The sequence below is a fragment of the Streptomyces sp. NPDC047515 genome (assembly GCF_040643055.1).
Taxonomy (GTDB): domain Bacteria; phylum Actinomycetota; class Actinomycetes; order Streptomycetales; family Streptomycetaceae; genus Streptomyces.
Window position 1 is genome coordinate 1 of record NZ_JBEYTM010000020.1, and the last position, 56,446, is coordinate 56,446.

Annotated in this window: 50 protein-coding genes and 1 tRNA gene (1 of these 51 cut by a window edge); 30 read left to right on the forward strand and 21 right to left on the reverse strand. The window is 70.6% G+C overall.

Annotated features, from left to right (window positions below; genetic code table 11):
* Positions 1-200 precede the first annotated feature (200 nt).
* Positions 201-1,670, reverse strand: coding sequence for a S28 family serine protease (locus tag ABZ826_RS18345; RefSeq protein WP_361448745.1), 1,470 nt, complete (start codon positions 1,668-1,670; stop codon positions 201-203).
* Between the two features lie 279 nt (positions 1,671-1,949).
* Entirely contained in the window at positions 1,950-2,318 is a 369-nt protein-coding gene (locus tag ABZ826_RS18350) for a hypothetical protein (protein ID WP_361449067.1), read from the reverse strand.
* A 310-nt stretch (positions 2,319-2,628) separates the two neighbouring features.
* Here ABZ826_RS18350 and ABZ826_RS18355 point away from each other — a divergent pair, with 310 nt between their 5' ends.
* Positions 2,629-3,126 carry a hypothetical protein gene (locus tag ABZ826_RS18355; protein WP_361448748.1) on the forward strand — a complete coding sequence of 166 codons (498 nt, stop codon included), beginning with the start codon at positions 2,629-2,631 and terminating at the stop codon, positions 3,124-3,126.
* 21 nt (positions 3,127-3,147) lie between these two features.
* On the opposite strand, the gene ABZ826_RS18360 is transcribed toward ABZ826_RS18355, so the two are convergent.
* A complete protein-coding gene (locus ABZ826_RS18360; RefSeq protein WP_361448751.1) occupies positions 3,148-6,942 on the reverse strand; it encodes an ABC transporter ATP-binding protein in 3,795 nt (1,264 codons plus the stop codon).
* 206 nt (positions 6,943-7,148) lie between these two features.
* The gene (locus ABZ826_RS18365; protein WP_361448754.1) at positions 7,149-8,111 is read right to left on the reverse strand and encodes a serine hydrolase; all 963 of its coding nucleotides are present in this window, start codon (positions 8,109-8,111) and stop codon (positions 7,149-7,151) included.
* A 153-nt stretch (positions 8,112-8,264) separates the two neighbouring features.
* On the opposite strand from ABZ826_RS18365, the gene ABZ826_RS18370 reads away from it, so the two are divergent.
* Positions 8,265-8,456, forward strand: coding sequence for a hypothetical protein (locus ABZ826_RS18370; protein ID WP_361448757.1), 192 nt, complete (start codon positions 8,265-8,267; stop codon positions 8,454-8,456).
* A 19-nt stretch (positions 8,457-8,475) separates the two neighbouring features.
* Here the strand turns inward: ABZ826_RS18370 and ABZ826_RS18375 are convergent, their stop codons facing one another.
* From ABZ826_RS18375 to ABZ826_RS18385, 3 genes are all read right to left on the reverse strand, one after another.
* Positions 8,476-10,161: a thiamine pyrophosphate-binding protein gene (locus tag ABZ826_RS18375; protein ID WP_361448760.1), complete on the reverse strand. Its 1,686-nt coding sequence runs from the start codon at positions 10,159-10,161 to the stop codon at positions 8,476-8,478.
* Positions 10,158-11,126, reverse strand: a complete 969-nt coding sequence (gene speB / locus ABZ826_RS18380) for an agmatinase (protein WP_361448763.1) — start codon at positions 11,124-11,126, stop codon at positions 10,158-10,160. Before speB ends, ABZ826_RS18375 begins: the two co-directional genes overlap by 4 nt.
* A gap of 69 nt (positions 11,127-11,195) precedes the next feature.
* Complete coding sequence (locus ABZ826_RS18385) at positions 11,196-12,695, reverse strand: sodium:solute symporter (protein WP_361448766.1); 1,500 nt, start codon at positions 12,693-12,695, stop codon at positions 11,196-11,198.
* Between the two features lie 121 nt (positions 12,696-12,816).
* Between ABZ826_RS18385 and ABZ826_RS18390 the strand changes: the two genes are divergently transcribed.
* Positions 12,817-14,301, forward strand: a complete 1,485-nt coding sequence (locus tag ABZ826_RS18390; RefSeq protein WP_361448769.1) for a PucR family transcriptional regulator — start codon at positions 12,817-12,819, stop codon at positions 14,299-14,301.
* A gap of 97 nt (positions 14,302-14,398) precedes the next feature.
* Positions 14,399-14,680 (forward strand): sulfurtransferase TusA family protein, encoded by a 282-nt coding sequence (locus ABZ826_RS18395; RefSeq protein WP_361448772.1) that lies wholly within the window; start codon positions 14,399-14,401, stop codon positions 14,678-14,680.
* A gap of 60 nt (positions 14,681-14,740) precedes the next feature.
* On the opposite strand, the gene ABZ826_RS18400 is transcribed toward ABZ826_RS18395, so the two are convergent.
* From ABZ826_RS18400 to ABZ826_RS18410, 3 genes are all read right to left on the reverse strand, one after another.
* Positions 14,741-15,997, reverse strand: a complete 1,257-nt coding sequence (locus tag ABZ826_RS18400; protein ID WP_361448774.1) for a lanthionine synthetase LanC family protein — start codon at positions 15,995-15,997, stop codon at positions 14,741-14,743.
* 236 nt (positions 15,998-16,233) lie between these two features.
* A complete protein-coding gene (locus ABZ826_RS18405) occupies positions 16,234-17,067 on the reverse strand; it encodes a thiopeptide-type bacteriocin biosynthesis protein (RefSeq protein WP_361448777.1) in 834 nt (277 codons plus the stop codon).
* A gap of 510 nt (positions 17,068-17,577) precedes the next feature.
* Positions 17,578-17,925: a hypothetical protein gene (locus ABZ826_RS18410; RefSeq protein WP_361448780.1), complete on the reverse strand. Its 348-nt coding sequence runs from the start codon at positions 17,923-17,925 to the stop codon at positions 17,578-17,580.
* 341 nt (positions 17,926-18,266) lie between these two features.
* On the opposite strand from ABZ826_RS18410, the gene ABZ826_RS18415 reads away from it, so the two are divergent.
* Positions 18,267-19,064 (forward strand): helix-turn-helix transcriptional regulator, encoded by a 798-nt coding sequence (locus ABZ826_RS18415; RefSeq protein WP_361448783.1) that lies wholly within the window; start codon positions 18,267-18,269, stop codon positions 19,062-19,064.
* On the forward strand, positions 19,057-19,278 hold the full coding sequence (locus tag ABZ826_RS18420) for a DUF397 domain-containing protein (protein WP_361448786.1): 222 nt from the start codon (positions 19,057-19,059) through the stop codon (positions 19,276-19,278). Before ABZ826_RS18415 ends, ABZ826_RS18420 begins: the two co-directional genes overlap by 8 nt.
* A gap of 80 nt (positions 19,279-19,358) precedes the next feature.
* Here ABZ826_RS18420 and ABZ826_RS18425 read toward each other — a convergent pair whose 3' ends face one another.
* A complete protein-coding gene (locus ABZ826_RS18425) occupies positions 19,359-20,453 on the reverse strand; it encodes a CU044_5270 family protein (protein WP_361448789.1) in 1,095 nt (364 codons plus the stop codon).
* On the reverse strand, positions 20,450-21,133 hold the full coding sequence (locus ABZ826_RS18430; protein WP_361448792.1) for a sigma-70 family RNA polymerase sigma factor: 684 nt from the start codon (positions 21,131-21,133) through the stop codon (positions 20,450-20,452). The genes ABZ826_RS18425 and ABZ826_RS18430 overlap by 4 nt, the downstream gene beginning before the upstream one ends.
* 143 nt (positions 21,134-21,276) lie before the next feature.
* Here ABZ826_RS18430 and ABZ826_RS18435 point away from each other — a divergent pair, with 143 nt between their 5' ends.
* The 4 genes from ABZ826_RS18435 (at position 21,277) to tesB (ending at position 25,658) form a co-directional block, all read left to right on the forward strand.
* Entirely contained in the window at positions 21,277-22,842 is a 1,566-nt protein-coding gene (locus ABZ826_RS18435) for a serine protease (protein ID WP_361448795.1), read from the forward strand.
* A 205-nt stretch (positions 22,843-23,047) separates the two neighbouring features.
* On the forward strand, positions 23,048-23,437 hold the full coding sequence (locus tag ABZ826_RS18440) for a peptidase inhibitor family I36 protein (RefSeq protein ID WP_361448798.1): 390 nt from the start codon (positions 23,048-23,050) through the stop codon (positions 23,435-23,437).
* 169 nt (positions 23,438-23,606) lie between these two features.
* Positions 23,607-24,764, forward strand: coding sequence for an acyl-CoA dehydrogenase family protein (locus tag ABZ826_RS18445; RefSeq protein ID WP_361448801.1), 1,158 nt, complete (start codon positions 23,607-23,609; stop codon positions 24,762-24,764).
* An 18-nt stretch (positions 24,765-24,782) separates the two neighbouring features.
* Complete coding sequence (gene tesB, locus ABZ826_RS18450; protein ID WP_361448804.1) at positions 24,783-25,658, forward strand: acyl-CoA thioesterase II; 876 nt, start codon at positions 24,783-24,785, stop codon at positions 25,656-25,658.
* Between the two features lie 85 nt (positions 25,659-25,743).
* On the opposite strand, the gene ABZ826_RS18455 is transcribed toward tesB, so the two are convergent.
* The 4 genes from ABZ826_RS18455 to ABZ826_RS18470 form a co-directional block, all read right to left on the reverse strand.
* Positions 25,744-26,523 carry a phosphatase gene (locus ABZ826_RS18455; RefSeq protein ID WP_361448807.1) on the reverse strand — a complete coding sequence of 260 codons (780 nt, stop codon included), beginning with the start codon at positions 26,521-26,523 and terminating at the stop codon, positions 25,744-25,746.
* 66 nt (positions 26,524-26,589) lie between these two features.
* Positions 26,590-28,101 (reverse strand): DUF6056 family protein, encoded by a 1,512-nt coding sequence (locus ABZ826_RS18460; RefSeq protein ID WP_361448810.1) that lies wholly within the window; start codon positions 28,099-28,101, stop codon positions 26,590-26,592.
* A 94-nt stretch (positions 28,102-28,195) separates the two neighbouring features.
* Positions 28,196-29,665 (reverse strand): glycosyltransferase, encoded by a 1,470-nt coding sequence (locus ABZ826_RS18465; RefSeq protein ID WP_361448813.1) that lies wholly within the window; start codon positions 29,663-29,665, stop codon positions 28,196-28,198.
* A gap of 224 nt (positions 29,666-29,889) precedes the next feature.
* Positions 29,890-30,495, reverse strand: a complete 606-nt coding sequence (locus ABZ826_RS18470) for a TetR/AcrR family transcriptional regulator (protein WP_361448816.1) — start codon at positions 30,493-30,495, stop codon at positions 29,890-29,892.
* A gap of 97 nt (positions 30,496-30,592) precedes the next feature.
* Here ABZ826_RS18470 and ABZ826_RS18475 point away from each other — a divergent pair, with 97 nt between their 5' ends.
* Genes ABZ826_RS18475 through ABZ826_RS18490 form a run of 4 tightly spaced genes read left to right on the forward strand, consistent with a single transcriptional unit; the run spans position 30,593 to position 36,438 of the window.
* A complete protein-coding gene (locus tag ABZ826_RS18475) occupies positions 30,593-32,215 on the forward strand; it encodes a carboxyl transferase domain-containing protein (protein ID WP_361448819.1) in 1,623 nt (540 codons plus the stop codon).
* A 13-nt stretch (positions 32,216-32,228) separates the two neighbouring features.
* A complete protein-coding gene (locus tag ABZ826_RS18480; protein WP_361449070.1) occupies positions 32,229-34,307 on the forward strand; it encodes an acetyl-CoA carboxylase biotin carboxylase subunit in 2,079 nt (692 codons plus the stop codon).
* Entirely contained in the window at positions 34,304-35,263 is a 960-nt protein-coding gene (locus ABZ826_RS18485) for a hydroxymethylglutaryl-CoA lyase (protein ID WP_361448822.1), read from the forward strand. Before ABZ826_RS18480 ends, ABZ826_RS18485 begins: the two co-directional genes overlap by 4 nt.
* Before the next feature lie 8 nt (positions 35,264-35,271).
* Positions 35,272-36,438 (forward strand): acyl-CoA dehydrogenase family protein, encoded by a 1,167-nt coding sequence (locus ABZ826_RS18490; protein ID WP_361448825.1) that lies wholly within the window; start codon positions 35,272-35,274, stop codon positions 36,436-36,438.
* A 77-nt stretch (positions 36,439-36,515) separates the two neighbouring features.
* On the opposite strand, the gene ABZ826_RS18495 is transcribed toward ABZ826_RS18490, so the two are convergent.
* Positions 36,516-36,755 carry a hypothetical protein gene (locus ABZ826_RS18495; protein WP_361448828.1) on the reverse strand — a complete coding sequence of 80 codons (240 nt, stop codon included), beginning with the start codon at positions 36,753-36,755 and terminating at the stop codon, positions 36,516-36,518.
* Positions 36,756-37,079: 324 nt separating this feature from the next.
* Between ABZ826_RS18495 and ABZ826_RS18500 the strand changes: the two genes are divergently transcribed.
* Positions 37,080-37,874, forward strand: a complete 795-nt coding sequence (locus ABZ826_RS18500; RefSeq protein ID WP_361448831.1) for a GntR family transcriptional regulator — start codon at positions 37,080-37,082, stop codon at positions 37,872-37,874.
* Positions 37,871-38,539 (forward strand): YdcF family protein, encoded by a 669-nt coding sequence (locus tag ABZ826_RS18505; RefSeq protein ID WP_361448834.1) that lies wholly within the window; start codon positions 37,871-37,873, stop codon positions 38,537-38,539. The genes ABZ826_RS18500 and ABZ826_RS18505 overlap by 4 nt, the downstream gene beginning before the upstream one ends.
* Positions 38,540-38,549: 10 nt before the next feature.
* Here ABZ826_RS18505 and ABZ826_RS18510 read toward each other — a convergent pair whose 3' ends face one another.
* Complete coding sequence (locus ABZ826_RS18510) at positions 38,550-39,317, reverse strand: hypothetical protein (RefSeq protein WP_361448837.1); 768 nt, start codon at positions 39,315-39,317, stop codon at positions 38,550-38,552.
* A gap of 126 nt (positions 39,318-39,443) precedes the next feature.
* On the opposite strand from ABZ826_RS18510, the gene ABZ826_RS18515 reads away from it, so the two are divergent.
* The 7 genes from ABZ826_RS18515 (at position 39,444) to ABZ826_RS18545 (ending at position 46,744) form a co-directional block, all read left to right on the forward strand.
* Complete coding sequence (locus ABZ826_RS18515) at positions 39,444-40,085, forward strand: GNAT family protein (RefSeq protein WP_361448840.1); 642 nt, start codon at positions 39,444-39,446, stop codon at positions 40,083-40,085.
* Positions 40,082-40,441 (forward strand): hypothetical protein, encoded by a 360-nt coding sequence (locus ABZ826_RS18520; RefSeq protein WP_361448843.1) that lies wholly within the window; start codon positions 40,082-40,084, stop codon positions 40,439-40,441. Before ABZ826_RS18515 ends, ABZ826_RS18520 begins: the two co-directional genes overlap by 4 nt.
* Before the next feature lie 108 nt (positions 40,442-40,549).
* The gene (locus ABZ826_RS18525) at positions 40,550-41,401 is read left to right on the forward strand and encodes a siderophore-interacting protein (protein WP_361448846.1); all 852 of its coding nucleotides are present in this window, start codon (positions 40,550-40,552) and stop codon (positions 41,399-41,401) included.
* A gap of 268 nt (positions 41,402-41,669) precedes the next feature.
* Positions 41,670-43,118, forward strand: coding sequence for an aspartate aminotransferase family protein (locus ABZ826_RS18530; RefSeq protein ID WP_361448849.1), 1,449 nt, complete (start codon positions 41,670-41,672; stop codon positions 43,116-43,118).
* Positions 43,102-44,397, forward strand: coding sequence for a SidA/IucD/PvdA family monooxygenase (locus tag ABZ826_RS18535; RefSeq protein WP_361448852.1), 1,296 nt, complete (start codon positions 43,102-43,104; stop codon positions 44,395-44,397). The genes ABZ826_RS18530 and ABZ826_RS18535 overlap by 17 nt, the downstream gene beginning before the upstream one ends.
* Positions 44,394-44,966, forward strand: a complete 573-nt coding sequence (locus tag ABZ826_RS18540; RefSeq protein WP_361448855.1) for a GNAT family N-acetyltransferase — start codon at positions 44,394-44,396, stop codon at positions 44,964-44,966. The genes ABZ826_RS18535 and ABZ826_RS18540 overlap by 4 nt, the downstream gene beginning before the upstream one ends.
* Positions 44,963-46,744, forward strand: coding sequence for an IucA/IucC family siderophore biosynthesis protein (locus ABZ826_RS18545; protein ID WP_361449073.1), 1,782 nt, complete (start codon positions 44,963-44,965; stop codon positions 46,742-46,744). Before ABZ826_RS18540 ends, ABZ826_RS18545 begins: the two co-directional genes overlap by 4 nt.
* 76 nt (positions 46,745-46,820) lie before the next feature.
* Here the strand turns inward: ABZ826_RS18545 and ABZ826_RS18550 are convergent, their stop codons facing one another.
* Positions 46,821-48,455 carry a beta-N-acetylhexosaminidase gene (locus ABZ826_RS18550; RefSeq protein ID WP_361448858.1) on the reverse strand — a complete coding sequence of 545 codons (1,635 nt, stop codon included), beginning with the start codon at positions 48,453-48,455 and terminating at the stop codon, positions 46,821-46,823.
* Positions 48,456-48,586: 131 nt separating this feature from the next.
* On the opposite strand from ABZ826_RS18550, the gene ABZ826_RS18555 reads away from it, so the two are divergent.
* The 3 genes from ABZ826_RS18555 to glmS all read left to right on the forward strand — a co-directional run bounded on the left by ABZ826_RS18555 (position 48,587) and on the right by glmS (position 51,770).
* Positions 48,587-49,495 carry a DUF4429 domain-containing protein gene (locus tag ABZ826_RS18555; protein ID WP_361448861.1) on the forward strand — a complete coding sequence of 303 codons (909 nt, stop codon included), beginning with the start codon at positions 48,587-48,589 and terminating at the stop codon, positions 49,493-49,495.
* A 126-nt stretch (positions 49,496-49,621) separates the two neighbouring features.
* The gene (locus ABZ826_RS18560; RefSeq protein WP_093900391.1) at positions 49,622-49,897 is read left to right on the forward strand and encodes a hypothetical protein; all 276 of its coding nucleotides are present in this window, start codon (positions 49,622-49,624) and stop codon (positions 49,895-49,897) included.
* A 43-nt stretch (positions 49,898-49,940) separates the two neighbouring features.
* On the forward strand, positions 49,941-51,770 hold the full coding sequence (gene glmS / locus ABZ826_RS18565) for a glutamine--fructose-6-phosphate transaminase (isomerizing) (RefSeq protein ID WP_361448865.1): 1,830 nt from the start codon (positions 49,941-49,943) through the stop codon (positions 51,768-51,770).
* 298 nt (positions 51,771-52,068) lie between these two features.
* Here the strand turns inward: glmS and ABZ826_RS18570 are convergent, their stop codons facing one another.
* On the reverse strand, positions 52,069-52,314 hold the full coding sequence (locus ABZ826_RS18570) for a hypothetical protein (protein WP_361448868.1): 246 nt from the start codon (positions 52,312-52,314) through the stop codon (positions 52,069-52,071).
* Between the two features lie 185 nt (positions 52,315-52,499).
* Positions 52,500-53,021 (reverse strand): universal stress protein, encoded by a 522-nt coding sequence (locus ABZ826_RS18575; protein ID WP_329838334.1) that lies wholly within the window; start codon positions 53,019-53,021, stop codon positions 52,500-52,502.
* A 938-nt stretch (positions 53,022-53,959) separates the two neighbouring features.
* Between ABZ826_RS18575 and ABZ826_RS18580 the strand changes: the two genes are divergently transcribed.
* The 4 genes from ABZ826_RS18580 to ABZ826_RS18595 form a co-directional block, all read left to right on the forward strand.
* The gene (locus ABZ826_RS18580) at positions 53,960-55,195 is read left to right on the forward strand and encodes a helix-turn-helix domain-containing protein (RefSeq protein ID WP_361448872.1); all 1,236 of its coding nucleotides are present in this window, start codon (positions 53,960-53,962) and stop codon (positions 55,193-55,195) included.
* Positions 55,196-55,204: 9 nt separating this feature from the next.
* Positions 55,205-55,807, forward strand: a complete 603-nt coding sequence (gene orn / locus ABZ826_RS18585) for an oligoribonuclease (protein ID WP_351073247.1) — start codon at positions 55,205-55,207, stop codon at positions 55,805-55,807.
* Between the two features lie 126 nt (positions 55,808-55,933).
* A tRNA-His gene (locus ABZ826_RS18590) sits at positions 55,934-56,006 on the forward strand.
* 109 nt (positions 56,007-56,115) lie between these two features.
* Positions 56,116-56,446: the start of a site-specific integrase gene (locus ABZ826_RS18595; protein WP_361448875.1), read on the forward strand. 1,172 nt of this gene lie beyond the right edge of the window; only the first 331 of its 1,503 coding nucleotides appear in the window; its start codon is at positions 56,116-56,118; its stop codon lies off the right edge, out of view.

The window sequence follows — 56,446 nt, forward strand, 5'->3', positions numbered from 1 at the left end:
CCTCCTCAGACAACACCAGCTCGGCCATCGGCCGCCCCATCTTCGCCATGGAAGCAGTCTACTTATTCAACGAATTCTCGGCGCAGGACACTAGGCCCTGGCAACCGGGAAGGGGCTGTGCTCCATGCACAGCCCCTTCCCTCCCTGCGCGGACTGCCTCATGAAGACCGCGTTCGGGCGGACGGCCTCACGAGGACCGCTTACGGACGCAGCCTGCGCTCGCTCGTCACATCCCGCTTGTCGAGCCGCGCGTCGAACTTCGCGAGCGGCTTCGCCTTCGCCGGGTCCTCCCGCACGGCGGCCGGTGCGACGCCCGCCCAGCGCAGAATGGCGGCGGTGGCCGTCGCCTTGTCGTCCGCGTCGAGCCCTGCCACGTTGGAGCCGTGGTTGCCGCCCGCCACGGTCATGACATAGCTGTCACGGGCGCCCGCTCCGAGCCGGAAGCGCTCCGCGCCCCACGGGTCGTTCTGCCCGTACACGTACAGCATGTGGTCGGCGTGGTGCTTCACCCAGTTGTCGACGTCACGCATCACCGACGGCTGGAACTTCATCGGGATGGAGCGCGGCACGTAGTTGCGCGGCGGCTGGTACCCGTACCGGCTCAGCTTGCCGAGCCACGGCTGCTTGATGTCCGGCGAACCGAGCTGGGTGCCCGCCTGGTAGTAGTACGGGGTGTACTTCTCCAGGCCCTGGTCGGCGTAGGCGGAGAATCCGGAGATCGAGTCGATCGAGTCCCAGATCGCCTGGTCGGAAGCGTTCTTGGCGTCGGCGGGGATGGTGTCGCAGTCGGACAGCAGGCTGTACTGCCAGTACGCCCAGACGTAGTCCATGACGACGGCCTCGTAGGCCCGGTCGAGCGAGCCGACGGTGTCGAAGGTGTAGCTGTTCGCGGCGGCGTACTCCTGGTACTTCTTCTCCAGCGGCCCGCGGCGGACCAGCGCCTCGCGCTGCACCCCGTTCAGCTTGTCGCGGCACTCCTTGGTGCCGACGTTCTCGAAGAACCGGTCGTATGCCGAATCCTCCTTGTCGACCACGTCGTTGGGCGCGACGTACGCGACGACGCCGTCCATGTCCTCGGGGTAGAAGCGCTCGAAGTACGTGGCGGTCATGCCGCCCTTGGAGCCGCCGGTGGTCAGCCAGTTCTTGGTGTAGATCTGCTTCAGCGCGGTGAAGACGCGGTGCTGGTCGCTGGCGGCCTGCCAGATGTCGAGCTTGGACCAGTCGGCGGGCGCCGGGCGGGACGGGGTGAAGAACCGATACTCCAGGGAGACCTGGTTGCCGTCGACGATCCGGGTCGGCTCGGAGCGGCTGGGGTTGGTGGAGACGTTGTAGCCACTGGTGTAGAAGACCGTCGGGCGGGACGTGTCCTTGTGCAGCAGGGTGATGCGCTGCTGGAAGGTGCCCTTGGACGGGTGCCGGTGGTCGATCGGCTGGGTGTAGTTGAGGACGAAGTAGCGGTAACCCGCGTACGGCTTCTCCTCGATGAGACTCATTCCCGGGATGGCCAGGATGCGGTCCTTGATGTCCGTGCTCGTGCCGTTGTCGCCGACGGCCGTGCTCCGGAACGCGGTCGGTTCCGCGGCGGTGGCCGCCCCGGCCGAGGCACCCGTCGCACTCACCGTGCCGATGAGCACCGCGAGCGACAGGAACCCTCTGAGCGCCTTGCGCATGCACCCTCCCCATGATTCACAACATTCGTCGTGAACCTAGCGGGGCAACACCGTCGCCGCCAGACCCTGTTGTCATGGGAAAAATGCCAGAGGGAAGATGCCGGGGAAAGCCACGGCCGCCTGCGCCGTCGCGATCGCCGCCGGGCCGTCGGTCCTCGTCGGCCGCTCCGTCCGCCGCCGGACGGGCCGACGGAGGGCGGGCCGCCACGGGACGGGCCGACGGAGGGGGCCGTCGGTCCTCGGCGACCGCTCCGGCCGCCGCCGTCGGCCCGACCTCCGTCAGCAGAGAATCCAGCCCGTGGAACCGGACTTCCCCGAGATCGTGGCCGAGGCCCGGACGCACCGGTTCAGCGCGTGGACCGTCACCGGGCCGGCCTGCCTGGTGTACGTGCCGCTGTCGACGACGGGGCTGCCGCCGCGCGGCTGGATCGTCACGGACATCTTGCGGCGCGGGCCCGGCTTCTTGGCGACCGCGACGGCGCAGGCGTAGGAGCGGCTCTTGTAGACGCGCAGCTCGCCGGTCTTGAACGGGACCGCCTTCGCGAGGCGCCCGGCGCAGGCCGTCGCGGCCTGGGCGCTGCTCGTCGCGGTGCCGGTGAGCAGCAGACCGGCGGTCACCAGCGGCAGGACGAACAAGTACACGAGCATCCGGCGCCCGATGCCGCGTCCGCGTCTGCCGACCGCTCCGACCGCGACGCCGGTATCGACCACATCAGCCGCACCGGTCGCATCGAGCGCTCCGGCCCCCGCGACCTTTCCGGCCCCTCCGGTCCTTCTGATCACCAGCAGCCCCATCAGCTAATCGAACATTTGCACCCTTGCTCGGTACATACACACACATGCGTACGACGCAGGAGGCCATCCGAAGGTTGCATCCGGCGTGCTCCGCCTCCCGGGCAACCGAATCGCCACAGCATGGCTCCAACCAGGCAGAGCCATACGAAAGGCAGGAACTGCCATGCTCCAACTCCCCCGCACACAAGGCCCCCGCGGCCGGCGCGTCGTCGGAAGGACGTTGCTCGCCACCGCACTCCTCTCCGTCGTCGCCGTGGTCCCGGCCGCCGCGTCGGCCCCGCAGGCACCGGTGGCCTCGGCGCCGGTGCGCAGCGACGCCGGAACCCCGGCCTACCAGCAGGTGGCCCACTTCTACGGTGCCTACGTCGATGCCGTCACGGCGGAGGGCGGCGGCAGACTCGCCACCGCCCTGAGGTCGTTCTACCTGACGCCCCACCTGCGCACCCAGCTGAACACCTGGGAGAAGCGCAACCACGCGGACGGTGTGCTCCGCGCCCAGAACACCCCGCTCGCCCTCCGGGTCACCCCGGGCGACAGCGGGGCGGGCCACACGTGGTCGAAGGTGCGGCTCACCTGGAGCAAGGGCAGGCACCCCAGGTACACGTATCTGACCGTGCGGTCGGACCTGCGGACCGGCAAGATCTCCGGTATCGGCAAGTGACACCGGGGGCGGGCCCGGCGCTCACACCCCGGCGGGCTCGTCCTCCCCGATGAACGTGCGCCACAGCACGGCGTAGTGCCCTTCCCTGGCGAGGAGTTCGTCGTGCGTGCCGTCCTCGACGACCCGGCCGTGGTCCATCACCACGACCCGGTCGGCGCGGGCGGCCGTGGTCAGGCGGTGGGCGACGATGAGGGTGGTGGGGCGGCCGGAAATGGGGCCTCCCCTGCTCGAACGGAGTTGAGAGCTTGGGGAACGGTGGGTCGCCTGGTTGACCAGGGCCTCGCTGGCCAGGTCGAGGGAGGCGGTCGCCTCGTCGAGCAGCAGGACGTCCGGGTCGACGAGTTCGGCGCGGGCGAGGGCGATCAGCTGACGCTGACCGGCCGAGAGGTTGCGGCCCCGCTCGGCGACCTCGTGCAGATACCCGCCGTCCAGGGTGGCGATCATGTCGTGGGCGCCCACCCCCCGCGCCGCCGCCTCCACCTGCGCGTCGGTGGCCTCGGGCCGCCCGTACGCGATGGCGTCGCGGACCGTACCGGCGAAGAGGTACGCCTCCTGCGGCACGACTCCGAGCCGGTGCCGGTACGCGGTGAGGTCGAGCCGGCGCAGATCGGTGCCGTCCGCCGTGACCCGGCCGCCCGTCGGGTCGTAGAACCGGGCGACGAGCTTGACGAGGGTGGACTTCCCGGCGCCCGTCTCGCCGACGAACGCGACCGTCTGGCCGGCCGGTATCCGCAGGTCGACCCCGATCAGGGCCTCTTCGGCGTCGTCACCCGAGCCGTAGGCGAAGGTCACGTCCTCGAAGGCGATCTCGCCGCGCAGCGACAGCACGTCCAGCGGTTCGTCCGCCTCGTCGGTGGAGGTCGGCTCGCGCAGCAGTTCCTGGATGCGGCCGAGGGAGACGGTGGCCTGCTGGTAGCCGTCGAAGACCTGGGAGAGCTGCTGCACCGGGGCGAAGAACAGGTCGATGTAGAGGAGGTACGCCACCAGCGCACCGGTGGTGAGCGTGCCGTGGTCGACCCGGCCCGCGCCGACGATCAGGACGGCGGCCGCGGCCACCGACGACAGCAGCTGCACGAACGGGAAGTAGACCGATATCAGCCACTGGCCGCGGACCCTGGCCCGGCGGTAGTGGTCGCTGCGCTCCGCGAACCGGTCCGCGCCGTCGCGCTCGCGGCGGAACGCCTGCACGATCCGCAGTCCGGAGACGGACTCCTGGAGGTCGGCGTTGACGACACTGATGCGTTCGCGGGCCAGCTCGTACGCCTTGACGCTCTTGCGGCGGAAGAAGAAGGTGCCGACGATCAGCGCCGGCAGCGTGGCGAAGACGACGAGGGCCAGCGACACGTCGAGGACCAGCAGAGCGACCATGATGCCGAAGAAGGTGACGACGGAGACGAAGGCGGTGACCAGACCGGTCTGCAGGAACGTCGACAGCGCGTCCACGTCCGTCGTCATCCGGGTCATGATGCGTCCGGTCAGCTCGCGCTCGTAGTAGTCCAGGCCGAGCCGCTGGAGCTGAGCGAAGATCTTCAGCCGCAGTGAGTACAGCACCCGCTCGCCGGTGCGGCCCGCCATCCGGGTCTCGCCGATCTGGGCCGCCCACTGCACGAGCACGACCACCAGGGCCAGCGCGGAGGCCGCCCAGACGGCACCGAGGGCCAGCTGGGAGACACCCTGGTCGATGCCGTGCCGGATCAGTACGGGCAGCAGGAGTCCGCCGCCCGCGTCCACCGCCACCAGGGCCAGGCTCGCCAGGAGCGGCAGCCCGAAGCCGCGCAGCAGCCTGCGCAGTCCGTACGACTCCTCGGCGCGGACGGCCCTCGCCTCGTCGATGTCGGGTGTGTCGGTGGCCGGTGGCAGGGCCTCGACCTGGGCGAGCAGCTCGGGGGTCGCGGGCATGCCGGCCGCCCCGACATCGCGCGGCTCGTCCTTGCGGACCCACAGGTGGGGGCTGATGCCGCGCTCGGCGTCGAACTCGGCGTCCAGCTCCTCCTGGAGCGCGCGGTCGTCCTCGGGGGTGGTGTCGACGGCGGCGGTCAACGGGTGATGTCCGGGCGAGGTGCCGCCGAGCTCGTCCGGGTCGGTGAGCAGCCGCCGGTAGAGCGCGCAGCGGCGCTCCAGCTCTTCGTGCGTACCGATGTCGGCGAGCCTGCCGTGGTCCAGCACGGCGATCCGGTCGGCGAGACCGAGGGTGGAGCGGCGGTGCGCGATCAGCAGGGTCGTCCGCCCGGCCATCACCTGGCGCAGCGCCTCGTGGATCTCGTGCTCGACACGGGCGTCGACGGCGGAGGTGGCGTCGTCGAGGAGGAGCAGCCGGGGGTCGGTGAGGATGGCGCGGGCGAGCGCGACGCGCTGGCGCTGGCCGCCGGAGAGGGTGAGTCCGTGCTCGCCGACCGTGGTGTCGTAGCCCTCGGGCAGGTCCGCGATGAACCGGTCGGCCTGGGCGGCGCGGGCCGCCTGCTCGATCTGTTCCTGCGTGGCGTCCGGGAATCCGTAGGCGATGTTGGCGCGGACGGTGTCGGAGAACAGGAAGCTGTCCTCCGGCACGAGGCCGATGGCGGCGCGCAAGGACTGCTGGGTCAGCTCGCGGACGTCGTGGCCGGCGACCAGGACGGCGCCGTGCGTCACGTCGTAGAAGCGGGGCAGCAGCAGCGAGACGGTGGACTTGCCGCTGCCGGACGCGCCGACGACGGCAACGGTCTCACCGGGCTCGACGGTCAGCGAGAACCCGTCGAGGACGGGGCGGTCCTCGGCGTAGCCGAACCGTACGTCGTCGAACTCGACGCTCGCGGGGGCGTCGGCCGGGAGTTCCTTGGTGCCGTCCTTGATGGTCGGCTCGGTGTCGATCACCTCCAGTACGCGCTCGACGCCGGCGCGGGCCTGCTGTCCGACGGTGAGGACCATGGCGAGCATCCGGACCGGGCCGACGAGCTGGGCGAGGTAGGTGGAGAAGGCGACGAACGTGCCGAGGGTGATCTCGCCCCGGGTGGCGAGCCAGCCACCGAGGGCCAGCATCGCGACCTGGCCGAGCGCGGGGACGGCCTGGAGCGCCGGGGTGTAGCGGGAGTTCAGCCGGATCGTCCGCAGCCGTCCGGCGAACAGCTTGCGGCCGACCTCGCGCAGTTTGCCGGTCTCCTGGTCCTCCTGCCCGAAGCCCTTGACGACCCGGACCCCGGAGACGGCCCCGTCGACGACTCCGGCGACGGCGGCGGCCTGCCCCTGGGCGTACCACGTGGCGGGGAAGAGCCGGGCGCGGGAACGGCGGGCGATGTACCAGAGGGCGGGGGCGACGGCGATCGCGACCAGAGTGAGCAGGGGCGAGAGCCACGCCATGATCACCAAGGAGATGAGGAAGAGCAGCACGTTCCCGATGGTCATCGGGAGCATGAACAGAAGTCCCTGGATCAGCTGGAGGTCGCTGGTGGCGCGCCCGACGACCTGTCCGGTGGACAGCTCGTCCTGCCGCTTGCCGTCGAGGCGGGTGATCGTCCCGTACATCTCGGTACGGAGGTCGTGCTGCACGTCGAGGGCGAGCCGGCCGCCGTAGTAGCGGCGGATGTACGTGGATATGTACACCAGCACGGCGGCGACTACGAGGAGTCCGGTCCAGACGGCGAGGGAACGCGTGTGGTCGACGACGACATCGTCGATGATCACCTTGGTGATCAGCGGGACGATCGCCATCACCGCCATGCCGGCCAGCGACGAGCCGAGCGCCAGCAGCACATTGCGCCGGTAGCGCCATGCGTAGCCGATCAGCCGCCGGGCCCAGCCCGAGGCCTGCGCCGCGCCCTCCTCGTGCCCTGCGTCCGTCACCGGTACCTCCCCGCTCGACCTGCTCTACCGGAAGGCACCAACGCCGTGGGCAGCGGATTTCATCCCGCTGTTACAAAAGACGGGCCCTTGGTCGTAGGCCGGTGCGACGTCCTGCCTACGACCGGCATACGACCGGCTGCTCAGACGGTGGGCGGCCGGCCGGTGCCAGAAGAAGCTGCACCGGCCGGCCTCGGCCCGCTGCCCCGCTACGACTGCGGCGTCGCGGTGAGCATCCGTACGGCCGGTGCCTCCGGCACCGCGGGCACCGCCTCCTGCGGGGCGGCGGGCGGGGCGACGGTGGACTTGGTGGCGACGGCCGGGTTGAGGTCTTTGTGCACGGCGCGAGCGACGGCCTGGATGGTGTTGATGCCGTCGTTCATCGTCTTGTTGTCCTGGGTGAGCACGGTGATCGCGTAGTCGTGCCCCTTGCCCGTGAACGCGCCGATGCTGTGGACCCGCCAGCCGTGGGTGGCGCGCGGCAGCCAGCCGTTCTTGACCTGGACGGTCACGCCGGACGGCGCACCGGCGGGCGTGCCCCAGCGCTGCGAGGAGACGACCTTGCGCATCAGGCCCAGCTCATAGGAGCGCGCGTTGTCGCTCAGCACGGAGTTCTTCGCGGTCAGCAGGGTCAGCAGCCGCTGCTCGTCCTGGGCGGTGATCTGGGTCAGCCCCCAGTAGCCACCGGAGCCGGGCACGGTGTGCGTCATCCCGGCGGCCTTCAGGAACGCCTTGACCTTGGTCACCCCGAGCTGCTTCCACAGACTGGTGGTCGCGTTGTTGTCGGACTTGGTGATCATGGCGGTGGTGAGGTTGATCTCGCGCTGGGTGAGATAGCGGTTGTGCTTCTTGTTGTCCCAGAGCAGCGTCGCCAGCACGGTCGCCTTCACGACACTGGCCGAGTCGTACTTCGTCGTCGCCCGCAGGGAACAGTTCGTCTTGGTGGTCCGGTCGTAGAGGGCCACGGCCGTCGTCGACTTCCGCCCCTTGAGCGCGGCGGTGATGTCCTTCGACAGCTTGGCTGCCAGCCCCGCCTTGCCGGACGTGCAGCTCACCGTCGGCGTCGCGGCGGCGGCGGGCGCGGCGCCGAGCGCCACGGGTACGAGCACGCCCGCCGCGAGCGCGACGGACAGCGCGCCCCGTGCACGGCGGGTTATGTGGGATCCAGTCATGAGGCTTCCGTCCCCTGAGTCATCTGTACGGGCGCGCCCCCGGCACGCCCGTACAGATGACTCCCGACGGACCGGAAAGTTGTAGGGAACACGGTCCAATTGGCCAGGATTTGACGCTCGGAGGCCCGCTGAGCAAGGCGGGCCCATTACTTGATGGCGGCCCGGCGGAAGGGGGCGGACCGCGGAAAGGCCGCCGGCGAACTGCTTTGCGCCATAGCGGACTTCGTACCGGCCAACGGCCAACTCCCCGCCGCTCTCGGGGAAGGAGAGAAGGGGGAGTTCACCAAGGGCTTCCATCAGCAGATGGCCGAGTACGCACCCGTGCACGGCCGTCTGATGACCTGACGCACGGGGCCCGGCGCGGTCACAGATGCGTCGGCTCGAACATCCTCAGCAGTGCCGGGAGCACGACCACCGAAGGGCCCGGCTGAGCGAAGGACTTCGCCAGGTCGGCGGCGAGCGTCTCGGGGGTCGTGCGGACCGCCGGGACGCCGAAGGACTCGGCGAGGGCGACGAAGTCGGGGCGGGCGAGTTCCGTCGCCGTGGCCTCGCCGAAGGCGCCCGTCATGTACTCGCGCAGGATGCCGTAGCCGCCGTCGTCGACGATCAGCCAGGTGACCGGCAGGTCGTACTGGCGGGCCGTGGCCAGCTCCGCGATCGAGTACATCGCGCCGCCGTCGCCGGAGACCGCCAGGACCGGCCTCGTACGGTCGGCCGCCGCCGCGCCGAGGGCGGCGGGGAAGCCGTAGCCCAGGCCGCCCGCGCCCTGGGCCGAGTGCATCGTGTTCGGGTGGCGGGCGTCGAAGGCGGACCAGGCCCAGTAGGCCAGGATCGTCATGTCCCAGAAGCTGGGGGACGCGTCGGGCAGCGCCTGGCGGACCGAGGCGATGAGCTGCTGTTCCAGGGTGAGTTCCTGGCCGGCGATCCGGTCGCGTACCGCTTCGAGGACCGTGCGGACCCGGTCCGGCGCCGACGGGTCCTCGCGGCGGTCGACCGCGTCGAGGAGGTCGGACAGGGCCTCGCGGGCGTCGGCGTGGATGCCGAGCGCGGGGTGGTTGGACTCCAGCTTCCCGGCGTCGGCCTCGATCTGGACGACCCGGCCGCGCGGGGCGAACGTGTGGTAGTTCGAGGAGAGTTCACCGAGTCCGGAGCCGACGACCAGCAGCACGTCGGCGGATTCCAGGAAGTCCGTCGTGTGGCGGTCCTCCAGCCAGGACTGGAGCGAGAGCGGGTGCTCCCACGGGAAGGCGCCCTTGCCGCCGAAGGTGGTGACGACGGGTGCGTCGATCTTCTCCGCGAGCGCGAGCAGCTTGCCGGACGCGTCGGAGCGTACGACTCCGCCGCCCGCGATGATCGCCGGACGTTCCGCCTTCGACAGCAGGTCGGCCGCGACGGCGGTCAGTTCGGGACGGGCATGCAGGGCGCGCGGGGTGGCGTCCATCGCCGTGACGACGGGCAGCGTGGTCTCGGCGAGGAGTACGTCCTGCGGGATCTCGACCCAGACCGGACCGTGCGGCGCGGTCAGCGCGGACTCCCAGGCGGCCGCGATCGCCGAGGGGATCTGGGAGGCCGTACGGACGGTGTGGACCGACTTCACGACATCGCGGAACGACGCCTTCTGGTCCCTCAGTTCGTGCAGGTAGCCGTGGCGGCCACCACCCAGGCCCGCGGTCGGGATCTGGCTGGAGATGGCCAGCACGGGGGCGGACGCGGCCGCTGCCTCCTGGAGCGCGGCGAGGGAGGTGAGCGCCCCGGGCCCGGTGGAGAGCAGCAACGGGGCGACCTCGCCGGTGATCCGGCCGTAGGCGTCGGCGGCGAAGCCCGCGTTGTTCTCGACCCGCAGGCCGATGTAGGTCAGGGCCGAGCGGCGCAGCGCGTCGAACATGCCGAGCGCGTGCTGGCCGGGCAGGCCGAAGACGGTGGTCGCGCCGAGGCCCTGGAGGGTCTCGACGACGAGGTCGCCGCCGTTGCGTCCGGCCGGGGGGTTCAGGGCGGCCGCGATCTGCTCGGGGGTGAGCGGCGGCCGCTCGTCGTGGTGGTCGTGGCTCACTTCGTACGGGCCTCTGCGATCTGGCGGGACATGACCGTCGTCAGCTCGTACGCCGTGTGGGAGGCGGCGACGGAGGTGATCTCGGCGTGGTCGTACGCGGGGGCGACCTCGACCAGGTCGGCGGAGACCAGGTTGCAGGAGGACAGACCGCGGACGATTTCGAGCAGCTCGCGGGAGGTCAGGCCGCCGGCCTCGGGGGTGCCGGTGCCGGGGGCGTGCGCCGGGTCCAGGACGTCGATGTCGATGGAGATGTAGAGCGGCCGGTCACCGATGCGCTGACGGAGCTGGTCGGCGACCTCGTCGACTCCGCGCCGCATGACGTCGGCGGAGGTGACGATGCCGAAGCCCATCTTCGCGTCGTCGTCCAGGTCCTGCTTGCCGTAGAGCGGGCCGCGGGTTCCGACGTGGGAGAGCGCGGAGGTGTCGAGGATGCCCTCCTCGACGGCCCGGCGGAACGGGGTGCCATGGGTGTACTCGGCGCCGAAGTACGTGTCCCAGGTGTCGAGGTGGGCGTCGAAGTGGAGCAGGGCGACGGGGCCGTGCTTCTTCGCGACGGAACGCAGCAGCGGCAGCGCGATGGTGTGGTCACCGCCGAGCGTCATCAGACGGGCGCCGGTCGCGAGGAGATCGTCGGCCGCGGCCTCGATCGTCTCGACGGCCTCGTTGATGTTGAACGGGTTCGCGGCGATGTCACCGGCGTCGGCGACCTGCGCGAGGGCGAACGGCGAGGCGTCCTGCGCCGGGTTGTACGGACGCAGGAGGCGCGACGCCTCACGGATCGCGTTGCCGCCGAAGCGGGCACCGGGGCGGTAGGAGACACCCGTGTCGAAGGGCACGCCGACGACGGCGACATCGGCGGTGCCGACCTCGTCGAGGCGGGGCAGCCGGGCGAAGGTCGCGGGTCCGGCGTACCGCGGGACGCGGGAGGAGTCGACGGGACCGCGCGGCGTTTCGTTGCTGCTCATGGCGGGTGCCTTTCTGGTTGCGATGCGGGTGACGCGGAGGTGGTGCGGCGCTTTGTGAGCGTTCGTACGTTATTCGAATGTGGTGGACGCGGTGGAGTGCGGGGTCCCCACGGCGGTCTTCTCGGCCGCCGGACCGTCCTGGTCCGCCCGCCCCGCCAGCCGCTCGCGCCAGACGGCCAGTACGGCCGCGTCGGTGGGCTTCGTCGCCAGGGAGACGATCACATACACCGCGAGCGAGGCCAGCAGACCGTAGTAGACGGGTTCGTTGGCGAGGATTCCGTACGTCGCCATCAGGCCGATCACGGCGACGCCACCGACCGACACCGCGGCCAGCGCGCCCGCCGCGGTTCCGCGGCGCCACAGCAGTCCGCCGAGGATCGGCACCAGCAGGCCGCCGACGAGGAGGTTGTACGCGACGGTCAGGGCTTCGACCACGTTGTTGAGCGCGATGGCGATGGCGATGACGGCGACACCCATGATGAGGATGAAGACCCGGTTGCCCTTCACCTCGTCGTGCTCCTCGCCGCCGCCCCGCGACACCACGCCCCGCAGTCGGGACCAGATGTCGTTGTTGGCGACGGTGGCGCAGGCGATCAGCGCACCGGAGGAGGTGGACATCACCGCGGCCAGCGCGGCGGCCAGGACCAGCCCCCGTACACCGACGGGCAGTTCGTCCTTGACGATGGTGGCGAACGCGGCGTCCGCGCTGGGCAGCTTCGGGTACATGACCTTGGCGGCGGTGCCGATGACGGCGCCGGCGATCGCGTACACCAGACAGTACGTACCGGCGACGGTGCCGCCCCAGCGGGCCGTCCGGTCGCTCTTCGCGGTGAACACCCGCTGCCAGATGTCCTGACCGATCAGCATGCCGAAGGTGTAGATCAGCACGTAGGTGAAGATCGTCTCGCCGCCGATGCCCAGCGGGTCGAAGTACTCGGTGGGCAGCTTGGCCTTCATCTCGCTGAAGCCACCCGCCTTGATCACCGCGATGGGGAGCAGGAGCAGCAGCACACCGATGGTCTTGACGACGAACTGCACCATGTCGGTGAGCGTGATCGACCACATGCCGCCGAGCGTCGAGTACGCGACGACGATGGCGCCGCCGAGGATGATCGCGACGGTCCGGTTCATGTCGAACAGCACGTCGAAGATGGTCGCGTACGCGATGGTCGAGGTGACCGCGAGCATCAGCGTGTACGCCCACATGACGACACCGGAGATGAGCCCGGCCCGGCCGCCGTAGCGCAGGTCGAGCATCTCGGAGACGGTGTAGACCTTCAGCCGGGCGATGCGCGCCGAGAAGAAGACGGAGAGGGCCAGCAGTCCGAGGCCGATGGTGAAGACCATCCAGGCGCCGGAGAGCCCGTACTGGTAGCCGAGGCCGACGCCGCCGATGGTGGAGGCGCCGCCGAGAACGATGGCGGCCATCGTGCCGGAGTACATCCAGGGGCCGAGGCGGCGCCCGGCCACCAGGAATTCGCTCTTGGACTTGGCGCGGCGCATGCCCCACCAGCCCATGGCGAGCATGCCGGCCAGATAGACGATGATCACCGCGTAGTCGACAGCCATGGGCTTCCTCCGTTTCAGTCATGTGCGCTCGTCGTATGTGGTGAAGACGGTAGGTGGCCCGCAAGCGACGCTGAAGTGTACGTTTCATCCATAATTGAAATCCTCGATGGATGGACCGTCCATGCCGGAAACCTCGGCCGGGGTCGCCCCGCCCAGTCCCCCTCCCCTTTCCGCTCCCCCCACGCCCCCGATCCCGCTCACGGAGCTGCTCGCCCGTGAGGAGCTCGGGCTGCACCGGATCGCGGGTCCGGCCGAGGCGGATCTGCTGTGGGTGCACACCTCGGAGATGGCCGACCCGTACCCGTATCTGCTCGGCGGTGAGCTGCTGCTCAGCGCCGGGGTGCTGCTCAAGGACCCGGACGCCTATGTGGCCCGGCTGGTGGAGGCGGGGGCGGCGGCGCTCGGTTTCGGGGTGACGCCGGTGTTCGACACGGTGCCGCAGGCGCTGATCGAGGCGTGCGACCGGCATGGGCTGCCGCTGGTGGAGGTGCCGCCCGAGGTCCCGTTCACGGCGATCGCGCGGGCGGTGTGGCGGCTGATGGCCGAGGCCCGGCACCGCGAGCTGCGCCGGGTGACCCGGGCCCAGCAGGCCCTGGCCACGGCGGCGGCCAGGCCGGACCCGATCCCCGCGGTGCTGCACCAGCTGGCGGCCCAGCTGGAGGGCCGGGCGGTGCTGCTCTCCGCCGACGGCGAGGAGCTGCACGTGGCGGGCCGCCGCCCGGCCCCCGACATCGGGGCGGCGCTGACCCGGCTCACCCGGGTGGTCTCCACCGTGACGCGCCCCGCCCCGACGTCCGCGACCGACACCGTGCGGGAGGCGCACCTGTCCGCGTACGCGCTGGGCGGCGGCCAGGGCCTCGTTCTGGCGCTGGCGACGGACCGGCGCGAGGCGGGCGACCACACCATCGCCGGGGTCGCGGTCGTCCTGCTCTCCCTGCTGACCGCCCCGCACCAGGGCGCCGACGCGGCCGGCCGCTCGGCCGCCCTCGTACGGATGCTGCTGGGCGCGGACCCGCAGGACGTCGCGCCGCTGCTCGGCGGCGCCGAGCAGTGGACGGTGGTGCACGCGCGCCGCAGCGGCGACGGCCCGGTCGACCCGCTCACCGCCGGCGCGCTGGGCGCCGCCCTCGGCTCGGCCCTGGTCGACGCGGGCCGGGGCCGCGACGCCGTCAGGGTGCTGGTCCCCGGTGGTGACCGGATCACCCCGCAGCCCGGCTGGACGCTCGGCGCCTCCTCTGCCGCGCCCATCACGGCACTCGACCTCGCCGACGGCCAGGCGACCCGCGCCCTGGGCCGCGCCGTGGCCACCCGCACCCCGCTGGCCCACCACCACACCGGCGCCGGAGCCGGCCTGGCCGCCCTGATCCCGCCCGACCAGGCGGAGGCCCACGCCCGCGCCCTGCTCGCCCCGCTCACCGATCCCCTGGCCGAGACCCTGCGCTGCTGGCTGAGCCTGCACGGCAGCTGGGACCGCACGGCCACCGCCCTCCAGGTCCACCGCAACACGGTCCGCCAGCGCATCGCCCGCTGCGCGGCGCTGCTGGACGCGGACCTGGACGACATGGACGTACGAACGGAGCTGTGGTTCGCGTTGCGGCAGCGATGAGCCGTCGACCCTCCCGACGTACCGACACCACGCCACACATCGGCCGCCGCCTCGGAGGCCGACCCGCGCGGCTGCCGCCCCGGTGAGCTCCGACCCGATGCCCCCGGCAGACCTCACCGTTGATGGCACCGGACTGCTGTGCGTCACGCTCCTGCTGCGTCTTCGCAGGCGGATCGAGGGAGCGCCACCGGGCACCGTGGTGCACGTGATCGCGACGGACCCGGCCGCACCCCTCGACCTGCCGGCCTGGTGCCACATGGTCGGCCACGACTACCTGGGCCCGGTGCCCGGCGAACGCCCGGTGTACGCGCTCCGGTTGGCCGCAGACGCCCGTCCCACCCTCCCCGACGCGCCCTGGCACCCGGTCCAGGCTCCGTGAACGCGGGCCTGCTCGACGGCGAAACGGGAGGGATCCGCCAGGGCGACCGGAGTCCCGCCACTACCGCAGCCCGAGGCAGGGGAGCCAGTCGCGCGAGGCGTTGTGGTCGGCGGTGAGGAGGGCGCTCAGTGCGCCCGGGGCCCCGTCGAGCAGGGAGGTCCGAGCCGCCGAGGTCCGACCGGGCCGGGTGGTTCCGGGTTCGCCGGAGGTGCGCGCCGCCGGGAGTCGCCGGCCCAGGTGATCGGCCAGGCGCTCGCCGAGGGTGGCGGCGGCCGGCAGGCCGGCCCAGCGGTGGAACGCGTCCGCAACGGCGAGCACACCCGCGGCACCGTGGCACAGCCCGAGTCGGTCCGTCAGAGGATCACCGAAGAGGTGGAAGTCCTCGTCGTACCGCTGCGCGAGGGTGGTGAACGCGGTCGCCGCCCAGTCGGCCGTCGACCGGTCGCCCAGGGCGTCGGCCGCGTCCCACAGTGCCCAGGTGACACCAGGCGTGCCGTAACACCACGCCTGGCGGGTACGCGCCCCGGAAGGAGGCAGGCCGTCGAGACCGGCCGGGTCCCAGCTGCGGATGGACCGGTCGTCGTCGAAGGACTGCCGTACCAGCCAACGGGTGGCACCGCGCAGGGCATCCAGCAGCTCCTGCTCCGGGCCGACGCGGCGGACGACGGCGGTGAGCGCGGCGACGAGCCCCGCCACGCCGTGCCCCATGCCGGTGTTCACCCGGCCCTGCATCCAGTCCGGGCGCGGGTGGCCCGAGTACTGGCCGGTGCGCAGCCGGTGCAGGTCACCGCTGTCACACAGCTCCGTCAAGTGTGCTGTGAATGCCAGGAGTTGGCTCCGCCTCGGCTGGGGTGTGCCGACGCAGAGCGCCAGCAGCGTGCCGGACGGTCCGCTGATGAGGTCATAGTCGGACAGGCCGACGTCCGCCGCCCGCCAGGGGCGCGCCTCCGCCCTGTCCAGCAGATGGTCGCGCAGCCGGTCGGCGGCGCGGTGCAGGGGTGGGTGGATGCGGGCGCCGAGTCGCAGGCCCACGAGGGTTCCGGCCAACCCGCCGTCGTACAGCCCGCAGTGGCAGGCGCCGCGACCGATGACCCGCGCCCACGCGGCCACCGCCCGTCCGGCGCTCGCCGCCGCCACAGGGTCGGGTGTCCGCGCCGCCGGGCCACGCGTCTCGGCGACCAGACAGGCCAGTACGGGAATGCCGGGGTCGGGCGTCGCGTGCCCACCCTCGGAGAAATCGTCGAGCAGTCGGACGGCGGTTCGGACGGCGCTGTCGAGAGCCACGCGGCGCGGCGCGGCCTGGCTGCCTGGGTCCATCGGAGCTCCTCGTCCGGGGGGGGAGCCACCCGGATCGGGTCCGGGTGGCTTCGTTCAACTCGGCGGTGAACAGGTGATGTCCGGGTGGAGAGCCGTCAGCAGTCGATGGCGGATCCACGCACGACCGACCCGCAGACGATGGTCGTGCCGAACGCCAGACTGTCGGCGGCCGTCCCGGCGGGCGCGCCGAGCCCGCGTGCAGTCGCCGCCGCGGGGCCGGCACGGCGTCGGTCATGTCAGTCCACCGCCCCGTCGTCGGCCAGGGCCTCGGCGAGCAGGCTCTGCCGGGCGTACGACAGCCGTCCCCGGTTCCAGTGGAAGATCACGGCGTGGGCGGCGGCGCGGCGCGGTCCACGCACCGCGCCACCGGCCTCGAAGTAGCCGGTGCGCCAGCGATCCGCGGCCCGGCGCACCGCCTCGCCGTGGAGCTCCTGCGACGTGCGCCAGGCCTCCGGCATCCCGTCCAGCAGTTGTGCGCGCGGCCGTTGCCAGTAGATGCGGATGCCCTGGGCGGCCTGGCGGAGCGCGACGTCCCGGGGGCCATCGGCCAGGGCGCGTCCGGTGTCCGTGCGCACCGCCTCCCAGACGCCCCGGCGTTCCCGGCCGATGATCCCCAGGCCGTCGAACATCTCGCGGAGCAGCAGGAGTGAAAGCCGCCAGTCGGCCGGCGCCTGCCCGTCGCCGTCCCAGCGCCGGGCATGATGGTCGAGCCAGGCCAGCGAGTCCGCCGTGAACACCTCGTGCACCCACGGCATGGAGGCGGGCCCGCCGAAGAGATAGGACTCCGGCTCGTACACCGCGCACACCGGCGGGGCGGCCAGCCCGTCGAGCCACTTGAGCTGGTCCAGGAGTTCGGCCCTCAGGGAGAAGGCGGCGCCCGCCCCGGACGCCTGGAAGCGCACCCGTAGGCCCGGGGGCTTGTGCATGTAGAAGAACGCGCGTGCGGCATGCGCGTCGAGGAGGTCGTGTGCGGCGTCGGCGAGCCAGTCGTACAGGCTCGGCCAGGCACGGGAACGCGGGGTCAGGTTCACCTGTACCCAGTTCGCCTCCGGGTGTTCCACCCCCTGCATGGGACCCTCCGTGTGTCGTGGTTCCGGCACGGCAGGGCCCCTCACGGACCGCGGTGCGTTGGCCGCGGATGCGTCCGGGACATCGCGAGAAGCCCTTGGTTTCGCTCTGTGTCGCCCGCGGGTTCACGGGATGCGGCAGAGGCCGCAACGCTCGCCGGTCAAACCGGATGCGCGGGGGTCAGGGGGCCGAAGCCGTCCTGCTCACTGGTGTCGGGCCTCCCAGGCCCTTCACCCACCTCTTTTCCCGCTTTGTCACCAACTGAAAGAGATATTTCAATTAGTCACATTATGAACGGGGGTGCGCTTGGCGCGCCCCCGAGGAACACGCGCAGTCGGCTGCGCCGTCGCGCGGATCGGCGCTCACGGCCACCCTCCAGTGAGACCGTCATGCGAACTCGGGACCGCTCGCCGATTCCGTCACCACGGATCTTCCGCGAGGGCTTCGCAGCCGCCTCCGGCCCAGGACGCGAGGGGCATCACCGGGCCGGGGCATGGCGGGTTCAGGGTGGTTCAGGACTCCGAAGGACACGCATCGGCGTCCGGGACGCCGGGACCCTGGCCGGAGGGTCGGAGACGAAGGCCCCGGCTCTCGGCGATGCGGCACACATCGCGCAGCGCCTCGGCCACGCGGGCCACGACATAACGGAGCTGCACCGACGTGACCTCGGAATCGTCGAACATGTCATCGACGTGGTCGAGGAGTTCGGCGGCCATGCCGAGCTGCACGCTCTCGACGTTGTCGGCGACGCGGGAGACGTATCCGGTCCCGTCACCGAGGACGTAACACGGGTTGCCGTCCACGCCGGACCACGGAAGCAGACGTACCGAATCGGAGCCCGGGGCGTTCGGGGCGATCACGCGGTCACCTCGACACCATGGATCGGGCGAGGCGCGATGTCGATGCCTGGCATGGGGTGTACGCCTGCGGGGGGGCGCGGCGCGATACGAGTCCATGGGCCGGTGGCACCCCTGGGCGGGCCGCAGGAACCGCAGCAGCGGCTCAATGGCATCAGCGACACAGCGCAGCACGTCGTCAACTCCGTTGAGGTAGAGGACCGTTCTCCGGACCGTGCGACGGCGGCGGCCCATGTCCGGGCGAGCCACCGCTGTGTAGCGATCCACTCACAGAGTGAGACGGCGCGGACTAGGCTCGCCAGGGGGTTCCAGGTGACAGGCCCTTTGGCGCACGGGAGTTGACCATGAGTAATACCTATGGCGATTGGTTGAAGGCGCAGCGGGAAGCGGCCGGACTGACGCAGCAGGAGCTGGCCGACGCGGCGATCATGACGCGGTCGCACATCTCGCACATCGAGGCGGGGCGCCGCATCCCGTCGGAGGAGGACGCCCGGCGCTTGGACAAGGCCCTCAACACGGGGGATGTATTGAGCAGTTTTCTGCCGGGCAAGAATGACAGCACCGTCGCCAACCATTTCGAACCCGTGCGCCAGCTCGAACCGCAGGCCACGATGATCAGGGAGTTCGCCCTGAACTTCGTGCCCGGCATCCTTCAGACGGAGAGATACGCTCGCGCGGTGCTCGGCTCGGCGTTCCCGCCCACGAGCAACGAGGAGCGTGACAAGAACGTCGTCACACGGCTTGAACGGGCCGAGATCCTGAGCGATCCGGTGACGCCCGTAGTCTGGGCGCTGCTGGACGAGGGGGTACTGCGTCGCCCGGTGGGTGGACCGGACGTCATGGCGGAACAGCTCATGCACATCGTCCGCTTGGCCGAGGTCGAGCGCATCCGTGTGCACGTGATGCCGTTCGCGCTGGGCCTTCACCCGCTCATGGAGAGCATGCTGACCCTGATGTGGTTCGAAGACCAACCGCCATTGGCGTACAGCGAGGGCCTGTCCATGGGGAAGGTGCAGGACTCTCCGTCCGTGGTACGGAAGTTGCAGAGCCGATACGATCTGGCCCTGAGCGATGCCTTGCCGCTGAAGGAGTCGCAGGCCCTGCTGAGGGCGACCGCGAAGGAGTACGGACACCATGACTGACCGCGCCGTCCTGGACGCGTCCACGTTGAGCCGCTGGCGCAAGTCGTCGTACAGCTCAAGCGCGAACGACAGCTGCATCGAGGTGTTGGACGGTCACCCCTCCGGCGTCCCCGTCCGCGACTCCAAGGTCCCGCACGGCCCCGCCCTCGTCTTCCCGGCGGCCGGCTGGTCGGCCTTCGTCGCCGCGGTCAAGGACGACAACTTCCCCATCTGAACGCCCCGTCCCCGGCCCACAGCAAAGGCGGAGCGGAGGACGGGGCTGTTCAGGCCGCGCGGGTGTGCGGGGCTGCCGTGTTACGCCGTCGTCGGGGCGGGAATCTCGCCGGTACGGTCGACTGCGGCCTTGTTGAGGACCGCGGAGATGCCGACAACGGTTCCGGCCGGGCCGGCGTCGCCGGATTCGGTGAGGACCGTGCGCTCGCCGAGGAACGCGTACGTGGTTCGGTCGAAGACCCACTGCGTCTGCTGCCCGTGTGCCGTACGGGCGACGGCGACGCCCTCGCGCCCTGCGGCGTCGGTGGCCGCATCGATCACCGTGACTCCGGGGATCTTCGCGGCGGCCTTGTAGAGCGCGGCGCCGACCTGCGGGGGTGCCCAGGTCTCGGCCAGCAGGTCGCCGATCGCGGTGAACGCTCGCTGGTCCGGGTCCTGGCCCTGCCCGTGGGTCTCGTCGCGGATCAGCTTCAGCAGGGCGTCCGGGTCGGTGGGCAGCGACGCGACGTACTCGTGTGTGGGGTCGCTGATCGACGCGGCCTTCTTGTGCGCGGTGCGCGGCCGGGGTGTCGCCCCTCGGCCGTCGAGGTCGTAGACCGGTGCGTCGCCGCCGAGCGAGGAGTCGGGCTCGCCCTCCTCGCGCAGCAGGCCGGGGCGGCTGCCGTCGGCGGACAGCCACACCTGCCGCGTGTGCGCGGGAGGCGTGGTCACCTTGCCGCCCCCGGCGCTCTGCCCGGCGAAGGCGACCTTGCTCTCGATGTACACGAACTGGTCGGCGCGGACCGTCGGTTGCTTCTGCCCGGCGGCGGCGAGTGCGATGTGGTCGAGGAGCTGTGCCGCTTCGGACGTGCCGGGGGTGCGGCCGCCCGAGACCGCGGTGGGGCCGTGCCCCGGCGAGTCCGCGAGGTTGACCACCACCACGCCGCCGACCGCCAGGGCGCAGGCGACAGCGGGCACCATGACCCGGACCAGACGTCGGCGCGGGCGCGAGACCCGGGGGGCGAGGCCGCCACGCGGTTCGGCGACGGCGGCCTCGCGCAGCAGCGCTTCCTTCAGCAGCAGCTCACGGTCGGGGTCCAGGCCGGGGACCGACGGCGGGGGCAACAGCGCGGTGAGGCCGGGGCGTTCGGTCTCCTCGGACCGGTGGTGCGTACGGCGCCGCGAGGTGAGGTTCATCCGTGGGTCTCCTGGGTCAGCAACGGGGCCACGGGGGTGCGGCCCGGCAGGGGCTTGTCGGGGGTGGCAGGGGTGCTGGTGGTGGGGGCTCTGTTCACCGCCGCGGGTGGCCGTTCGGTTCCGGCCCGCGTGTCCGGCGCGCGTGTGGCGCGGGTTTCGACCTCGGTGAGCTCGCGCAGTCGGGTGCGGGCGCGGGACAGGCGCGAGCGGACGGTGCCGACCGCCACGCCGAGCGCCTCGGCCGCTGCCGCGTAGTCCAGGCCGGCCCACACCACCAGCGTGAAGACCTCCCGGTCCCGGCGCCGCAGGCGGGCGAGAGCGGCGTGCGCGGCACGCAGTTGCTCGGTGTCAGCGAGGTGCGTGACGAGGTCGTCGGCGAAGTCCGGGATCGAGCCGCGTTCCGGGACGCGGGCGAGCGCGATCTCGCGGCATCGGCGTGCGCGTGCGTTGCGGCGCATGATGTTGGTGGCGATGCCCAGCAGCCACGGGCGCAGACCGTCCCCGTCGGGGCGCAGCTTCTCCCGGCTGCGCCACGCCTCCAGGAAGGTCGCCGAGACGACGTCCTCGGCCTCCGCCCAGTCGCCCGTCACCCGCAGGGCATAGCGGTACACCACTTGGGCGTGCTCGTCGTACAGCTCCCCCAGGGCGTCGCGGTCTCCGCGGCGCAAGCGATTCCTCATGAGTGATTCCACACTCTGCACTGCCGCGTCCGTTGCGCCGGTTCCGGTGACGTGCGCCACACGCATGCCTTCCCGGGGCACGCCCCGCACCCTGTGTGACTCAGCTCACGGGAACGCCGACGCCCGGCAGCGCAGTGCAAGTCATGAACAGTTCTTCCGTACCCCGCCGGAGCGCGCTCCGGACACTCGCTCTCACCGTCGCCCTGGTCGGCAGCACGACGCCCGCGTGGAACACCGCCGCCTTCGCCGCGGAGCCGACGACGTACACCCTCACGATCAATCACCTCGACCGCACCGGCCACAGGACGGCGGACTACACCACCCACGTCACCGGAGTCTCCGGGCCGGGTGCCGACGAGGCCGTCCAGCCGTACGACGCCTCCGGCACGACCACCGTGCGTCTGCCCAAGGGCCGGTATCTACTGGACAGTGCCCTGACCACCGGCACGGCGGCGGACGGCACGGACTGGGTCGTCCAGCCGCGCCTCGACCTCGACCACGACACCACCATCACCGTCGACGCGCGGACCACCGCCCCTGTCGACGTGACTCCGCCCGACCGCTCCGCAAGGTTCCAGCACAGTGTGATGTTCGTGGAGGTCAAGCACGCCGGCGCGGTCCGGAGCGCCAACCTGGTCAACGGCACACCGAACCTGCGCGTCGCGCACCTGGGCCCCGACAGCGAACCCGGATCGGTGAAGCAGTGGTTCGACTCCTACTGGACGACCGAGACCGTCGGCTACGCGCTCGGCCACACCTTCACCCGCAGCCGCGCCCTGACCGGGCTCGTCCGGCACCCCGCCGCGAAGGACCTGGCCACCGTGCGGATCCGCGGCGCGGCGCGGCCGGGCACCGAGGGGAGGGCGACCGTCGACCTGCAACCCACCGCCGGACCGACCCTGGGCGTCACTCAGCCCCTGTCGACCCCCGCGACCGCCACCTACCTCGTGACGCCTGAACGCGGCACCTGGGACATCACGTACTGGGCCCCCACCGCGCCCGGCGCGGCATCGAACCGCTACAGCGCCGACGGCATCGCCGTGCGCGCCGGAAGTACGACCACCCACACCTTCGACAACGCCGTCTTCGGCCCCGATCTCACCGATCGCCCCGGCGTCGTGCGCGAGGGCAACCGGCTCGCCGTCGATGTCCCGCTGCTCGCCGACGGGGACGGCCACGTGCCGTCGTCACCGTCGTACGACACGGCGTCGACCACTCTGCACCGCAACGGTGTGCGCGTCGGGACGAAGTCCGGCACCCCCGGAAAGGCCGGGTTCACCGTGGCGCCGGGGCGCGCGGCGTACCGGCTCACCAGCACGGTGAAGCGCGCCGGCGCACCCGGCGTCGCCACGCGGGTGACCACGTCGTGGACCTTCACCTCGGACACGACGAAGGGCCCGGTCCCGGTGCCGGTGAGCGCCGTGCGGTTCTCGCCCGAACTCAGCCCGGCCGGCACCGCGGCGGCGAACGAGACGCTCCGTGTCCCGGTCACCGTGCTGGGCGCCGCCGCGAACGGACGCACACGTTCGGTGGCGGTCTCGGTGTCCGTGGACGGTGGCACGTCGTGGACCCGGGTCCCGGTCGAGCGGGGCGCCGTCACGATCCACAACCCGCGCGCGGGCACCGGCGTCTCATTGCGTGCCGCGCTGACCGACACCGAGGGGAACACCCTCACCCAGACCGTCATCGACGCCTACCGCACGCGGTGACCCCGTGAAGCCTGCACCCATGACCCCGTAGTCCGGGCAGGCGAACGCCGACCGTGCGCGCCGGTGTACACAGGGGCGTCCCGAGCCGTGACGCACGCTTCGGGCGCCCCTCCCTCCGCCCTGGCTTCGGCGACAACAGCCGTGACACGGTTCCGATCACCAAGAGTGCCTACCTCGTCACGCACGGGAATGAAGGGGATTCTCCATGAACCGCATCACCGCGCTCGCCGTCGCCTCGCTCGCCTTGGCACTGGGACTCGGCACCGGGCCCGCCGCGGCCACAGCAGCCGAGAACGCCACCGTCGAGAGCGCCGCGGCGTCCTACAACTGCAGCCCCGGCCACTTCTGTATCTACAGCGACTGGAACGGAGGTGGCACCCGCTGCCAGTGGTCGGACAAGCAGCGGGCGAATACCGCCGACGGCTGCTCCTTCATCCAGCGGGGCCAGAACGTCCGCTCCGTCTGGAACGGGACCGGGCACCGCGTGCAGTACTACACCAAGACCAACTACAACTCCCGGGCCGGATCCACGTCCGCCGGGAGCGGCGGCAACCTCCAGGGGAACTACCAGATCCGCTCCTTCAAGCCCCAGTAGGCGCGTCCGCGGCCGGAAGGTCGGCTCGGGCGTGCTGAGCATCACCCTGGACAGCGTCGATGACCGCCGGGTAACTTTTGACCAGGACTGAGCAAGCGCTTAGCCAGCCTGGCCGAAGCTCGCCTGAAGCTCGCCCGAAGCCGATCGAAGCTGACCAAGGAGGCACCCCGTGCGCCGTACGGTATTCAACGAGGACCACGAGGCGTTCCGGGAGACCATCCGCGCCTTCATCGAGGCCGAGGTCGCCCCCGTCTACGACGAGTGGTTCGCGGCGGGCCAGGTGCCCCGTGACTTCTACTACAAGCTCGCCGAGCTGGGCATATTCGGCATCGAGGTGCCGGAGGAGTACGGCGGCGCCGGTGTGGAGTCCTTCAAGTTCGAGGCGATCATCTCCGAGGAGTGCGCCCGCGCGGCCGTCAACTTCGGCGGCTCCGGTGTGCACGTCCTGCTCTGCCTGCCGTACATCAAGGCGTACGCCACCGAGGAGCAGAAGAAGCGCTGGCTGCCGGACTTCGTCAGCGGCAGGACGATGTACGCCATCGCCATGACCGAGCCGGGCACCGGTTCCGACCTGGCGGGCATGAAGACCACCGCCAAGCTCTCCGAGGACGGCACGCACTACATCCTCAACGGCGCCAAGACGTTCATCACCGGTGGCGTCCACGCCGACCGGGTCATCGTCTGCGCCCGCACCGACGCGCCCAAGGCGGACGACCGCCGGCACGGCATCTCCCTCCTCGTCGTCGACACCAAGGCCGAGGGCTACTCGGTCGGCCGCAAGCTCGACAAGCTGGGGCTGCGCACCTCCGACACCGCCGAGCTGGCGTTCGTCGACGTCAAGGTGCCGGTCGAGGACCTCCTCGGCGAGGAGAACAAGGGCTTCTCCTACCTCGGCCAGAACCTGCCGCAGGAGCGCCTCGGCATCGCGTTCGGCGCGTACGCCCAGGCCAAGGCCGCCGTCCGGTTCGCCCAGAGCTATGTGCAGGAGCGCACCGTCTTCGGCAAGACCGTCGCGTCGTTCCAGAACACCAAGTTCGAACTGGCCGCCTGCCAGGCCGAGGTGGACGCCGCCGAGGCCGTCTGCGACCGCGCCATCGAGGCCCACGACGCCGGTGAGCTGACCGCCGCCGAGGCCGCCTCCGCGAAGCTGTTCTGCACCGAGGTCGCGCACCGCGTGATCGACCGCTGCCTCCAGCTGCACGGCGGCTACGGCTACATGAACGAGTACCCGATCGCCCGTCTCTACGCGGACAACCGGGTCAACCGCATCTACGGCGGCACCAGCGAGGTCATGAAGTCGATCATCGCCAAGTCCATGGGCCTGTAGAGCGGTTACGTTCTCTCCATGAGCTCAGCACTTGATTCCCTGCTCGATCTGCTCGACCTGGAGCAGATCGAGCGGGACATTTTCCGGGGGACGAGCCGCTCGGCGGTCGTACCCCGCGTCTTCGGCGGCCAGGTCGCGGCCCAGGCCCTGGTCGCTGCGGGCCGTACCGTCCCCGCCGAACGCACCGCCCACTCCCTGCACTCCTACTTCCTGCGGGCGGGCGACCCGGGCGCGCCGATCGTCTACAGCGTCGACCGCATCCGGGACGGCCGGTCCTTCACCACCCGCCGGGTCGTCGCCGTCCAGCACGGCCAGCCGATCTTCCATCTCTCGGCGTCCTTCCAGACGTACGAGGAGGGCCTGGAGCACCAGGCGGACATGCCACCCGCCCCGGACCCGGAGACGCTTCCCACGGCCGCGCAGATGCTGCCCCGGTACGCGGACCGCTTCAGCGATCCGGGGGTCGTGGACCGGCTGATCGAGGCGCGGGCCGCGGTCGACCTGCGGTACGTGGACGCCCCGCCCTTCGGCACGGTCGGCGAACCGCGCGAACCCCGCTCCCAGGTGTGGTTCCGCACCAACGGCAAGCTCGCCGACGACCCGCTGCTGCATGTCTGCATGGCGACGTACGTCTCCGACATGACGCTGCTCGACTCGGTGCTCCTGGCCCATGGGCGCGGGGGCTGGGCGGTCGGCGACGTGGTCGGGGCGAGCCTGGACCACGCGATGTGGTTCCACCGGCCGTTCCGGGCCGACGAATGGCTGTTGTACGACCAGGAGTCGCCGTCCGCGTCCGGCGGGCGCGGGCTCGGCCAGGCCCGTATCTACACCCAGGACGGCCGACTGGCGATCACCGTCATCCAGGAGGGCGTGGTCCGCGTCCCCCGGGGCTGATACGTCCCCCAGGGGCTCCGGCCCCTGGGTCCGGCTTGCCTCGGTCCGGCCGAACCCGGACCGGTCGAACCCGGACCGGCCGGCGTCAGATCAGACCCGCCGCGTCCAGCAGATAGTCCGTCAGCGGGTCGTAGAACCGCGGGTCCAGCACATGGTCGTCCAGCGGAACGGCCACCTGGAGCGTCCCCTCCGCCTCGCCGAGGAACAGCGCCGGGTCGTTGCAGTCCGCGTACCCCATCGCGTCCAGCCCGCGCTGCGCCGCGCACCCCGCCCAGCCGTGGTCGGCGACCACCAGGTCCGGCAGCGGCCGGCCCTCGCGCTCCAGGCCGTCCAGGACGGCCGCCATCGGGGCGGGCGAGTGGGTGTGCCAGAGCGTCGCGCCGCGCTCCTGCACCGCGACGTCCGCGAACTGGAACACCATGCCCTCGTCGGCCACCAGCCCCGAGGGAATCCGTACGATCTCGCAGCCGGCGGCCCGCAGCGCCTGGGCGGTCTGCCGGTGGACATCGAGCAGACCGCCCGGGTGCCCCGTCGCGAACAGCACCCGCTCCGTGCCCGCCGCCGCCTTCCGCAGCCGCGCCGCCATCCGCTCCAGTGCGTCGACCGTCAGCTCCGGGTCGATGGTGTCCTGCCCGAACCGGTGCTCCGGGTCGTCGCTGACCCCGCAGCGCTCGGCCATCACGGCCAGCACGTCCTGCTCGTCGCACCACCGGTCGCCCAGTTCCAGACCCAGCCAGTAGTGGCGGTCGCCGTTGGCGAGCTTGCGGTAGTGGGAGAGGTTGTTGTCGCGGGGTGTGGCGACGTCTCCGGCGATACGCGTACGGACGAGGTGTTCGACGAGGGCGGCACGGCTGGGTATCGGCATGCACCCATTGTGCCGTCAGGTGTGCGCAGTGTGCCGGGTGTCCTGCACGACGGACGGAACTGCCGCTCAGGGAAGGCGGGTCGAGTACGTGATCTTCTTGAGGTGGTAGTACTGGGCGACGCACCGCGCCGGCCACTGATTCTTGCCGTGGTTGCCGAACGGCTCCCCCATTCCGCTGACCGACACCGGTGTGTAGGGAAGCACCTGGGCGCCGCGCGCCGCCTGGGTCCTCAGGAAGTGGTCCTGGCGGTCCCAGCGCTGGGCGCGCACGTCCATCTTCCGCTCCAGCTGGTGCAGCGGAACGGCCAGGCCGACGCAGGCCAGGGCGCATGCGGCGCCGGCGGCCACCGCCGTCGCCGTACGGATCCCCCACCGGCGGGCCCGCAGCGCCCGTCCCAGCAGGGCGCCGATCCCGACCAGGAGCATCACGTACAGCAGGAGGAAGTCGCCCCAGACGCGGGACGCGTACACCACGCTCGCCCCGAAGGCGGGGTAGGCGACGACCGTGCAGAGGTAGCCGGAGACCAGGAAGGTGACGCAGCCGGTGAGGATCAGGAGGAAGGGCCTGCGGCGCAGGGATCCGCCGGGCACGTCCGTTCCCTGTCCGGTGCCGCGCACCAGCAGGCCCAGCAGCACGCCGACGGCGAACACTCCCAGGTACTGCCAGGTCGTGAGGATCGTCCCCAGGATGTGCCCGAACGCCCGCAGTCCCGTGGTCAGCGCCTCCGGGCCGAACATGGAGGAGCTGTCGGCGCCGAACCGTGCGCGCCGGCTGCGTGCGCCGGGCGACAGGTACAGGATGGCGCTGCCGACCGCCACCCCGGCGAAGGCGAACACGCACCAGAAGCGCGCGTGGATCCGGCCGGGACCGGGGGTCATCCAGTGGCTGAGCAGCAGCGCGGCGGCGAGCACGACGAACGCGACGACCGCCGTCTCCTCCGACAGCGTGCCGATGAAGACTCCGGCCACGAAGGCGATGCCCACCGCGAAGTCGCGCCCCCGCCCGGTCCGTGCGCGCAGCAGCGGGATCACGGCGGCGCAGGCCAGCACCGGTGACACGGTGTGCGAGACGGAGGAGGCGGGCCAGTAGAACGTCTTGTACGGGTTGGGCGTCGCGAAGAAGAAGACCACCGCCGTCATCGCGGCCACCAGCAGCGCGAGCCCGCGCGGCGCGGTCAGCCGGGCCCTGCGGAGCGCGGAGGCGGTCAGCACCCAGAGGATGCCCAGCATGAGCACCCCGCTGACCAGGGCGAACCACTGATGACCCGCGACGCCGAAGGCTCCGTACGCGATGACCAGCAAGGCGTTGGCGATGCGTCCGTTGTCGTGGAGGAAGAACTTCGCGATCATCCCGGAGGCACCGTCGTCCCGTACGACCGGCAGGAAGCACCAGTCGTCTCCTCCCGGGCGGACCAGGCGGCCGATCCAGAAGGCCGCGCCGAGCAGGGTGAGCGGTACCAGGGCGAGGGCCACCGTCCAGATCGACGCCCACCGCCGCGCGGGGCCCGGACGGGCCTGCCGGGGGGACCCCTCGCTCTCCTTCTGTGTGTCAGCGGTCTTGGACGTGTCCGCGGTCATGTGCACTGGTGCCCTTCGTACGTTGCTCGCGTCCTGCGCACCGAGAGGTCCGGGCGGTGTGGATGCGGGGGTGGGGGTGCGGGAGGTGCGGGGTTCAGGGGATGGGGTGCCGGGCGCGGCTCTCGGCCGGGCCGGTGCTCTGCCGGGCCAGGGCGGCGCCCGAGTCGATGGCCCAGCGGGCGAGGAGGAACGAGAAGGGGGTGGCGAGGATTCCCGCGGCCACGGCGGCGATGTTCTTGTCCATGCCCAGCCCGCTCACGCCGAGGTAGAGCAGAATTCCGGTGAGCACGAGATTGACGACGCTCGACAGGGGATACCGGGCGAAGGCCTGCCAGGTCGGTTTCGTACGGCAGGTGATGTACGAGTTGAGCAGGAACGATCCCACGATGCTGACCGCGTATCCGATGACGTGCGCGGCAAGATAGGGAATCCAGGTGTTCAGTGAGACGTACACCGCCAGGTATACCGCCGTATTGACGACGCCGATCATTCCGAAAATGATGAACTGGCGTACGGTACGGAATCTCGATGCCCCGATCGCGGTCGACCCGGTGCGCCCCGCGCGCGGTCTCCTGGCCCCGGTGGCGGGCGGGCCCGAACGGACCTCTGCCGGAATGTCGACCGGCGCAACGTGCGGGGATTCGTTCGTTTCGCGCACCACGTAGTGGGGGCGGCGTTTCACCTCGTAGTAGATGCGTCCCACGTACTCGCCGATGATGCCGAGCGTGGCGAGCTGGATTCCGCCGAGCGCCACGACAGCCGTCAGCAGGGTGGTGTAGCCGGGCACGCCGACCCCGTGCAGGGCGACTTCGGCGATGATCCACAGGGCGTATCCCAGCGCGGCCAGCGCGAGTGCGAGGCCGACGTGGATGGCCAGGCGCAGCGGGCGGCTGTTGAACGAGATCAGGCCGTCGATCCCGTAGTTGAGCAGCCGTCGGCCGCCCCACTTCGAACGTCCCGCCGCGCGCTGGGTGTTCTGGTAGGTGAAGCTGACGGTGTCGAAGCCGATCCAGGAGAAGATCCCCTTGGAGAACCGATTGGTCTCGGGCATCGCGAGCACGGCGTCCACGGCGTTGCGCGACAGCAGCCTGAAGTCGCCCTCGCCGTCGACGACCTCGACGTCCATGCACCGGCCCATCGCCCGGTAGTAGGCGGCGCTGAGAACGGTGCGCAGGGCGCCTTCGCCCGTGCGGTCCCGCCGCGCGACGACCTGGTCGTAGCCGCGCCGCCGCAGCTCCAGCATGCGGGGCAGCAGTTCGGGCGGGTGCTGGAGGTCGGCGTCCATGAGGACGACGGCATCGCCGCGGGACATGCGCAGCCCCGCGAGCATGGCGGCCTCCTTGCCGAAATTGCGGCTGAAGGAGGTGTAGCGGACCCGTCGGTCCGCTACGGCGAGCGATCCGATCCGAGCTCTGGTCCGGTCGCTGCTGCCGTCGTCGACATAACAGATCTCGAAGGTCCGCCGCGTCGGTTCGAGGACGGAGATCAGCGCACGGTGAAATGCCTCGATCACCTCGTCCTCATTGAAACAGGGGACAACGACCGAAACCTGACATGTTTTCATTTAAGTTCCCCATCAGGCGTGGGCGAGACAGCTCAAACCATATGCCTGAGGGTCACCGCGACACTCCGACCTGCGGAGCTCGCCGAGGAAAAGGAAGGGGAATTTGAGGAGCCGCTTCTTCCTTTTCGCATACATTCATATATACAAAGGGCCGGCGGAAATGGTGCCGCGCACGGCCGATGACGCACCCACCGGGGGCGTAGGACCCGGCGCCACGGCCGGACTTACGCCCGCGCCGCCGCCTCGAACGCCCCGCGCGCCAGCCGGTGCAGCAGCGCCGCCGTGTCCGCGCGGTCCGGCTGCGCGCCGGGGCGGCCCAGGTGCGGGGTCGAGTTCAGGAGCCCGAAGACGGCATGGACGGCGGCGCGGGCCTCGTGCTCGGGCAGCTCCGGATACAGCGCGCGGACCACCTCCACCCACACCTCGACGTACTGCCGCTGGAGCTGGCGGACCCGCTTGCGGTCGGCCTCCCGGAGGCGGTCCAGCTCCCGGTCGTGGAGGGTGATCAGGGGGCGGTCGTCGAGGGCGAAGTCGATGTGCCCCTCGATGAGCGCGTCGAGCAGGGCCTGCGGGGAGCCGTCCTCGCAGGCCGCGTCCTCCGACACGCGCAGCCGCCCGCCCGCCAGCAGCCGCTCACTGATGCCGACCAGCAGCTCGGCGAGCATCGCGTCCTTGCCGGGGAAGTGCCGGTAGAGGCCGGGGCCGCTGATCCCTACGGCGGCACCTATCTCGTCGACACCGACGCCGTGGAAGCCGCGCTCGGCGAAGAGGCGGGCGGCCTCCTTGAGGATCTGCTCGCGGCGGGTGGGGGCGTCGGTCCTGGTGGTCATGGATTCGATTCTAGACAGGCGGGTTAGCGGTCGTTAACCTGAAGGAAGACGTTAACGCTCATTAACCACTGCGGTACGGGCAAGGGGGCTCGACACGATGCAGCAGGCACCGGTGCTGGCGAGCGCGGCCGATCCCGCCTCCGAGGCCTGGCAGGCCAACGAGGCGGCGCATCACGCGCTCGCCGACGAGCTGCGCAAGCGGCTCGCCACGGCCAGGCTCGGCGGGGGTGAGAGGGCCCGCGCCCGGCATGTGGCGCGCGGCAAGCTGCTGCCCAGGGACCGGGTGGACACCCTGCTCGACGCGGGATCGCCGTTCCTGGAGCTGGCCCCGCTGGCGGCCGAGGGGCTGTACGGGGGCGCCGCCCCGGCGGCCGGGGTGATCGCCGGGATCGGGCGGGTCAGCGGGCGGGAGTGCGTGATCGTCGCCAATGACGCCACCGTCAAGGGCGGCACGTACTACCCGATGACCGTGAAGAAGCACCTCCGCGCCCAGGAGGTGGCCCTGGAGAACCGGCTGCCCTGCCTGTATCTCGTCGACTCGGGCGGGGCCTTCCTGCCGATGCAGGACGAGGTCTTCCCGGACCGGGAGCACTTCGGGCGGATCTTCTACAACCAGGCCCGGATGTCGGGGGCCGGGATCCCGCAGATCGCGGCGGTGCTGGGCTCGTGCACGGCAGGCGGGGCGTACGTCCCCGCGATGAGCGACGAGGCCGTGATCGTAAGGAACCAGGGCACGATCTTCCTGGGCGGTCCCCCGCTGGTGAAGGCCGCGACCGGCGAGGTCGTGACGGCCGAGGAGCTGGGCGGCGGCGAGGTGCACTCCCGTACGTCGGGGGTGACCGACCATCTCGCCGAGGACGACGCGCACGCGCTGCGGATCGTGCGGAACATCGTCGCCACGCTGCCGGAGCGCGGGACGCTTCCGTGGCCGGTGCGGCCGGCCGACGAGCCGAAGGTCGATCCCGCCGGGCTGTACGGGGCCGTCCCGGTCGATTCCCGCACGCCGTACGACGTACGGGAGGTGATCGCCCGGGTGGTGGACGGCTCGCGTTTCGCCGAGTTCAAGGCGGAGTACGGGACGACGCTGATCACCGGCTTCGCCCATGTCCACGGCCACCCCGTCGGCATCGTCGCCAACAACGGCATCCTGTTCTCCGAGTCCGCCCAGAAGGGCGCCCACTTCATCGAGCTGTGCGACCAGCGCGGCATTCCGCTGGTCTTCCTGCAGAACATCTCGGGCTTCATGGTGGGGCGCGACTACGAGGCGGGCGGCATCGCCAAGCACGGCGCCAAGATGGTGACGGCGGTCGCCTGCACCCGCGTGCCGAAGCTGACGGTGGTGGTCGGCGGTTCGTACGGGGCCGGCAACTACTCCATGTGCGGGCGGGCCTATTCGCCGCGCTTCCTGTGGATGTGGCCGAACGCGAAGATCTCCGTCATGGGCGGCGAGCAGGCCGCGTCCGTCCTCGCGACGGTCAAGCGCGACCAGCTGGGCGACGACTGGAGCACGGCGGACGAGGAGGCATTCAAGGCCCCGATCCGCGAGCAGTACGAGACCCAGGGCAACGCGTACTACGCCACGGCCCGGCTCTGGGACGACGGTGTGATCGACCCGATGGAGACCCGGCAGGTGCTGGGGCTCGCCCTGACCGCGTGCGCCAACGCCCCACTCCCCCAGAAGGCCCCTGCGGCGCCCGGCTTCGGCGTCTTCCGGATGTGAGGAACAGATGACGATGTTCGACACCGTTCTTGTCGCCAACCGCGGCGAGATCGCGGTACGTGTCATCCGTACGCTGCGCGAGCTCGGCGTCCGCTCGGTCGCCGTCTTCAGCGACGCGGACGCGGACGCCCGGCATGTGCGGGAGGCCGACACGGCGGTACGGATCGGGCCCGCGCCCGCCTCGATGAGCTATCTGAGCGTGCCCGCGCTGCTGGACGCGGCCCGTCGCAGCGGCGCGCAGGCCGTCCATCCCGGGTACGGGTTCCTCGCCGAGAACGCGGGCTTCGCGCGGGCGTGCGCGGAGGCGGGGCTGGTCTTCATCGGCCCGCCCGCCGACGCCATCTCACTGATGGGCGACAAGATCCGGGCCAAGGAGACGGTCGCGGCGGCCGGGGTGCCGGTGGTCCCCGGCTCGTCGGGGAGCGGGCTCAGCGATGCCCAACTGGGCGATGCCGCCCGTGAGATCGGGACGCCGGTGCTGCTGAAGCCCTCGGCGGGCGGCGGCGGCAAGGGCATGCGGCTGGTGCGCGACGAGACGCTGCTCGCGGACGAGATCGCCGCCGCCCGGCGTGAGGCACGGGCCTCGTTCGGCGACGACACCCTGCTCGTGGAGCGGTGGATCGACCGCCCCCGGCACATCGAGATCCAGGTCCTGGCGGACGCCCACGGCAACGTGGTCCACCTCGGTGAGCGCGAGTGCTCGCTCCAGCGCCGCCACCAGAAGATCATCGAGGAGGCGCCGTCCGTCCTGCTCGACGAGGAGACCCGGGTGGCGATGGGCGAGGCGGCCGTCCAGGCGGCCCGCAGCTGCGGATACGTGGGCGCGGGCACGGTGGAGTTCATCGTCCCGGGCAACGACCCCGCCTCGTACTACTTCATGGAGATGAACACCCGCCTCCAGGTCGAGCACCCGGTCACCGAGCTGATCACCGGCCTCGACCTGGTGGAGTGGCAGCTCAGGGTCGCGGCGGGCGAGCGACTCCCCTACGCGCAGCAGGACATCGGGCTCACCGGCCACGCGATCGAGGCCCGGATCTGCGCGGAGGACCCGTCCCGCGGATTCCTGCCGTCCGGCGGCACGGTGCTCGCACTGCACGAGCCGCAGGGCAACGGCGTGCGGACGGACTCCGGGCTCGGCGCGGGCGGCGAGGTCGGCAGCCTGTACGACCCGATGCTGTCGAAGGTCATCGCGTACGGCCCCGACCGCGCCGCCGCCCTGCGCCGACTGCGTGCGGCGCTCGCGGACACGGTGATCCTCGGCGTCCCGACGAACGCGGGCTTCCTGCGCCGGCTGCTCGCCCACCCGGCCGTGGTGGCCGGCGATCTGGACACCGGTCTGGTGGAACGCGAGGTCGACGGGCTGGTGCCGGAGGGGGTGCCCGAGGAGGTCTACGCGGCGGCGGCACTGCTGCGGCAGGGCGTACCGGCGGCCGGGCCCGCCACGGCCTGGGTGGACCCGTTCTCGGTGGCGAGTGGCTGGCGGCTGGGCGGCACCCCGGCCTTCACGGTGCGCCACTTCCGGCTGCCGGGCCACGACCCCGTCCAGGTCTCGCTGCGCACCTGCCCGGCGGGCACCGAGCTGACGTTCGGCCACGTCGGGGAGGGCGCGCAGCCGCCGGAGCCCGCGACGGGCGCCTGCGGTCCGCCGGCCCCGATGCCCGGCGGCAGGGAGACGGCGCGGACGGTGGAGCTGACCGCGCACCGGATCGTCCTCGAACTCGCCGGTGTCACCCACACGTTCGCCCACGCGGCCTCTCCGGAGGGGACCTGGCTGGGCCGCGACGGCGACACCTGGCACGTCCAGGACCACGACCCGGTGGAGGCGGCGCTGGCCGGTGCCGCCCGTTCCGGGGCGGACACGCTCGCCGCGCCCATGCCCGGCACCGTCACCGTCGTGAAGGTGGCGGTCGGGGACGAGGTCGTGGCCGGTCAGAGCCTGCTCGTCGTCGAGGCGATGAAGATGGAACACGTCATCTCCGCCCCGCACGCCGGGACCGTGACCGAGCTCGATGTCATCGCCGGTGCCACGGTCGCCATGGACCAGGTCCTGGCCGTGGTGGCGCCCACCGGAGCTCCCGGGGAGGACGCATGACATCCCGCACCCTGCCCATGATCGTGCCCGCCCAGGACCTGCCCCCACGGGTGCGCGTCCACGAGGTCGGCGCCCGCGACGGGCTGCAGAACGAGAAGGCCGTCGTGCCGACCTGGGTGAAGGCGGAGTTCATCCACCGCCTCGCCGCGTCGGGCCTGACCACCATCGAGGCGACCAGCTTCGTGCACCCGAAGTGGGTGCCCCAACTGGCCGACGCGGAGGACCTGTTCCCGCTCCTGGGGGACATCGGGGACGTCGCCCTGCCCGTACTCGTGCCGAACGAACGCGGACTGGACCGGGCACTCGCGCTCGGCGCCCGCCGCATCGCCGTGTTCGGCTCGGCGACCGAGACGTTCGCCGCCCGCAATCTCAACCGCACCGTCGACGAGTCGCTCGCCATGTTCGAACCGGTCGTCGCACGGGCCAAGGCCGACAAGGTGCATGTCCGCGGCTATCTGTCGATGTGCTTCGGCGACCCGTGGGAGGGGCCCGTCCCCCTCCACCAGGTCGTCCGGGTCGCCAAGGCGCTGCTGGACCTCGGCTGCGACGAGCTCTCCCTCGGCGACACCATCGGCGTCGCCACCCCCGGCCATGTGCAGGACCTGCTCTCCGAGCTGAACGAGGAGGGCGTGCCCACCGACACCATCGGCGTGCACTTCCACGACACGTACGGTCAGGCCCTCTCCAACACCCTCGCCGCGCTCCAGCACGGTGTGACCACCGTCGACGCCTCCGCGGGCGGCCTCGGCGGCTGCCCGTACGCGAAGAGCGCGACCGGAAACCTCGCCACCGAAGACCTCGTGTGGATGCTCGACGGCCTCGGCATCGAAACCGGGGTCGACCTCGACGCGCTCACCGCCACCAGCGTGTGGCTCGCCGAACAGCTGGGCCGACCCAGCCCGTCCCGTACCGTCCGCGCGCTCTCGGTGCGGTCAACCCCCTCCCACAAGGAGTGACACCTGCCATGTCCCTGGACCACCGGCTGACCGCCGAGCACGAGGAACTGCGCCGCACCGTCGAAGAGTTCGCGCACGATGTGATCGCGCCGAAGATCGGCGACTTCTACGAGCGCCATGAGTTCCCGTACGAGATCGTGCGGGAGATGGGACGGATGGGCCTGTTCGGGCTGCCGTTCCCCGAGGAGTACGGCGGCATGGGCGGCGACTATCTCGCCCTCGGGATCGTCCTGGAGGAGCTGGCCCGCGTCGACTCGTCCGTGGCGATCACGCTGGAGGCCGGCGTCTCGCTCGGGGCGATGCCCGTGTACCACTACGGCACGGAGGAGCAGAAGCGGCAGTGGCTGCCGAAACTCTGCTCGGGCGAGGCGCTCGGCGCGTTCGGCCTGACCGAGCCGGACGCCGGTTCGGACGCGGGCGGCACCCGCACGACGGCGGTGCGCGACGAGGCGACGGGCGAGTGGGTGATCAACGGCTCCAAGTGCTTCATCACCAACTCCGGCACGGACATCACGGAACTGGTCACGGTCACGGCGGTGACCGGCCGCAAGGAGAACGGCGCCCCGCTGATCTCCTGCATCATCGTGCCGTCCGGCACCCCCGGCTTCACGGTCGCCGCCCCGTACTCCAAGGTCGGCTGGAACGCCTCGGACACCCGCGAGCTGTCCTTCTCCGACGTCCGTGTTCCCCCGGGGAACCTGCTGGGCGAGGAGGGGCGCGGCTACGCCCAGTTCCTGCGCATCCTGGACGAGGGCCGGATCGCCATCGCCGCCCTGTCCACGGGCCTGGCGCAGGGCTGTGTGGACGAGTCGGTGAAGTACGCCAAGGAGCGCCACGCCTTCGGAAGGCCGATCGGCGCCAACCAGGCCATCCAGTTCAAGATCGCGGACATGGAGACACGGGCGCACATGGCCCGGGTCGGCTGGCGTGACGCGGCCTCGCGCCTGGTGGCGGGCGAACCGTTCAAGAAGGAGGCGGCCATCGCGAAGCTGTACTCGTCGTCGGTGGCGGTGGACAACGCCCGCGAGGCGACCCAGATCCACGGCGGCTACGGCTTCATGAACGAGTACCCGGTGGCCCGGATGTGGCGCGACTCCAAGATCCTGGAGATCGGCGAGGGCACGAGCGAGGTGCAGCGCATGCTGATCGCCCGGGAGCTGGGACTGCCGGCCTGACGCTTCGGGCGGTGTACGGGGCTGGTCCGGGTTCCGGGCCCGCCCCGTCCGCATGCCGTCTCCGTCCGATCTGCGGCTCACCTCTTCAGGCCCTTGAACCGTTGCCGGTGCAGCATCGAGATCGCCCGCAGCTGCCGCCGCTCGTACGAGGTACCCGGTCGTACGGAGGCCGAACGGCTCTGCCAGGTGAAGCCGGTAGGACGCGACAACCTGACAACTGGGCCGACGAGTCCATCCACCACACCCACCATGTCGTGGGACCGGTCGAAGACGACCATGCCGACGCGGAGCTCTTCCTGAACCGGGCGGAACCTCATGCCTCGTTCTCCGGAGCCACGTAGTCGGGGCACAACGAGTGCCCGCACTCACACGGCGGCCATCGAAGCGCGGCACCGGGCACGAGATCCGCGCCGTCCGCACCGGGGTCGGCCTTCGGGATGATAAGGACACCGTCCGTCGCGAGTTCGCCCGTCAGCCGGGACAGGTTTCGCCGTGCCTTGCTGCTGCCAGCCATCTCTCAGCCCCACCCTTATTCAGTCCTAGGACTACGACTACTACACAAACAAGAATGCCCGGCAGTCCCAGGACTGTCAGCAGTCTCGGGACTGTGCTTGACTGCTTTCTGAGGGGAGGAGCGACGCATGGCGCCCAAGTGGCGAGAGCTTGCGGAGAAACTGGCCGACAAGATCAGGAACGGCGACTACGCACCAGGGCAGCAATTGCCGCACATCAGGGACCTCGTCGCGGCAGGCGAGGGCTCCAAGTCCACAGTGCACGCGGCGTACAAGGCACTGGAGTCTGAAGGTCTCGTCACCTCGTCACGCGGGCACGGCACGATTGTGCGGCCACTGGTTCCCCTCAAAAGGCTCGGCATCGAGCGGTACGACAAGGCCAAATGGCGCGACAGCGATGAGGTGGCATTCATCGCCGACCGCGTCGCCTCGGGACGCGCATACCGCCGAGGCGATCAGACACAGTCCGTCGACCGCGTTCAGGCCCCACCCTCCGTTGCCGCCGCCCTTGGCCTGTCGGCTGATGCCGAGGTCTACGCCCGAGCCCGGCTCGTGAAGGAAGACGGGCACCCCACCCATACCTTGACGAGTTACTACCGGCCCGAGCACGTGGAGGGCACTCTCATCGTCGACCCGACCCCAGGGCCCGCCGGTCGAGGTGGCGGCTTTCGAGTGCTGTACGACGCGGGTTACGAGATCGACCACATGAGGGAAGAGTTGTTCGCCCGCGTCCCCACCTCCGAGGAGATGAAGCTTCTCCTCCTGCCCAGCGGCGAGCCGGTCGTTGAACTTCACCGAACCTCCTTCACCTCGGATGGCGCAGTGGTCGAGTTCGCCATAGGCGTGCACGCCGCCTCCCGCTTCAGATGGGCTTACGACTTCAAGGTTCCGGACTCGGCACAGGACCGAGGCGAAGTGTCGTGATCTCGGCACAGGCGTGGGTCGATGCCCGGCTCCTCTGGAGCCACCACCTGATGCACCATGATCCGCGCCCCTGCTCGGTGGCGGTCGGACTGGGAAGTCACGACCTCGGCGTGGCCGACACGGCGGCGGATCTCTACCGGCGCGGCATGATGCCGCTCATCGTCTTCACCGGCGCGACCAGCCGCACCACACGTGAGCGCATGCCCCGTGGTGAAGCCGTCCACTACCGGGAGCGGGCGCTTGAGCTCGGCGTTCCGGACAGTGCCGTGCTCGTGGAACCGCGCGCCCGCAACACGGGAGAGAACATCCGCTTCTCGCGGGCTCTGCTCGAAGAGGCGGGCGCCGACATCTCGTCCGTACTGCTGATCAGCAAGCCGTACGAGGAACGCCGCGCTCACGCCACGGCGCGCAAACTGTGGCCGGGCGTCGAGTTCGTGAGCGCGTCGAGCCCGATGACGTTCGAGGAGTACGTGGCCTCCATCCAGGACGACCGCCTGGTGATCGACATGCTCGTCGGCGCGCTGCAACGCCTCATGGTCTACCCCGCCCAAGGCTTCATGATCGCCGATCCGGTCCCCAACGAGGTGACGGCGGCGTACGAGCGGTTGTGCCGCGCGGGCTTCACGAGCCGGCTCGTGGCGGGCGCAACGGAAACCGGCCGTTGAGTACAGCGCCTCAGTAGCGATACCCGGGCCAGTGCGGGTCCTCCCAGCGGCGGGGACCGGTGAGGCCGAGCAGTCGTATCCGGTGGAGCAGTTCGTCGGATGCGCCATGGGCGGCGAGCCGAGCCTGGGCGTGGCCGACCAGCCAAGCCGTCAGCTCCGCGCACTTCTCTTCCTCGTTCTCGTTCTCCCATGCACCCCAAGGGAGTTCGTCGCCGAGCAGGTCTCGCTCCCAGTGGTCGGCGGCTTCGGCGAGGTGCTGGTCGGCCGGGGCGCCGGTCAGCGACTCCCAGTGGGCGAGCCACGGGCCGAGCGTGCCGGACGCCTCGACGTTCAGTGCGAGGAGTTCGTGGGCGGGGACGGCGGGGGCCGGATCGGTGAGCGTGTGGGACCACCATGCCTGGAGGAATTCCCATACTGCTGCTGCCTGCTCGTCGGGCCACTGCTGCCAGTGGCCGCGAGCGAACGACCGGCCGACGTCGTCCATACCGAAGAACGGCTCGATGCGGCCGCCGACGAGGGTCCGGGCGAACTGGGGCAGGATGCGGCGCAGCACGGAGGGGTGGTCGCTCCAGTCGGGAGCCCGCCAGGTGCGCTGCAGGAGGTCGGGGTCCAGCTCCTTGTCCGCCACCTTGAGCTGGGCGAGCTCCTGTGCGCTGCCCCAGTGGCATTCGCAGTTGTGCTCGTCGGGGTGGGCGGTCATCCCTCGGAAGGTGACGCTCAGGCCGCCCAGCGCGGCATCGAGGCGCAGTCGGGCGGGGTGCGGGGCGGGCTGTGTCATGGGCGTTCGCCTTCGGGGCTCCGGGGCTTGCGCCGACCGAAGGTCGCCACCTTACCGGGCCAGTCGCCCCTCAGATGCCGCCCAATTCGTTCGACACCACACGCCCCCGGGCGGCAGAGTCCGTACATGAAGCCGCACCACTGGCCCCTGTACGGGCTCCGCATCCGCACGCCGCGTCTGGAACTGCGCCTCCCGGACCTTGAGTTGCTGGACGACCTCGCGTCGGTCGCCGTCGACGGGGTGCACCCGCCGGCCGATATGCCGTTCACCGTTCCCTGGACCGACGCGTCGCCCGCCGAGCGCGGCAAGGGCGTGTTCCAGCACGTGCTGGCCACCGTCGCCAACTGGTCCGTACGGGACTGGGCACTGAGCCTCGTCGTGCTGCACGAGGGCCAGGTGGTCGGGCGTCAGGACGTGATGGCAAAGGACTTCGCCGTGACCGGTGAGGTCAGCACCGGCTCGTGGCTGGGCCTTGCCCACCAGCGTCAGGGCATCGGCACCGAGATGCGGGCCGCCGCCCTGCATCTCGCCTTCGCCGGGCTCGGGGCCCGGACCGCGGTCTCGGCCGCCATGACCGACAACCCGCGCTCGCTGGGTGTCTCGCGCCGGCTCGGATATCTGCCGGACGGACTGGAGGTCGCCGCGGTACGGGGTGCGCCCGTCACTCTGCAGCGGCTGCGGCTGGACCGTGAGCGCTGGGAGGAGTACCGCGCTGTCGAGGTGACGGTCGAGGGGCTCGACGGCTGCCGGGGGGAGTTCGGGGCATGACGCTGTTGGTGCACACCTTCGTCCACGACGAACAGGGGGAATGGCATCTTCTCGACGGCCCCGAGGACGGCAGCGACATGGCCGGGACCGAGGTCTGCCGGACCACCTTGTGGGGATCGGACGCCGCGCGGGCGCTCGGCGCCCGGTTCCTCCCGGAGCTGGCCACCGGTGATCTGTACGTGGAGCCGGAGGACATCGACGACTTCCTCGCCGAGTGCGAGCTGCTCCACCGGCACACGGCGGCGCTGGCCGCGCACAGCGGCTACCGGGAGGACTACGTGGTGGCCCGGCTCTCCCACATCACCGCCGCCGCCCTGCGGGCCCGGGCGGTGGGCGGCGGGGTCCTGGTCTGGTGAGCGGCCCGGCAGGACCCTCGAATACTCAATGAGGTTAGGCTAACCTTCCTTCGAACACATCGGCGGCCGATTCCCGGCTTCGCTTCCTGTTCCTGGGAGGACCCCCGCATGACGACGTCCGTCGCACCCCCCATCGCCCCCTTCCGGTTCTTCGACCTGACCGTCCTGCGGGCCCGGCGGCTCGGACCCTCCATGCTCCGGGTCACCTTCGGCGGCCCCGGACTGGACGGCTTCGCCGCCGGGGGCCGCGACCAGAGCCTGTCGCTGTTCCTGCCGCACCCCGGCCAGGCAGAACCAGTCGTTCCGGTCGATCACGACGGCAACTGGTTCGCCACCTGGCGCGCCCTTCCGGAGAACGTACGGGCCGTCATGCGCTCGTACACCGTGCGCGCCCAGCGCCACACACCCGACGGGGCGACCGAGATCGACATCGACTTCGCGCTGCACGGGGACGGCGGCCCCGCGTGCCGCTGGGCCGCCGCCGCGTCCCCCGGCGATCCGCTCAAGGCGCTGGGCCCGGCCGTCGAGGACAACACTGCCGTCCGCTTCCGCCCACCACAGGACAGCGACTGGGTGCTGATCTGGGCCGACGAGAGCGCACTGCCCGCCGCGTCCGCCGCCCTGGAGTGGCTGCCGGCCAGAATGAGGGCCCGGGTCTGGCTGGAGGTCCAGCACACCGAGGACCGCCAGGCCCTCAACACCGCGGCCACGGCCCGGATCAGCTGGCTCGTCCGGGACGAGGGCGCACCCTCCGCCCTGGAGGCCGTCCGCGCGGCCGAGCTGCCCGAGGGGACGCCGTACGTCTGGATCGCGGGTGAGTCGTCACAAGTACGGGCACTGCGCCGCCATCTCGTACAGGAACGCCGGATCGACCGCAGGCGCGTGACGTTCGTCGGATACTGGCGGCGCGGCATGGCCGAGGACCAGCTGCGCGAGACGGCGACGGCCGCGGACGCGTAGGTCGCACCCGGCCGCCACAGCCGCGCGGACCGTCGCGCACCCCCGGCGCTCAGGCCACCGCGCACCCAGAAGCAGAGCCGCGCACGGCCCGCAGTCCGGAAGCGGCCACCCGTATGCGAAATCAGACAACCTCTGCGTCCCCCCGGGGGACAAGGAACAACCCGATAGAAAGTTAGGTTAGGCTAACCTCACTTCGACATCGGCCCCTCGCCCCTTCCTTCTGCCCTGAGGACCGATGAAGTTTCCCCGCATCCGGGAGGACCCCTTCATGCGTTCGCACCTGCTCAACGACACGACCGCGGAGCACTACCGACGCTCCGTGACCGCAGGAGTCGAACGGGTCGCAGCCAAACTCGCCGCCACAGACCGGCCGTTCACCGGAATCTCCGTCGACGAGCTCACTCCCGTCGTTGACGCGATCGATCTGGACCGGCCGCTGGGCGATGCGTCCGCCGCCCTCGACGAGCTCGACCGCGTCTATCTCAAGGACGCCGTCTACTTCCACCACCCCCGCTATCTGGGCCACCTCAACTGCCCGGTGGTCATTCCCGCCGTACTCGGCGAGGCCGTGCTCTCGGCCGTCAACTCCTCGCTGGACACCTGGGACCAGAGCGCCGGCGGCACCCTGATCGAGCGCCGCCTGATCGACTGGACCGCGGGGCGGATCGGGCTCGGTCCGGCCGCCGACGGCATCTTCACCAGCGGCGGCACGCAGTCCAATCTGCAGGCCCTGCTGCTCGCCCGCGAGGAGGCCAAGGCGCCGCCGCACCACTTCACCCGGTTGCGCGTCCTCACCTCGGAGTGCAGCCACTTCAGCGTCCAGAAGTCGGCGAAACTCCTCGGCCTCGGGCCGGACTCGGTCGTCCCCGTGCCCGTCGACCGGAACAAGCGGATGCAGACCGTGGCGCTGGCCCGCGCGCTGGAACAGTGCGTCGCCGAAGGCGCCGTACCGATGGCGGTCGTCGCCACCGCGGGCACCACCGACTTCGGTTCCATCGACCCGTTGCCCGAAATCGCCGCGCTCTGCCGGCAGTTCTCCACCTGGCTGCACGTCGACGCCGCGTACGGCTGCGGGCTGCTGGCCTCGCCCACGCGCCGGCACCTCCTCGACGGCATCGAGCACGCCGACTCGGTCACCGTGGACTACCACAAGTCCTTCTTCCAGCCGGTGAGTTCGTCTGCCGTGCTGGTCCGCGACCGGGCCTCGCTGCGCCATGCCACGTACCACGCCGAGTACCTCAACCCACAGCGGATGGCCGCCGAACGCATCCCCAACCAGGTGGACAAGTCGCTGCAGACCACCCGCAGATTCGACGCGCTGAAACTGTGGATGACGCTGCGCGTGATGGGCGCGGACGGTGTCGGCCGGCTCTTCGACGAGGTCTGTGATCTGGCCGCCGAGGGCTGGCGGCTGCTGGCCGCCGATCCGCGCTTCGACGTCGTCGTGGAGCCGCGGCTGTCCACGCTGGTGTTCCGCTACATCCCGTCCGGCGTCACCGCGCCCACCGAGATCGACCGGGCCAATCTCCACGCCCGCAAGGCGCTCTTCGCCTCCGGCGAGGCCGTCGTCGCCGGCACGAAGGTCGGTGGCCGCCAGTACCTGAAGTTCACCCTGCTCAACCCCGAAACGACCGCACCGGACATCGCCGCGGTACTCGACCTGATCTCCGGCCACGCCGAGCAGTACCTGGGAGACTCCCTTGACCGCGCTTCCTGAACCCCGTGATCCCCGCGGCCCCCACGACTTCATCGGGATCGGGCTCGGCCCGTTCAATCTGGGGCTCGCCTGTCTGACCGAGCCGATCGACGAACTGAACGGGGTGTTCCTGGAGTCCAAGCCGGACTTCGCATGGCACTCCGGGATGTTCCTCGAAGGCGCCCATCTCCAGACGCCGTTCATGTCGGACCTGGTCACGATGGCCGACCCGACGTCGCCTTACTCCTTCCTGAACTATCTGAAGGAACGCGGGCGGCTGTACTCCTTCTACATCCGGGAGAACTTCTACCCACTGCGCACCGAGTACAACGACTACTGCCGCTGGGCCGCCGCCAGACTGAGCAGCGTCCGCTTCGACGAGACCGCCGTGTCGGTCACCTACGACGAGGGCAGCGCGCTCTACACCGTGCGCACCGCCACCGGCGGCGTCTTCCGCGCCCCGCGGCTCGTGCTGGGCACCGGCACTTCCCCGTACGTCCCGGACGCCTGTCAGGGACTGGGGGGCGACCACCTGCACAACTCCCGCTACCTGGAAGGGAAGACGGCTCTTCAGGCGAAGAAGTCCATCACACTCGTCGGCAGCGGGCAGAGCGCGGCCGAGATCTACTACGACCTGCTCTCCGAGATCGATGTGCACGGCTACCGGCTGAACTGGGTGACGCGCTCGCCCCGGTTCTTCCCGTTGGAGTACACCAAACTGACGCTGGAGATGACCTCCCCGGAGTACGTCGACTACTTCCACGCCCTGCCCGAGGAGACCCGCTACCGGCTGGAGTCCGGACAGAAGGGCCTCTTCAAGGGCATCGACGGCGAGCTGATCGACGCGATCTTCGACCTGCTCTACCAGAAGAACCTGCCCGGCCCGGTGCCGACCCGGCTGCTGACCAACTCCTCCCTGAACAAGGCGACTTACGAGGAGAGCAGCGGTACGTACACGCTGGGTCTGCACCAGGAGGAACAGGGCAAGGACTACACCCTCACCACCGAGGGCCTGATCCTCGCCACCGGCTACCGCTACCGCCCGCCCGCATTCCTCAAGGGCATCGACGACCGGTTGCGCCGGGACGGGCGGGGCCGCTTCGACGTGGCCCGCAACTACTCCATCGACACCACCGGCCACGGTGTCTTCCTGCAGAACGCGGGCACCCACACGCACTCGATCACCTCACCCGACCTGGGCATGGGCGCCTACCGCAACGCGTACATCATCGGCGAGCTGCTCGGCCGTGAGTACTACCCCGTCGAGAAGTCCATCGCCTTTCAGGAGTTCGCCGTATGAGCCCGCAGAACCGTGCCGACGCCGGGCACACCGCCCTCGGCACCTTCTTTGTCCGCGCCCTCGACCCCCTCGCCGACGCCGAACTGGTGCACGGCTGGGTCACCCACCCCAAGGCCGCCTTCTGGCTGATGGGCGACGCGGAGCTCCAGGACGTCGAGCGGGAGTACATGGCGATCGCCGCCCACCCGCACCACGACGCCTTCATCGGGCTGCACGACGGGGAGCCGGCCTTCCTGATGGAGCGGTACGACCCCGCCGAGGTCGAGCTCAAGGGGTTGTACGAGGCCGAGCCCGGCGACATCGGGATGCATTTCCTGGTCGCCCCGGCCGACACGCCGCTGCACGGCTTCACGCTCGGCGTGATCACCGCCGTGATGCGGACGCTGTTCGCCGACCCGTCCGTACGCCGGGTGGTCGTCGAGCCCGATGTGCGCAACAGCGCGGTGCACGCGCTCAACAAGGCGGTCGGCTTCGAGGTGCTGGGTGAAATAGCCAAGCCGGAGAAGAACGCCCTGCTCAGCGCCTGCACACGGGAACAGTTCGCCGCAGCGACCGGAGGCCCGGCCTGATGTCCGCCTCCATCGACAGCGTCGCCCACCTCACCCCGGAGCACTGGGCCACCGCCAACCGACTGCTGATCCGCAAGGCGCTCGCCGAGTTCAGCCACGAGCGGCTGCTGACCCCCGCCCCGCTCGGCGACGACCGCTACGCGGTGCGCAGCGACGACGCGGCGAGCGAGTACCGCTTCACCGCGCGGCTCTTCGCCCTCGACCACTGGCAGGTCGAGCCGGACTCCATATCCCGTCATCGGCACGGCTGTGAACTCCCGCTGGACGCGGGCGAGTTCTTCGTGGAGCTGCGCTCGACACTCGGCCTCTCGGCGGAGATCCTGCCGGTCTACCTGGAGGAGATCTCCTCCACCCTGGCCGGTACCGCGTACAAGCTGACCAAGCCGCCCGTCACCTCCGCCGAACTGGTCCGGGCCGGGTTCCAGGCGATCGAGACCGGCATGACCGAGGGCCACCCCTGCTTCGTCGCCAACAACGGGCGGCTCGGCTTCGGTGTGGACGAGTACCGGGCGTACGCCCCCGAGGCCGCGTCCGGCATCCGTCTGGTCTGGCTCGCCGCCCGCCGCGACCGCGCCACCTTCACCGCGGGCGCCGGGCTCGACTACGGAACGCTGATCGCGGGCGAGCTGGGCGAAGAGACGCTGACCCGGTTCGCGGCCACGATGTCCGGGCTCGGGCTCGACCTCGACGACCACCTGCTGATCCCCGTCCACCCCTGGCAGTGGTGGAACAAGCTGGCCGTCACCTTCGCCGGGGAGCTCGCGCAGCGGCATCTGGTCTGCCTGGGCGAGGGCGAGGACACCTATCTCGCCCAGCAGTCCATCCGTACCTTCTTCAACACCAGTGCCCCGGAACGGCATTACGTGAAGACGGCGCTGTCCGTCCTCAACATGGGGTTCATGCGCGGGCTCTCCGCCGCGTACATGGAGGCCACCCCCGCGATCAACGACTGGCTGGCCGAGCTGATCGAGCGCGACGAGGTGCTGCGCGGGGCCCGCTTCTCGATCGTCCGGGAGCGGGCGGCCGTCGGCTACCACCACCGGACGTACGAGGCGGCCACCGCCAAGGGCTCCCCGTATCTGAAGATGCTCGCCGCGCTGTGGCGGGAGAGCCCCGTCCCCGGCCTGGCCCCCGGCGAACGGGTCGCGACCATGGCCTCGCTGCTCCACACCGACCACGAGGGCCACTCCGTCGCCGGCGCGCTGATCGCCGAGTCCGGACTGGCGCCCGCGGTCTGGCTGCGCCACTACCTGGACGCCTACCTGGCGCCGGTGCTGCACAGCTTCTACGCGTACGACCTGGTGTTCATGCCGCACGGTGAGAACGTCATCCTGGTCGTCGAGGACGGAGTCGTACGGCGCACGGTCTTCAAGGACATCGCCGAGGAGATCGCCGTCATGGACCCGGACGCGGTGCTGCCGCCGCGGGTCGAGCGGATCCGGGCCGAGGTCCCCGAGGACATGAAGCTGCTCTCGGTCCTCACCGATGTCTTCGACTGCTTCCTGCGCTTCCTGGGCGCGGGGCTGGCGAGCGAGGGCGCCCTCGACGAGGAGACGTTCTGGCGGACGGTCGCGGAATGCGTCACCGGGTACCAGGAGTCGGTGCCGTATCTCGCCGAGAAGTTCAAGCAGTACGACATGTTCACGCAGGAGTTCGCGCTGTCCTGCCTGAACCGGCTGCAGTTGCGGAACAACAGGCAGATGGTCGATCTGGCGGATCCGTCAGGGGCGCTGCAGCTGGTCGGCACGTTGCGGAACCCGATCGCCGGACGCGGCTGACGGCCTCGCCCGGGGCCCTGAGACCGGGGCCGTCCGGCGACGCGTCACGCGACGGTCGCCGGACGGCCCGGTCACCTCACTCCGCGGCCCAGGGAACCTGCGGAGCCCGGTAGTAGTTGATGCCGAGCGCCGAGAACCTCGGCCCCTGCGCGCCCAACCGCACCTTGTACGTCTCCCAGTCGTGCGTGGCCGCGGGCGACCACCCCAGCTCCGCCACCCCGGGCAAGCGCGGGAACGCCATCTGCTCGATCTCGTCGCTGTTGGTCAGGGTCTCCGACCAGAGCGGCGCCTCGACGCCGAGGACGGAGCCCTCCGGGGCCCCGTCCAGGTACGTCGCCGGGTTCCAGTCGTACGAGCGCTGGGTGGAGACGTAACCGGCCCAGGCCAGTCCCAGCTTGGTGTCCTTGTCGTACTTCATGTCGAGGTAGCTCCGGTCCGCCGGGGACAGCACCAGCTTCGTGCCGTTCACGGCGGCGTCCGCCACCTGCTTGCGCTCGGCCGCGCCCGTCTGGTCGTAGCCCCAGTACTGGGCGACCGCGCCCTTGACCGGCGTGCCCCCGGTCAGCTGGTGCCAGCCGATCACGGTCTTGCCGTACGTGCCGACGATGGCCTGCGCCTTGTCCATGAAGGCCACGTAGTCCGCGTGGCTGGTGGAGTGCGCCTCGTCGCCGCCGATGTGGAGGTACTTTCCGGGGGTGAGCGCGGCCAGCTCACGGACCACGTCGTCCACGAAGTCGTACGTGACCGCCTTCGGGACGCAGAGCGAGCTGAAACCGACACTGGTGCCGGTGTAGAGCGGCGGCGCGACACCGTCGCAGTTCAGCTCCGCGTACGAGGCGAGCGCCGCGTTGGTGTGGCCGGGCAGGTCGATCTCCGGCACGACCTCCAGATAGCGGGAGGACGCGTACCGGACGATCTCCTTGTAGTCGCTCTTCGTGTAGTAGCCGCCGACTCCCCCGCCGACCTCGGTCTGCCCTCCGTACGTGGCGAGCCGCGGCCAGGAGTCGATGGCGATGCGCCAGCCCTGGTCGTCGGAGAGGTGCAGATGGAGCTTGTTCATCTTGTACAGGGCGAGCTGATCGATGTAGCGCTTGACCTCGGCGACGGAGAAGAAGTGGCGCGAGACGTCCAGCATCGCGCTCCGGTACGCGTATCGGGGCGCGTCCTTGACCGTGCCGCCCGCGACCTTCCACGGGCCCTTCTGGCGGCTGTCCTTCTCCACGTCGGCCGGGAGCAGCTGACGCAGCGTCTGGACGCCGTGGAAGAGCCCTGCCGGGCCGCGCGCGGTGATGGTGACCGAGCCGCGGTTCGACTTCAGCGTGTAGCCCTCGGCACCCGCCGCGCCGGTGTGGGAGTCGAGCCGGAGCCGGATGCCGTCGCCGCCGCGGCCGGTGACCGGCAGGGCGTACCCGGTGGACGGGCGGAGCACGCCCGCCAGGTAGTCGCCGATCTTCCGGGCCTCGCGGGAGTCGCCCTCGACACGGATCCTGGTGGCCGCGGTGATGGTGTACGGAGTGCCGCCGGGCTTCGCCTCGGCGGGGGCGGGCACTATCTGCCCGAGCGGACGGGGCGAGGCGGCCGGGGCCGGGCCGCGGCTCGCCGCGTGCCCTTCCGGCGCCGCACCGACACTGGAGATACCGGCCGCCGTGACGAGCAGCAGCGAGCCGAGAAGACGGGGAAGAGCGATCCGCTGTGTCCTGTGCAGTCTCACAAGCCGGGTCCCTTTCGACGGGTGCACACCTGTGGATCTCCTGACCGAACCATCACCATGCGTATCGCCTGCCCCACGCATGGTCAAGGTGTAGACCACTTCCCCGTTATGCGGCTGAGAGAATCCGGCTCATGGCGGAAATAATCCAGCGTGACGGAACGTGGACGTTCGACGGCGAGACGGTGCGGATCGTGCCGGGCAGGGGCAAGGGCATCCATCCCCTCCGGCAGGAGCTGGGCGAACGCGTCGTCCCGCTCCGGGCTCTGGCGGGCATCGCCTTCGAACCCGACCGCAAGGGCGGCCGACTGCGACTGCGGCTGCGCGACGGCGCCTGCCCGGTCCTGCGCGCCGCGGAGGGCAGGCTCAAGGACGCCTCGGATCCGTACCAGCTGGCCGTGGAGAAGGACCGCAGTGGAGCAGCGGAGTACTTCGTCGAGGAGGTGCGCAGCGCGCTGCTGATCGAGCAGGTGCCCACCGGGCCGGTGGACGGCTTCCTGCTGCCGGGACCCGCGGTGCCGGTGGCCGGAGGCGGCGGGGACGGCACGGCCTCGTTCGACGGGGAGACCATCCGCCTCACCTGGAACTGGAAGGCCGAGGAGGTCAAGACCTCGGCCGGCCCGGTCGCCTTCCCGGTGTCGGAGGTGACCGGGGTGCACTGGATACCCGCCATCGGTCTGGAGAACGGGCATCTGCGCTTCGTGCGGGGCTCGGCCACGGCCCCGGCTCCGGCGGCCGCGTTCGACCCGTACTCGCTGGATCTGTGGGGGCTGTCCAAGAAGGAGTACACGGCGGCACTGGTCGCGGCGGCGGTACTGGTCCGGCTGCCGGGCGCGGCGAAGAAGGAGGCCGGGGCCGAGGCCGCGCGGCCCGCGGAGATCCCGGCCCCGGCCGGACCCGCGACGCCCGCCCCCGCGCCGACCGTGGACGACCACGATGCCCTGCTGCGCCGGCTGCGGGAGCTCGGTGAGCTGCGTCAGGCCGGGATCCTCACCGACGACGAGTTCACCGCCGCCAAGCAGGCCGTCCTGAAGCGTCTGTGAATCGCGGGCGTGCCGATGCCCTCATCGATCACCTCCGAGCCCGTCCGAGAGCGCAATCACACCCAGCTCTGCCCGATATCGGGCAGAATTGTTGCGTAAGCGCCCCGCCCACCGCAATATCGACGAGTGCTCGAACGCCGCTCGTCGCATGACGACCTCATTGATCACCTGGTGCGCAGCACCGCGCTCCAGCGCGGCGAGGCCGCCCGGGTGGTCCTCGACGTCCTGGCGTACTTCGACGAGACGACCGACGACTTCGTCCGCCGCCGCCACCGCGAGCTGCAGTCCGGTGGCCTGGTGAACGCGGAGATCTTCGAGCGGATCGCGGCCGAGCTGCCGCACCGGGCGGTCGCGCCGCCGGAGCTCTCGCTCCGCCAGCTGCGCCGCATCGTCTACGGCTGAGCAACGAGCACCACAGGTACGTCGATGGAGGGGCAGAGACTCTATGTGCGGAATCGTCGGGTATATCGGGAAGCGTGATGTGGCCCCGCTGCTGCTGGAAGGGCTGCAGCGGCTGGAGTACCGGGGTTACGACTCCGCGGGCATCGTCATCACCGGCAAGGCGTCGGCCGGGAAACCCGCCGCCCTGAAGATGGTCAAGGCGAAGGGCCGGGTCCGCGAGCTGGAGGCCCGCGTTCCCAAGCGTTTCACCGGCACCACCGGCATCGCCCACACCCGCTGGGCCACCCACGGCGCCCCGAGCGACGAGAACGCCCACCCGCACCTGGACGCCGACAACAGGGTCGCCGTCGTCCACAACGGCATCATCGACAACGCCGACGAGCTGCGTGCGAAGCTCGTCGCCGACGGTGTCGTCTTCCTCTCCGAGACCGACACCGAAGTGCTGGTCCACATGATCGCCCGCGCCCAGGCGGACACCCTGGAGGAGAAGGTCCGCGAGGCGCTGCGCTCGGTCGAGGGCACGTACGGCATCGCCGTCATGCACGCCGACTTCAACGACCGCATCGTGGTCGCCCGCAACGGCTCCCCGGTCGTCCTCGGCATCGGCGAGAGGGAGATGTTCGTCGCCTCCGACGTCGCCGCGCTGGTCGCCCACACCCGTCAGGTCGTCACCCTCGACGACGGCGAGATGGCCACCCTCAAGGCCGACGACTTCCGTACGTACACGACGGAGGGTTCGTCCACGACGGCCACGCCGACCACCGTGGAGTGGGAGGCCGAGTCGTACGACATGGGCGGCCACGACACGTACATGCACAAGGAGATCTCCGAGCAGGCCGACGCCGTCGACCGGGTGCTGCGCGGCCGGATCGACGACCGTTTCGCCACCGTCCACCTGGGCGGGCTCAACCTGGACGCCCGCGAGGCGCGCGGGGTCCGCCGGATCAAGATCCTGGGCTGCGGCACCTCGTACCACGCGGGCCAGATCGGCGCGCAGCTGATCGAGGAGCTGGCCCGTATCCCCGCGGACGCCGAGCCCGCCTCGGAGTTCCGCTACCGCAACCCGGTCGTCGACCCGGACACGCTGTATGTCGCGGTCTCCCAGTCCGGCGAGACGTACGACGTACTCGCCGCCGTCCAGGAGCTCAAGCGCAAGGGCGCCCGGGTGCTCGGTGTCGTCAACGTGGTGGGTTCCGCGATCGCCCGGGAGGCCGACGGCGGTACGTACGTCCACGCCGGCCCCGAGGTCTGTGTCGTCTCCACCAAGTGCTTCACGAACACGGTCGTGGCGTTCGCGCTGCTCGCCCTGCACCTGGGCCGGATCCGCGATCTGTCGGTCGCCGACGGCAAGCGGATCATCGACGGTCTGCGCAGGCTGCCCGCCCAGATCAGCGAGATCCTGGCGAACGAGGACGAGATCAAGGAGATGGCGGCCCAGTACGCGGACGCCAAGTCGATGATGTTCATCGGCCGGGTGCGCGGCTACCCCGTCGCCCGTGAGGCCTCGCTGAAGCTCAAGGAGGTCTCGTACATCCACGCGGAGGCGTACCCCGCCTCCGAACTGAAGCACGGGCCGCTGGCGCTGATCGAGCCCGCGATGCCGACGGTCGCGATCGTGCCGGACGACGATCTGCTGGAGAAGAACCGCGCCGCGATGGAGGAGATCAAGGCCCGCAGCGGCCGCATCCTCGCCGTCGCCCACCAGGTGCAGGAGAAGGCCGACCACACCATCGTCGTGCCGAAGAACGAGAACGAGCTGGACCCGATCCTGATGGGCATCCCGCTCCAGCTCTTCGCGTACCACACGGCGCTGGCCATGGGCCGTGACATCGACAAGCCGCGCAACCTGGCGAAGTCCGTCACCGTCGAGTAGCGCCCCGCACGGGCCGTACCCGGCAGAGCGGCCCCGTACCCACCGTCGTCGTGGGTGCGGGGCCGCTCCCGTGCGGGCCGCTGCCTGCCCCGGGGCCCCTCGCCCCGGTCCGCCGTGGGCTCGCATGCCCCGGCACCGGCCCCCCGCGTGCCGGTCCCGGCCGGTCCGGACGGGAACCCTTTGCCGCCCCGAGGGTCGGGCTGAGTGCGAACAGGGCCCGGAGCAGCAGGAACAGCCCTGCCCCGTGGCTGGAGACATGGGCACTCGCGCCGGTGCCCCCGGGTGAACCAGAAAGCGCCTACGGGACAGCTCTTGGTCCGGCGAAGGCCGTGCCGGTGAAGCCGCTGCCCGCGCGGAACTCAAGGAGTCCGGCGACGAACAGGGCGATGCCGCCGACGTAGAGCGCGAGCGTGACGGCGTCGGCCGCCGTCACGCCGTCCACGACCCCGGTGTGACCGATACCGAACCCCAGCGGGGTGAGTCCCAGGGCGAGATGGCCGAGGGCAGCGGTGCTGGTGCTTCCCGCAGAGACGTCATGGTCCACGGCGGACTCCCTTCACATATGGTGGCCTTGCTTCCCAATGACGCTTATGTGCGCTTCACAAGCGCACAATCCACCTCTGGGCGGCAATGGATTGCCGGTTTCCACAGGCGAGTTGACGCCACGCCGACAAAGAGAGCCGCCCCCGTGAAAGGGGTGGCGACAGGGACTGCCGGGACGCGAAACAGTCAGGGAATGACGACGACCGGCCGCTGCGCGCGACGCGCGAGCCGCCCCGCCACCGAGCCGAAGATGCGGCCGACGATGCCATGCGTGGAGCCGACGACGATGGCGTCGGCCGAGTACTCCCGGCCGACTTCCTCCAGCTCGTGGCAGATGTCCCCGCCGCGCTCGACGAGCACCCACGGAACCTCGGAGAGGTAGTCCGCACAGGCGAGCTCCAGGCCGAGCACCTCGGTGCGGTGATCGGGCACATCGACGAAGACGGGCGGCTCGCAGCCTGCCCAGACGGTGGTCGGCAGCCGATTGGCGACATGGACGATGATCAGGCCGGAACCTGATCTTCGGGCCATGCCGATGGCGTATGCGAGGGCGCGCTCACTGGAGGTCGAGCCGTCGAAGCCGACCACGACCCCATGCCGAAAGGCGGGGTCGCAGGAATGACGTGTCTCTTCGACCGCCTGCGGGTCCGACATGGCGTCGGCTACCTGCTTGCGGTCGGCGGGTTCGGGGATTTCGTGACCGGCCATCGGTGTCTCGGCGAAGAGAGTCCTCGTGAGGAGAGCGACTTGGGGAAGGTGCGTCAGCGGGCGGTGTTGCGGTGTCCGGGAATCATCTTCCCAACCCCTTACCCCCAAGGGTACGGCGCCACTCCTCCACTGCCCAGACCCGCGCAAAGCGCGCGCGACGTTTCACGGAGCATGCCCGAGGCGGATCCGTATGGCAATGCCGGTTGCGCGGTACATCGACGATGCCGGGCCCGGACGGCTCCGCTCGGTGACCGGCGGGGCTCCGTCCGCCACCCCCTCCGCCCCACCGCGCGACCGCCGGGCACCCGGGGTGGATCACCGCTCCGCCGTCGACCGCCGACCCGGCGATCCGACCCCGGGAGTCACCCCGGGGGCGCCCCGGCCCGTCCGCCCCGCCCGGAGCCCGCCACCCGGCCGGGGACGCATGTCGGTCCGCCGGGCAGGATTCAGCTGCCCCGCGAGGCCGCCGCACCACTCCCCGCGACCGGCCGTGCACCTGCCGAGGGGCGCAAAGAAGCAACCGTTCATCGAGGTTGTGCGCCGGTCGACTGACCGAATCACGTATGCACAACCATCTATTTTCAGCCAACTTCACACCCCTGTCGCTTCCTTGCCGAATTGGCCGATCAACCCCCTTGCCACCAGGCAGGAAGAGACCGCGCGGTACGCTTCTACCCGACGGGGTTGGGCCATCAAGGCGAGGCGCACTTCCCTGCACGGCCGCCGAGTGAAACCCTTCGTGATCGAATGCTTCCCGCCAAGTTGCCTTGTCGACATAACGCCGGTTGGTGAACTTGTCACGCCGGCACCACGGGACGCAGTAGATTCGATCTTGGGTATCGAAGACTGGGGACTCGTGCAGGACCGAGGGGAAACGTGCAGGAGCGACAGGCCCGTAAGGACCAGAAAGACGCGAACACCAAGGGGGGCTTAGCGTCATGAGCCAGGACTCCGCCGCCGCAACGGAGGCTGTACGGAAGCTCAGTGGACGACGACGACGGGAAGTCGTCGCCGTGCTGCTGTTCAGCGGCGGCCCCATCTTCGAGAGCTCGATCCCGCTCTCCGTGTTCGGAATCGACCGACAGGACGCGGGAGTTCCGCGCTACCGACTCCTCGTCTGCGGCGGGGAAGAGGGGCCGCTGCGGACCACCGGGGGACTCGAACTCACCGCGCCGTACGGGCTGGAGGCGATCAGCAGGGCCGGCACCGTCGTGGTGCCCGCCTGGCGCTCGATCACCTCGCCGCCGCCCGCGGAGGCGCTGGACGCGCTGCGTCGCGCCCATGAAGAGGGGGCCCGCATCGTCGGGCTGTGCACCGGGGCGTTCGTACTCGCCGCCGCCGGTCTGCTGGACGGCCGCCCGGCGACCACGCACTGGATGTACGCACCGACGCTGGCCAAACGCTATCCGTCGGTGCACGTCGACCCGCGCGAGCTCTTCGTCGACGACGGCGACGTGCTCACCTCCGCCGGGACGGCGGCCGGGATCGATCTCTGCCTGCACATAGTCCGCACGGACCACGGCACGGAGGCCGCCGGGGCACTGGCCCGCCGGCTCGTCGTGCCGCCGCGGCGCAGCGGCGGTCAGGAGCGCTACCTCGACAGGTCCTTACCTGAGGAGATCGGCTCCGACCCGCTCGCCGAGGTCGTGGCCTGGGCACTGGAGCATCTCCACGAGCAGTTCGACGTGGAGACGCTGGCCGCGCGCGCCTACATGAGCAGGCGGACCTTCGACCGCAGGTTCCGCTCGCTCACCGGCAGCGCACCGCTCCAGTGGCTGATCACCCAGCGGGTGCTGCAGGCGCAGCGCCTGCTGGAGACGTCCGAGTACTCGGTCGACGAGGTCGCGGGCCGCTGCGGCTTCCGCTCGCCGGTCGCGCTGCGCGGGCACTTCCGGCGCCAGCTGGGCTCCTCCCCCGCCGCGTACCGGGCCGCCTACCGGGCCCGTCGTCCGCACGGCGGCGGTGTGGAGCCGGTCACCGCGGCGATCGAGCCGGTCGTGCCCCCCCAGGGCTCCTCGGCGGGCCGTCGCGCCACGGCCGCGGCCACCCCGCCGGGTCCGCATGTCGTCACGTCGGCGGCGGTCGGGGCGGGGCAGCCGGAGCCCGGGAAACCGGGACCCGACGCGTACGCCACCGGACGCCCGACCCTGCCGGGTCAACGGAGTGCCCCGTAGGGTGGGGCCATGAACGACCGCATGGTGTGGATCGACTGCGAGATGACCGGGCTCTCGTTGACGGAAGACGCACTCATCGAGGTGGCCGCACTGGTCACCGACTCGGAGCTGAACGTGCTCGGCGAAGGGGTGGACATCGTGATCCGCCCTCCGGACACGGCCCTGGAGACGATGCCCGAGGTGGTGCGCCAGATGCACACCGCCTCGGGCCTCCTCGACGAGCTGGCCCGGGGCACCACCCTGGCCGACGCCGAGGCCCAGGTGCTGGCGTATGTCCGCGAGCACGTGAAGGAGCCCGGCAAGGCCCCGCTCTGCGGAAACTCGGTCTCCACCGACCGAGGTTTCCTGGCGCGGGACATGGCGGCCCTGGAGGGCTACCTCCACTACCGGATCGTCGATGTGTCCTCGGTCAAGGAGCTGGCGCGCCGCTGGTACCCGAGGGCGTACTTCAACAGTCCGGAGAAGAACGGCAACCACCGGGCGCTCGCGGACATCCGTGACTCCATCACGGAGCTGCGCTACTACCGCGAGGCGATCTTCGTACCGCAGCCCGGTCCGGACTCGGAGCGCGCCAAGGCGATCGCGGCGCACGTCGCACCACCCACGCCGTAGGTCCTTGTGAAGCCGCTGGTCATAGGCCTTTCGGGGGCTGAGATCAGCGGCTGAACAATGGAGGCGCGAGCACCCTCTCGGACCCTGTACACTTTTTCTCGGCCGGTCAGAAAAAGACCGGGCATGGTGGGTATAGCTCAGATGGTAGAGCACCTGGTTGTGGTCCAGGATGTCGCGGGTTCGAGTCCCGTTACTCACCCTGAATGATCAGCCCCTGACCTGGGAAAACGGGTCGGGGGCTGATTCATTTTCAAATCGGGCCAAACAAGGGCCAAGCAGGGATGCCGCTTCGCGCCTATTGTCCCTGCATGGCGACCATCAGAAGACGCGAGGACAGAACGGCCATCTACCAAGTCCGTTGGCTCCAGGGCGGACGAGGCGGCAGCTGGGAGTCCGAACCCTTCGGTGACGACGACTCAGCCGACGCATTCAGAAAGCTCGTCGACGCACACGTTCAGCAGTGGCCTTACGGATGGGTCAAAGGGCACGGGTTCGTCGAGGAGACCCCGATACCCGGAGACGCCCCGTTCGAGACCTGGGCCGCCCGCTATATCGACCGCCTCACCGGAATCGAGGACCGGACGCGCGAGGACTACCACCGCGATCTCCGCATCCACCTGTCCCTACTCCGACACACTG

What these genes read in the sequence shown, in the direction of transcription:
- ABZ826_RS18345 (WP_361448745.1), bottom strand. Translation starts at nt 1,670, where the DNA reads ATGCGCAAGGCGCTCAGAGGGTTCCTGTCGCTCGCGGTGCTCATCGGC.
- ABZ826_RS18350 (WP_361449067.1), bottom strand. Translation starts at nt 2,318, where the DNA reads ATGCTCGTGTACTTGTTCGTCCTGCCGCTGGTGACCGCCGGTCTGCTG.
- ABZ826_RS18355 (WP_361448748.1), top strand. Translation starts at nt 2,629, where the DNA reads ATGCTCCAACTCCCCCGCACACAAGGCCCCCGCGGCCGGCGCGTCGTC.
- ABZ826_RS18365 (WP_361448754.1), bottom strand. Translation starts at nt 8,111, where the DNA reads ATGACTGGATCCCACATAACCCGCCGTGCACGGGGCGCGCTGTCCGTC.
- ABZ826_RS18370 (WP_361448757.1), top strand. Translation starts at nt 8,265, where the DNA reads ATGGCGGCCCGGCGGAAGGGGGCGGACCGCGGAAAGGCCGCCGGCGAA.
- speB (WP_361448763.1), bottom strand. Translation starts at nt 11,126, where the DNA reads ATGAGCAGCAACGAAACGCCGCGCGGTCCCGTCGACTCCTCCCGCGTC.
- ABZ826_RS18385 (WP_361448766.1), bottom strand. Translation starts at nt 12,695, where the DNA reads ATGGCTGTCGACTACGCGGTGATCATCGTCTATCTGGCCGGCATGCTC.
- ABZ826_RS18390 (WP_361448769.1), top strand. Translation starts at nt 12,817, where the DNA reads ATGCCGGAAACCTCGGCCGGGGTCGCCCCGCCCAGTCCCCCTCCCCTT.
- ABZ826_RS18395 (WP_361448772.1), top strand. Translation starts at nt 14,399, where the DNA reads ATGCCCCCGGCAGACCTCACCGTTGATGGCACCGGACTGCTGTGCGTC.
- ABZ826_RS18400 (WP_361448774.1), bottom strand. Translation starts at nt 15,997, where the DNA reads ATGGACCCAGGCAGCCAGGCCGCGCCGCGCCGCGTGGCTCTCGACAGC.
- ABZ826_RS18405 (WP_361448777.1), bottom strand. Translation starts at nt 17,067, where the DNA reads ATGCAGGGGGTGGAACACCCGGAGGCGAACTGGGTACAGGTGAACCTG.
- ABZ826_RS18415 (WP_361448783.1), top strand. Translation starts at nt 18,267, where the DNA reads ATGAGTAATACCTATGGCGATTGGTTGAAGGCGCAGCGGGAAGCGGCC.
- ABZ826_RS18420 (WP_361448786.1), top strand. Translation starts at nt 19,057, where the DNA reads ATGACTGACCGCGCCGTCCTGGACGCGTCCACGTTGAGCCGCTGGCGC.
- ABZ826_RS18425 (WP_361448789.1), bottom strand. Translation starts at nt 20,453, where the DNA reads ATGAACCTCACCTCGCGGCGCCGTACGCACCACCGGTCCGAGGAGACC.
- ABZ826_RS18430 (WP_361448792.1), bottom strand. Translation starts at nt 21,133, where the DNA reads ATGAGGAATCGCTTGCGCCGCGGAGACCGCGACGCCCTGGGGGAGCTG.
- ABZ826_RS18435 (WP_361448795.1), top strand. Translation starts at nt 21,277, where the DNA reads ATGAACAGTTCTTCCGTACCCCGCCGGAGCGCGCTCCGGACACTCGCT.
- ABZ826_RS18440 (WP_361448798.1), top strand. Translation starts at nt 23,048, where the DNA reads ATGAACCGCATCACCGCGCTCGCCGTCGCCTCGCTCGCCTTGGCACTG.
- tesB (WP_361448804.1), top strand. Translation starts at nt 24,783, where the DNA reads ATGAGCTCAGCACTTGATTCCCTGCTCGATCTGCTCGACCTGGAGCAG.
- ABZ826_RS18455 (WP_361448807.1), bottom strand. Translation starts at nt 26,523, where the DNA reads ATGCCGATACCCAGCCGTGCCGCCCTCGTCGAACACCTCGTCCGTACG.
- ABZ826_RS18460 (WP_361448810.1), bottom strand. Translation starts at nt 28,101, where the DNA reads ATGACCGCGGACACGTCCAAGACCGCTGACACACAGAAGGAGAGCGAG.
- ABZ826_RS18465 (WP_361448813.1), bottom strand. Translation starts at nt 29,665, where the DNA reads ATGAAAACATGTCAGGTTTCGGTCGTTGTCCCCTGTTTCAATGAGGAC.
- ABZ826_RS18470 (WP_361448816.1), bottom strand. Translation starts at nt 30,495, where the DNA reads ATGACCACCAGGACCGACGCCCCCACCCGCCGCGAGCAGATCCTCAAG.
- ABZ826_RS18475 (WP_361448819.1), top strand. Translation starts at nt 30,593, where the DNA reads ATGCAGCAGGCACCGGTGCTGGCGAGCGCGGCCGATCCCGCCTCCGAG.
- ABZ826_RS18480 (WP_361449070.1), top strand. Translation starts at nt 32,229, where the DNA reads ATGTTCGACACCGTTCTTGTCGCCAACCGCGGCGAGATCGCGGTACGT.
- ABZ826_RS18485 (WP_361448822.1), top strand. Translation starts at nt 34,304, where the DNA reads ATGACATCCCGCACCCTGCCCATGATCGTGCCCGCCCAGGACCTGCCC.
- ABZ826_RS18490 (WP_361448825.1), top strand. Translation starts at nt 35,272, where the DNA reads ATGTCCCTGGACCACCGGCTGACCGCCGAGCACGAGGAACTGCGCCGC.
- ABZ826_RS18495 (WP_361448828.1), bottom strand. Translation starts at nt 36,755, where the DNA reads ATGAGGTTCCGCCCGGTTCAGGAAGAGCTCCGCGTCGGCATGGTCGTC.
- ABZ826_RS18500 (WP_361448831.1), top strand. Translation starts at nt 37,080, where the DNA reads ATGGCGCCCAAGTGGCGAGAGCTTGCGGAGAAACTGGCCGACAAGATC.
- ABZ826_RS18510 (WP_361448837.1), bottom strand. Translation starts at nt 39,317, where the DNA reads ATGACACAGCCCGCCCCGCACCCCGCCCGACTGCGCCTCGATGCCGCG.
- ABZ826_RS18515 (WP_361448840.1), top strand. Translation starts at nt 39,444, where the DNA reads ATGAAGCCGCACCACTGGCCCCTGTACGGGCTCCGCATCCGCACGCCG.
- ABZ826_RS18520 (WP_361448843.1), top strand. Translation starts at nt 40,082, where the DNA reads ATGACGCTGTTGGTGCACACCTTCGTCCACGACGAACAGGGGGAATGG.
- ABZ826_RS18525 (WP_361448846.1), top strand. Translation starts at nt 40,550, where the DNA reads ATGACGACGTCCGTCGCACCCCCCATCGCCCCCTTCCGGTTCTTCGAC.
- ABZ826_RS18530 (WP_361448849.1), top strand. Translation starts at nt 41,670, where the DNA reads ATGCGTTCGCACCTGCTCAACGACACGACCGCGGAGCACTACCGACGC.
- ABZ826_RS18540 (WP_361448855.1), top strand. Translation starts at nt 44,394, where the DNA reads ATGAGCCCGCAGAACCGTGCCGACGCCGGGCACACCGCCCTCGGCACC.
- ABZ826_RS18555 (WP_361448861.1), top strand. Translation starts at nt 48,587, where the DNA reads ATGGCGGAAATAATCCAGCGTGACGGAACGTGGACGTTCGACGGCGAG.
- glmS (WP_361448865.1), top strand. Translation starts at nt 49,941, where the DNA reads ATGTGCGGAATCGTCGGGTATATCGGGAAGCGTGATGTGGCCCCGCTG.
- ABZ826_RS18575 (WP_329838334.1), bottom strand. Translation starts at nt 53,021, where the DNA reads ATGGCCGGTCACGAAATCCCCGAACCCGCCGACCGCAAGCAGGTAGCC.
- ABZ826_RS18580 (WP_361448872.1), top strand. Translation starts at nt 53,960, where the DNA reads ATGAGCCAGGACTCCGCCGCCGCAACGGAGGCTGTACGGAAGCTCAGT.
- orn (WP_351073247.1), top strand. Translation starts at nt 55,205, where the DNA reads ATGAACGACCGCATGGTGTGGATCGACTGCGAGATGACCGGGCTCTCG.